Origin of the sequence: Ignavigranum ruoffiae, assembly GCF_900110675.1 — a bacterium.
GTDB lineage: Bacteria > Bacillota > Bacilli > Lactobacillales > Aerococcaceae > Ignavigranum > Ignavigranum ruoffiae.
Window position 1 is genome coordinate 114407 of the sequence record NZ_FOEN01000003.1, and the last position, 57671, is coordinate 172077.

Here is a 57671-nt window from a genome sequence, read left to right on the forward strand (position 1 = left end):
AACTTGTCGAGATTATCGAGAGTTCGCCGATACAAATAATCAGTATTATATTCATACAGTTTAATCCGTGTTCCCATAAGAACTCCTTTCTTATTGAATAGCTTTATTCTGACTTGCCATGGATTGATACTGATTAAGGTCGACCAGAACCTGACCGATAACGTTGATAATGAACGGGGTCTTTCTTGTAGAAATCTTGATGATAATCCTCAGCTGGATAGAAAGGCCCTGCTGGTTCAATTGGGGTAATAATAGGTTGATCATAACGGCCACTTTGACTCAAGGCTTTTTTAGAAGCTTCGGCTAATTGTTTTTGTTCTGGCGTTGTATAGAAGATGACTGGGCGATAAGAATCGCCACGATCGACAAATTGACCGCCGGCATCTGTCGGATCACTCACTTGCCAATAAATCTCTAATAACTTCTCATAGGAAATTTTGCTAGGGTCATAAGTTATTTCAACTGCTTCTGTATGCCCAGTTTCTCCCGAACATACTTGTCGATAAGTAGGATTTTCTGTATGGCCTCCCGTATAACCAGAGACCACTGAGATTACCCCATCCCATTGATCAAAGGGATGTACCATACACCAGAAACAACCTCCGGCAAATATTGCTTTTTCTTCCATAATATCGCCCCTTTATCTTAATTAAATAAATCTGTAAAGAATTTTCGCGTGGCTTCCCAAGATGCATCAACCGTCTGACCAATTCCTTTGACAGTCTTTTCAAACCAATTGACTTCTTCGATGCTGGTCTTTACTTTTACTGATACTGTATTCCCTGTTGATAATTTAAGAAATTTACTTTTTTGTCCTTCCACATCAATCACCATCTGACCAATTTCCGTTCCTGCTTTCACAGGAGCCTGTAATTTCCCATTTGGATCCATGATTTCTTCATTGGCCATGAAATGATAGGTCATCCTCGGAGCCGTATCGATAATGGGCGTAGCTAGAACCAGCGCTTCACCGTATTCTAAGCTAGCATAATCGTCTTTTCCATCATTTACTTTAACTTGAGCCATCTGGGTAACTTCCTGTCCTTGGCGAATGACTGGCGTACTGACATACATTGCATAGACTGCATCTAGCAACTTTTTGCTTTCATTATATCTTCGATTTGAATCTTTGTGATCTGTTCCTAAGACGACACTTAAGACAGCCAGACCATTCTTTTCAGCAGTTATCATCGCTGAATAGCCATCTTTGGCTGAAGCTCCAAGAAATAATCCACTAACACCAGGATATTCTTGTCCCCCATCAGCTAACATTTCATTCGGCGAAGACATCTCATAGGGATCGTCTGTATCTTGCTTAAAAACGGCCTCGCCTTGTTGGCTATATTCTAACAATTCAGGAAAGACTTGTAAAAGATGAAAGCTTGCCGTTGCACAAGCTGCAGCAGACATCTTATTCACAGAACCTTGATCCATCGTTTCCGGATCACCTGGATCAAAATCACTGGCTAAGCCGGTACAATTATATATCTCCGCTCCATCATATTCCCATTCTGCAAGCTGAGCACGCATTTCTTTTACAAAGGCTTGTTCACTCCCTGAATGAAATTCAGCCAAGGCTAACATAGAACCATTAGCTCCAGTAACCGCGACACTTTCAACCAGTTCCTCAACCGTATAATTAAAATCTTGACGCAAGGGTACGTTATAAATATCGTAATCCTGACTTAAATCGTAGGCCTGATCTGAAATTGGTACCGAGTCTGATAATTGAATTTCTCCATTATCAACGGCCTTTAAGATTAAGTAAAGTGACAAGGCTTTTGATAGGGCACCCACTTCAACATTCTCCTGGCTATCTTGTTCGGCAAGAATTTGGCCAACTTGCAAATCAATGACCATAGCCCCTTTGGCTTTTACCTTTACCTCTGTTTGAGCCATGGCCATGGACCAAGGGCTGAAGCAAGCCAAACACAGGCTTAGGAGACTCAGTAATATGAACTTAGATTTCAGAATTTTCATCCGTCTCCCCTTTCTTGATCTTCTTTGGCATCGTCATTCGAAAGACCGTCTCATTATTCTCAACCAACGCATAAATCTCGCCTTGATGTAGGTGAATCATATTCTTGACGATGGCTAACCCCAGTCCAGAACCCGGTTCCTTGGCATTTCTTGATTTCTCGGTTCGATAAGAACGTTCGAAGATCTTATCTTCCTCGCCAGCTTCAAGAACCTGTCCATTATTACGAACTTCAAAAATATTTTGCTGCTGTTCTACCTGCTCATAAGCAATTAAGCGGATTCGGTCGGCTCCATGACCATATTTAATCGCATTGGAAATTAAATTGGCGAAGACGCGAGCCATTTTATCCGCATCAAAACACACTTGCAAATCTGCAGGTTCGACTTCAACTACGATATTAATTCCTTTCTCTTGAGCTGTGAGTTCAAATTCGGCAGCCAGTTGTTCCAAGTAGAAATAAATAGGAATTTCTACACATTGAATGTGATAGCTTTGTTGCAATGAATCCGTATATAGAAACAAGTCTTCTACCAATGTCTTCATGGTTTTTGCCTTTTTATAGGCTATATTAATATAATGTTCTTTTTGTTTCTCTGTATCATATTTATGATTCACAATTACATCCAGATAACCTATGGTTGAAGTCAATGGAGTGCGAATATCATGGCTGACATTAGCTATCAGCTCATCCTTGGTCTTCTCATATTTCTTTTGGTTATCTAAGGCCTGAACGGTGGCGTCAACCAATTGGTTGATACTCCAGACCACGGGTTGTAGTTGGGTATTCTGAATTTCGGGCACTCGTGTATCAAAGTTTCCTTCAGCAATATAATGTAAATGCTGGATAATCTTATCTAATTGAATATAATTATATTTCCTATGCACCCGACGGTAGGTCATGGAGAAACCGATTGCCATCACCAAAAGGGTAAAAACAAAATAAACTTTCCCATCATTAATGTTCACACCGACATTATCCAGAAAATACTCATAAATATTGGTTCCCGCTATTGGAAGGGCAATTAATAATGGATAGCCGATAATCGCAGCAAAATAGATAATAAAGACATTGGTTAAAACCCCAATGCCCGTCATAAATAATTCTATTTTTTGTGTCTTGCTTAGAGCCACGGAAGGAAGAGAATTTATCTTAGGCTTCAATTTTGTACCCCACACCCCATACTGTCTGAACTACTTTATTACCACCGGTCGCTTCAGCAAGTTTATCCCGTAGATGGCTCACATGGACCATGACCGTCTTAGCGGACATTTGTCCTTCTTGTTGCCACACTTCATCAAAAATATTCTCAGCCGAGAATACTTTATTCGGATTGCTCGCTAACAAATATAGAATACCGAATTCAGATGCCGTCAATTGGATATCCTTACCATCGGTCGTTCGCACTTGATGCGAGTCTTTAGCAATCACTAAGGGCCCGACTTCCAGCAGATTACTATCTTTGCTAACTTCTGCATAATTATATTGGCGACGCAATAAGGATTTCACCCGAGCCATGACTTCCGATGGATTGAAAGGCTTCACCACATAATCGTCTGCCCCCGAAAGTAGACCTAATATTTTATCATTGTCTGAAGATTTAGCACTAACGATTAAGACTGGAATAGAAATTCCTTGGTTGCGCATTTTTTCGACGACTTCCAGCCCGTCCATTTCGGGCATCATAATATCTAGGATTGCTAGGCCGATATCATTCTGACTGAGAAGTTGTTCCCAGGCTGCTCGGCCATCATTGACAGGAATCACTTGGTATCCTTCACTCTTTAAATATATAGACAACAGATCAACAATTTCTTGTTCATCATCCGCAATTAAGATACGCATACTTTATCATCCCCTTACTTGTAAGTTCATTCCCTATTATACCCTATTCCTCATTGATTTTTAAGTTTATTTAGAAAGCTAGCCATAATGTAAAAAATATGTAAAAAAAGAAAGCCAAGCCTTACCCAGGCCCAGCTCCTTTTGATACAAATTATTGACGAGAATAGTTTGGTGCTTCTTTAGTAATGTTAACATCATGCGGGTGAGATTCAATTAACCCAGCTCCCGACATCCGAACGAATTGAGCTTCTTCTCGTAAGCTTTCCAGATTTTTAGCACCGACATAGCCCATACCTGAGCGTAATCCGCCGACCATTTGGAAAATAATATCTTTCACGCTACCTTTATAAGCCACACGACCTTCAATGCCTTCAGGAACTAATTTATTGGCTTCGGTCTTAGATTGGAAGTAACGATCAGAAGATCCCTTCTCCATAGCTGCTAATGAACCCATACCGCGGTATGTTTTGAACCGTCGTCCTTGATAAATTTCAAATTCACCAGGGGATTCGTCAGTTCCTGCTAACATAGATCCTAACATAACTGCATGTCCGCCAGCCGCTAAGGCCTTCACAATATCCCCAGAATATTTAATGCCGCCATCGGCGATAATCGTCTTGCCGAATTCTTTGGCTGCACTTGCTGCTTCGTATATAGCTGTCAGTTGAGGAACACCCACACCAGCCACGACCCGTGTCGTACAGATTGATCCCGGTCCAATACCGACTTTAACTACATCTACACCTGTTTCAAATAAGGCGCGTGCTCCTTCGGCGGTAGCCACGTTCCCAGCTATAATGGTCACGTTTGGATAAGTTTGACGAATTTCTTTGATTTTTCGAATCACGCCTGCGCTATGACCATGGGCAGTATCAACCACAATCGCATCAACTTGTTGTTCAATCAACGCTTTGGCACGTTCAAAGGTATCTTGCGTAATGCCGATGGCAGCGGCTACTAACAAGCGACCTTGCTCATCTTTAGCAGCATTAGGATATTCTACGACTTTTTCAATATCTTTGACGGTAATTAAACCGGACAATTTACCCGCTTCATCAACTAAAGGTAATTTCTCAATCCGATGTTGATGAAGAATTTCCTTGGCTTCATCTAAGGAAGTTCCGATCGGAGCAGTCACTAAACCTTCGCGGGTCATCGCTGATTCGATGCGTTGGGAGAAATCAGTGATGAAGCGCATGTCTCGGTTGGTAATAATTCCAACTAAGGTTAAGTCATCTTCATCTTTAACAATCGGCACCCCACTAATCCGATATTTAGACATAAGTGCTTCAGCATCTTGAACCGTATGTTCAGGCGTCAAATAGAATGGATCGAAGATAACTCCATTCTCTGATCGTTTGACTTTACGAACTTCTTCGGCTTGATCAGCAATTGACATATTCTTATGGATGACTCCTAGACCCCCTTGGCGAGCCATCGCGATTGCCATCACAGAATCAGTGACTGTATCCATTGACGCAGAAATAATTGGGATGGTTAATTTTAGTTTTGGCGCCAATTCAATCGAAAGATCCACATCGTTAGGTAAGACTTCACTTGCAGCTGGCACTAACAATACATCATCAAAAGTATATCCTTCACGTTTAAATTTGCTTTCCCATGGGGTCATGTATCTTCCTCCTATAAATTATTCTTGCTTAATTTGAACTAAGGTATCACGTTTGGCCAGAGAGTTCAACCGAAAAACTAATAATTAATCAAATTCTTAGAAAATCGTACGGATTTTAGCTCAATTTCATATTAGTTTAAAGAAAAAAGCCTGCTAAATGCAGACTTTCTCCTGTGTTAGAATACGCCACCTTTAATATTATAGCGCCGACGAAGATAAAAGCGCAGGGCGAAAGTGACCCCACCAATCATCATATAAATAACCCCTGGCAGAACCGGGTTAATTGATCTCGGTAAGATGACTACACTGAAGGAAACTATTAAGAACCAAGATACCATAGTTAAGATAGAAACGAGGAAATAACGTAAATATCCTTTCTTGCCTTTTTCAGCATCGGGATTTGGCAAGTTTTTGGCGGTCATTAGCATGGCAAAACCAGCCACAATATAATTGATAATCATAGTAATGACACCCATATAGGTTTGAGTGTTGGCTTTGTCTGTTGCCATGACCATAGAAAGTCCTGATACAAAGGTAAAGAGAGAACCTAAGAACAAGGCCCCATCAATACCAATTAATAAATCACTGGACGGAGCTTGTTCTGCTTCCATTTTATGAGTCAATTCTTGATCACGAATCACCTGTGCCAGTTCAGTGGGCGTCCCATAAATATGTTTAGCAGTTTGTGAGTGTTCTTGACCGGCTAAGAGGGTCTCTACAATTTCTTCAAAGACTTTACGACGGACTTCAAAATGCATTTCATTATGCAGTTGCCGATCTAAAGTAACAATGAATTGTTGGTTTTTATTCGTTAAGCGGTCAAAATTTTTCTGCGTAACCCCAGCCATAATTTCTTTGGACTCATTGGCTTCCATCTCATTCGCTTGAGGCTCTTCAACCTGATCAATTTCTTCCTGTTGGACAATTTCTTCTAGCTGAGCCTCTTCTAGCTCAGTTGTTTTTTGGCTTTCTTCCAGACTTGGATCAGCCTGAGCCGTCGATTGTTTTTCTAAGTTTTTCTTTTCTTCACTCATATTATTCTCCTTTAAACATTGAATCTGAACAGCATAATATCACCGTCTTGAACCAGGTAATCCTTACCTTCAGAGCGGTAACGTCCAGCTTCCTTCACCGCATGTTCGCTACCGTATTTCATCAGATCTTCATAGGACATAGTCTCTGCTCGGATGAAGCCGCGCTCAAAATCACTATGAATGACGCCAGCAGCTTGTGGAGCTTTCATACCCAATTTGAAGGTCCAAGCTCGGACCTCTTGGACACCGGCAGTGAAATAAGTTCCCAGCCCTAACAAGGCATAAGAAGCTTGAATTAATCGATCAAGTCCGGATTCTTCCAGGCCAAAATCAGCCAGAAATTCTGCCTTTTCCGCTTCATCTAATAAGGCAATTTCTTCTTCTAATGAGGCACAGACTGGCACCACTTGAGCCCCTTGCTCTTCCGCCAAAGCTTGAACGGCTTGTAAATGAGGATTTGAGCTTGGATCAGCCACTTCATCTTCTCCAATATTAGCCACGTAAAGCATTTTTTTGCGAGTTAATAAGAATAGACTCTTGACAATCGGCTCTTGCTCTTTGCTGAATTCCACACTATTGGCTAAACGATTTGCTTCTAAGGCTTCTTTTAATTTCTCCAGAACTTCAAGTTCAGCCATGGCTTCGGCATTTTTTGCTTTAGCCATCTTACTTGTCTTACTCAATCTTTTATCGATGGATTCCAAGTCTGCCAAGATTAATTCTAAATTAATCGTCTCAATATCTGATACAGGATCAACTCGGCCATCAACATGAGTAATATTATCATCTTCAAAACATCTTACCACTTGACAGATAGCATCGACTTGCCGAATATTGGCCAAGAATTTATTTCCTAGTCCCTCACCCTTACTGGCTCCCTTAACAATACCGGCAATGTCGGTAAATTCAAATGTCGTTGGCACTGTCTTCTTGGGTTGTACAATCTGGGTAATATCATCTAATCGCTTATCTGGTACTTCTACAACACCGACATTGGGATCAATCGTTGCAAAAGGATAATTTGCCGCTTCAACACCAGCTTTGGTAATCGCATTAAAAAGGGTCGATTTACCAACATTAGGTAAGCCTACAATTCCGGCCGTTAATGGCATAATTCAATCACACTCTCTTCTTTAATCTTGCTTAGCTTTTTCGATAACTTTTTTTAATTTTTTCTCGAAATTGCGTCGAGTCATGGTAACAATATGGTCACAATTCTGACAGCGAATCCGTATATCCATACCCATTCGAATGATCTGCCAACGATTTGTTTGGCAAGCATGGGGTTTCTTCATTTCTACGATATCAAATTTATCATAATCTTTGGTTTGCACTTCGCTCACCTCTTTATATCTAATCTAAACTGCTAAATTTGGATATTAAGAATATCCAAAATCCGCATCAAATCTGACTCCGAGAAGAATTCGATCTCAATCTTCCCTTTATTTCCTCTTTGAGAAATATTGGTTTGAGTTCCTAAGAATTCCTCAATATGTTGTTCAATCTCGATAATATGTTGGGGCTTTGTAGGTGTTTTTTTAGCCTTTTTTTCTTTACGAGGTTCTTGTTTCTGATTTAACTGTTGGACCAAATCTTCTAATTGGCGGACGGTTAATTTTTCCTTAATGACTTTTTTAGCTAAATTAGGTAGTTGGCTTTTGTCCTTTAAAGCTAGAAGGGTCCGAGCTTGGCCCATGGATAATTCTTCTTGATTGACCATAGTTTTAACGGCTTCAGGCAAAGAAAGCAAGCGTAAATAGTTCGCAATATAAGGTCGGCTTTTACCAATCCGTTCGGCCACTTCCACTTGGGTCAGATTTAATTTATCCATTAAGACATTATAAGCCTCTGCTTCTTCAAGTGGACTCAAGTCTTCCCGTTGTAAGTTCTCTACCACTGCAATTTCGATCATCCGTTCTTCATCCAGTTGACGAATAATCGCGGGTATGGTTGTTTTCCCAGCCATACGACTGGCACGAACTCGTCGTTCACCCGCAATTAATTCATAACCTTTGATAGAAGATTGTCTTAGAATCACCGGTTGAAAAACGCCAGATTGTTTAATCGACTCAGCCAATTCAGCTAAAGCTTCCTCATTGAAGTGTTTCCGAGGTTGATAAGGGTTGGGACGGATCTCTGCTAAAGCAATCTCCTCAACCACTTCATTCTCATTGGGAGTTTCTTCATAAGCTTCAAAGAGGACGTCAATCCCCCGACCCAATCCACTACGTTTCTTTGATTTATTGGTCATTGGCAATCACTTCCTTTGCTAATTCCATATACATCTCAGCTCCTCGCGAACGCGGATCATAATCAATAACGGATTGGCCATAGGAAGGGGCTTCAGACAAGCGAATATTACGCGGAATTAAGGTCTTGTAGACTTTCTCTTGGAAATATTTTTTGACTTCTTCTACCACTTCAAAACCTAAATTCGTTCGGGCATCCAGCATCGTAATCAATACACCCTCAATGCGGAAGTTACGGTTATAAGATCTTTGGACTAAACGAATCGTATTTAATAACTGTGTTAATCCCTCTAAGGCATAATATTCGGCCTGAACCGGTATTAAGATGGTATCCGCAGCAGTAAAGGCATTAATTGATAATTGTCCTAAAGACGGTGGGCAATCCACCAAAATATAATCATACTGATCACGCACCGGCTCTATCGCTTGTTTTAGACGGGCTTCTCGATTCTTGACGCCGACTAATTCAAGTTCGGCCGCCGCTAACTGAATATTAGAAGGAACAATATCTAAGCCTTTGGCGCTTGTTTCCAAAATAACCGATTCTAGTGGGACTTCATTCACCAATACCTCATATAAACTTTGTTTGACTTGACCTCTTTCAACACCTAAACCACTGGTCGCGTTTCCCTGTGAATCCGAATCGATAATTAATACTTTTTTACCTAAAGAAGCAAGGGCTGCCCCTAGGTTGACGGTCGTTGTAGTTTTACCAACGCCTCCTTTTTGATTACCTACGGCAATCATTCTTCCCATAATATCGTCCTCCTTTAGTCTCACTACAGTGGTTGCTTATTTGGTTTTCCTGGTCGTCGTGGGTATTTATTAGGTGTATCGAGGGTCTTACGGATATCTATGATCGCCCGATAACTTTCTTCTTGAGGTAACGTCTCATGAAATTCTGCTTCGAATTTACCCCCTAATAAAGTGATGGCCCGTTTAGCTTCAATCAGCTCATTATGAGCATCTTGTCCTTTCAAGGCAATAAAGTGACCGCCTTTTTTGACAAAAGGAAGGCAGAGCTCGACTAAAATATTTAAAGAAGCGACGGCCCGCGCAGTTGCCAGATCATACTGACCACGGTAAGCCTGATCTTGACCGGCTTCTTCAGCCCGAGCATGAACCGCCTCAACCCCAGTCAAACCCAAATCAGCCACTAATTCATTTAAGAAATTTATGCGTTTGTTCAGCGAATCAATAATGGTTAATTGAATATCTGGACGGATAATTTTAATCGGAATACTAGGGAATCCTGCGCCAGCGCCTACATCGACAACTTTCGCAGCTTCAGGAATCTCCACCCACCATAAAGGTACTAATGAATCATAAAAATGCTTTAAATATACCTCATCATGTTCGGTGATGGCTGTGAGATTGATTTTTTGATTCCATTCAACTAACAATGAAAAGTATCGATCAAATTGTTGAAGCTGTTTTTCCGAAAGTTGGATGTTTTTTTCCGCCAAAGCCTGTATAAATTTTTCTTCGTTCAATCTCAAGCTCCTCCGTTAAAATTTGTGAAACAATAATGTTTCACACATGCCTACTATAGCGAAATTTATAAAGAATAGCAACCTCTACTGATAAATTATTCACCATACTGAAGCGAACTTTTTGTTCAAAATATTTTGTCGGCAAAACTAAAGATTTTATTGGAAAAAATTCAAACTTATGATTTTTCTGTGAAGAAAACCTTTCCAAAACACTTATGGTATCATATAAGCTCAATTCATAATGTCTTTAACTTTCTTAATAATTATTTCTAGACTCTTTCTTAGTATCTTTATTAAGTCTTCATGGCTAGTCGCTATACTTTAGATAGTGAGATAAGGAAAGATACTATCTCAGAAAATTAAATAAAAATTGAATAAAGTCGTTTGTTACTTTGGCACAACTGTCGTTCTCTGAGTTCATGTCATACTATATAAAGGAGGAGAAAAGACATGCAAAACTTGAAAAAAGTATTAGCGTTCACTTCCTCAAGTTTAATCTTGCTTGGAAGTATTCCCGTGATTAATGCTCAGGAAACAACTACCGTCTCTGAAACCTCTGAAACAGAAACTATTGAAAGCAGTCAAACTATGACAGAAGAAACTTCTATTGAAGAAGAAAATTCCCCACAAGAAAATGCTGAAACTGTCAATCCTACCACGACTGTCCAAGTATTGGTCAACGGGGAACCAATCCCTCAAGGAATGGGGGTAAGTATTGAGAGCAAAACTATTGGCGTTGACTTAAGACCTGTTGATAGTCAAAGTCAATTTGAAATAAACTATGCTAGTGGGGAATATCAAGTCCAATTAGTCTCTGCTGAAGGAATTCCTATCGAAACTGAAGGGAGTCAGGGTGTTCTAGTCGTGCCGGAAGAGGGTGGACCTGTCACGCTACACTTTGAATTAGCGGAAGAGCTCACTCAAACTCTGGTACTCAACCTATATCTAAATGATCTAGCCGTCGAACCTGGCTCACGACTCATATTAACGCAACAAAATGGTGAACAAGACTATATCTTAGAAGAACAAGGGCAAATTGAACTTGACCTCGTTCCTGGCGAATACATGGCCAAACTGATTTCTGCCGATGGTACAAAGATTTCTAATAAGTTAAAATTCTCAGTGGACAAAGATACAGACGTCAAAAATCTGTTCTTCTCAACTTATGATGTTCCGTCATTTACTGAATATCCCGTTCAAACCACTCTCGATCAAGATCTTGTAGAAACAGGTTGGTTTGTTAAAGTTTATTCTGATGAAGAAGTCTACACCTACACTGTGGGTGAAGAAGGTGAATTTACGATAGCACTAGAAACTGGAGAATATCAAACCGTTCTTTACAATAAAGATGGTAAATATATTGATGAGGCACCCCTGATCATTCCAGAATCAGGTGGCACGCTGAATATAAATTATCATAGTAAAGATGCCGCGCCTGTTGATCCAATTGGTATTAACTATACGGTTCGAGGTTTCTTAAATGATGAACCTCTCGGTGAAGGCGCCTTAATTAAAATAATTACCGAAAATGATACATACAGCTTTATGGCTGACGCTGAGGGTTACATCCCCCTTGATTTATTACCAGGTGACTATCAATTAAATCTATATAACATTAAAGGTCAACATTACGCGACCAGTTATCTAACAATTCCGGAAGAAGGTGGCGAGTTAACGGCTATCTTTACGAGTCCTCAAGAAAATCTACCAGTAAATTACACGGTATCAGCCTATCTCAACGATCAATTACTCACCGATCCATACGTCATTAAAGTGGATACTCCTTCAGGTGTTTATTCATATAAGGTGAATGAAGCAGGCTTGGTACCATTAGACTTGTTACCAGGCGAATACAAAACAACCCTATATGGGCTTGAAGGACAAGCTTTAGCAGAAGCCTATTTAGAAATTCCAGAGAATGGAGGAGAGCTCAGCCTAAACTATTATGTCGATGCAAATAAACCCACTCAACCCGGTTTACCAGGCAATAGCGAAGGCGAAGGTTCCTCAACCGAATCTTCAAATCAAGCCCAACTTCCTAATACAGGAGAAAGTCAAATAGGTAACTACCTAAGTTTATCAGGATTCTCTTTAATAGGAGCCATTGGTTTACTCTTAAAGAAATTTAAACACTAATCAAATAGCATCAGTTAACTAACTCTTGCTATAAAATCGCATAGAACCCCCTTCATTCCTAACTGGTTTGAAGGGGGTTCTGATTTTAATTATTTTTTTATCATTCCAGTGATTGAACGGGTAATCATCCGGCCTAATTCACGTCCAACAGAGGACATCATATTCTTGGTAAAGCGATCGAAATTAGAATCAGTCCGTCGGCTAGACCTGCTGGTCTCTGTTTTTTCTTTTTTGGCCGGAGCTTCTTCAACTTCCTTTTGGGCTTTGGTCGCTTTTTCTGCTTCAGCAGCTTGAATTAAAGCTTGCTCTTGTTCTTGAGTCGCTTTAAGAATTTGTTCATGAGCACTTTCTCGGTTAACGGGTTCGTCATATTTATCCATCAAGGCAGATCGATTAATAATTTGTAAAATTAAGGAAGGATCAATGGTGCCAATCTTTGACATCGGTGGATAAATCATAACCTTATCGGCAATACTTGGCGTGCCATCAGCTTGTAAAGTCGAAATCACTGCCTCGCCTACCTGTAAATTCTGAATGACTTGGCTTAAATCCGCTTGATCATCTTGTCGGAAGGTCTCTGCCACGACTTTCACGGTCTTAATCTCCTTAGGAGTAAAGGCACGTAAACCATGCTGAATTCGATTCCCTAATTGATTAGCTACCGAATCAGGAATATCCGTCGGATTCTGGGTAACGAAGAAGACTCCGATCCCTTTGGATCGAATGAGTCGAACGACAAGTTCAATCTTATCCACTAAAGCTTGTGGAGTATCTTTAAAGAGGGTATGGGCTTCATCAAAGAAGAAGACCAATTTAGGTTGTTGGAGATCACCCTCTTCCGGAAGATTCTCATATAAATCAGAAAGTAATGCAAAAAGCACCATCGCATATAAGGTAGGAAGTTTATATAACTCTTTGGCATTGAGAATATTAATCATTCCTAAACCTTGATCGTTAGTTCGGAAGAGATCCTGAACTTCTAAACTCGGTTCGCCAAAAAATTTATCGGCTCCCTGCTGCTCTAAGACCACTAAGCTTCTTAATATAGCTCCTACCGAACTTTTGGCAATGTTGCCATAATGTTGACTTAATTCGCTGGCATGGTCAGCTACATAATTGAGCATGGCACGAAGATCCATTAAATCAATCAGTAATAAACTTTGTTTATCTGCTACATCAAAGACTATATTTAATATACTTTCTTGAACATCATTGAGGCCTAGAATTTTGGTCAGAAGAATCGGCCCAATTTCAGAGACGGTAAAGCGCAAAGGCAAGCCTTCCTCAGCTAATACATCCCAAATTTCAATGGGGAAACTTTGACGTTCATAATCCGTATAATGAGTATCGGTTAAACGCTGACTTAGATCTTCACTTTGATTTTCCTCAGCCAAGCTCATGATGTCACCCTTGACATCAGAAAGAAATACAGGAACTCCTGCTCGACTCAGTTGTTCAGCCAAGACTTTCAGGGTAATCGTCTTACCCGTCCCGGTAGCACCGGCTATAATGCCATGACGGTTCAACTTATCCAAATGTAATTGCGCAACTTCTTTACCAAAGCCAAATTGAATTGATTCTGCCATTGTCTCTTCCTCCATCAGATTTAGTCATCCTTATCTTACCATATCTACCCTGTGAACAGGATAAGAAAGATACTGACAAATTCTCTGATTAAGCTAAATTTTTTAAAGCTTCTCGTTGACTGAGAGAACTCATCTTTGAAGCACGCTCTTGCACAAATTTTTTGACCCATTCTGGATCCGTTTTGGCATATTCTCGTAACGCCCAACCAATTGCTTTGTTAAAAAAAATTCCTGACTCTCTAGATTATTATCAATGCCTTTACTTAACAATGTTAGATCAGTGCCTTCTTTCAAGCCTAATTGATGAATAATTGAAGTACGAACTAACCAAATGTTCTCCGCTTGAGACCAAGTTAAGATTTGTGCTTCCAGCGAAGGATATTTGTGAACCAGAGTTCCTACTCTTTTAACCAGAACATCTACTGAATCCCACCATGATTTATCGACAATAAATTGCTGTAACTGATCAAGATCTTCTTCTAGCAGATAGTTTTCGACTGATTTTAGGTAATCCGCGGCTATATACTGAGCCTCTCTAAAATCTAAGGCCCATAAATCTCTAACCATTGGCCAATCAATATAAGGGGACACTTGTTCTTGATATCTTTGACGAACCTCTAACTTGGCCTGATGTAGCCAAGCACGACTCAATTCCCGTCTCTGTGGGGCTTTGATTCCCAAGAATTTAAATTGATTTTTCTGATAGGCTGCCATCCCTTTGGCTACCGTCAAATCTTCGTGGTCAAGCAGGGTCGAGATCAGAGTATCCAGATTTTGCATAATTCCTCCTAAGAATAAAACATCTTTAGCAAACCTGACAGAATGTAAGCCAAGCAAAATAGACCGATGTATTGTCCTATTTTAGAAGTAAGTGCTTCTCTTTCCTTAGTCAGGGACTTCAATGATTGAAAAGAACCAGACTGAAGCATCACAAGAAATATTATCAAAACGGTTCCATAAAAATAATATTTAATCTGATAAAACGCTAGCAGGATTCCTAAAACAAAACCACAAATAAATGAGAGTAGCTTGGCCAACACATTATGCACCTTTTCTTTTTGTAATATCATTTATTTTAACATAATCAGGTAACTAGTGATTTAACCAGCCATGATAACGCGCAATATTCAGTGCTTCGATTCGCGATTGTGCTCCCGTTTTACTTAATATTGAGGAAATATAGTTACGAATGGTCCCTTGACTCAAAAATAATTGATCCGCAATAGATTGAGTGGCCAATCCTTGATCTAGTTTTAACAGAATTTCTTGTTCGCGCGGGGTTAACGGATTACGTTCTGCCCGTAACACATGACGAACCAGCTTGGGATCATAAACAGTATCACCATCTATGACGGCGTGAATTGTTTCAATTAAATGTTCAGTTGGACTATCTTTCAATAAATAGCCTTTGACATCTGCCTCTACCGCCTGTTCAAAGTAATCTTGTTTGGCAAAAGTCGTCAAGATAATCACTAATACCGCTGGTTTCTCATCTTTTAAACGATGTGCCAGCTCTAATCCTGTCATATGAGGCATCTCGATATCCAATATGGCCACATCAACGGCTAAGTGATTGATCTCCCTGAGCGCAGTTTCTCCATCCAGAGCGGAACCAAGAATATTAAGGTCCTCTTCTAAGTCTAACAAACTCACCAAGGCTGAATTTAACATGACTTGATCTTCGGCAATATATAGATTAATCACGTTCTCCCTCCTTTATCGGTAATTCAACCTTTAATAGACAACCCTTGTCACCAGAGATAAATAGCTTTCCTCGCGCTTTTTCAATCCGTGAAATCATCCCTTTAATACCAAAAGAGGGCTCAAAGGAAGCTGATAAACCGACTCCATTATCATGAATATTCATCCAATAGGTATTTCCTTGGCCAAAGCTTACCTCAACTTTCTGTGCTTGACTATGACGCACCACATTATTAAAGGCTTCTTTTAAAACAGCTCCCATTATATACTGAATTTCAAGGGGCCAATTTCGAGAAATTTCTTCATCTTTCGTTATTAGAATAATTTCGGCTTGTCCTAACTGATTTTGATTTTCAATTAAGACTGAAGCAATGGTTGTTTCGTGCAGATTGCCAACAATGTTTCTAACCAAATTCAGATGGTCGCGAGACGTCTGGGCAATTTCTAGTAATTCTTTCTGAGCTTTAACTGGATCTTTCTGCAAAAGTTTACTAGCTAATTCAGCCTTTAAGGCAATCATCGAATAAGATTGACCCAGATTATCATGGAGGTCGCGGGCAATACGCTCTCTTTCACCTTGACGAATGATAGTTTCTAAACGCTGGCGATTTAGATTCAAATCATTGATTTTATGTTGATAAGAATACAAATAACGAGCAAAAAAGGGAGAAACGAGAACAACGAATAAGCCGAAAAATAACCAACCCCATTCAAATTGGATTTGAAAGTTAACCAATATTAGGGCAAACAGACTTGCTATGAGTACAAAAGCATAATAAATATTTAAATATTTTCGAAAAAGGCTCTCTTTTATCTGCCAAAAAGGAAATTGCCAACCCGTATAAATAAAAATCGAAATGTAACCTGAAGGAATCGCGACAATCGTGGCCAAGATTAATTGAATGAATAGATTTTGACTGTTTTGATAAGCGTCAAAATAGCCCTGCCGATAAAAATATAAGTAAGTGAGGACCAATAAAAAATATAAAAAACGCAGTGGCTCCGGGTAAAACCAACTGGTATAAAGCATGGGAATCAAAAAGAGTAAATAAAAATAAGCAAACAAGCCCATGGGTGGAGGAATCAAAATATATTTTCTAAACCAATTTTTCATGAAGTTTTCGGCTCCTTATAAGGTATCCACTTTACCAAGACCAAAATCAATAAACTTAAACCCAGCGCCCAGCTCAGTAAATGAAGTAATAATGCAACACTCATTTGACCTTGATGAATAAATTGTCGACAAAGAGCAGCAGATTGGTATGTTGGTAATAATTTGCCGATGTCTTGTAACCAGCCTGGCATGATTTCAATCGGCCACCATAGACCCCCTAGAATTGCTAAGGGAAAGACTAACAAGTTAGTTAAGATATTGACTAATAAACTATTATTTAATTGGGCCAACAGGATACCCAAGAGAGAGAAGATAGCACTGGCAAATAATGAAAATACTAGCAAGACTAAATACGATAACAAGGGCAAAGATACCTGGTTTAAGAAAAATGCCAAGGAAGAAATTAGCATAAAAATCAAAGCATTCAAGGAGAAATAAACCAAAACCAGCATCCAATAATAATAAAATTTCGATTTAGGACTTAAAATTACAAATAAATCGAAATAATCCTGATGATCTTTGACTAAACTGCTTGATATTACTTGAATCGAAGTAATCAAATTTCCATAAATAATCATACTAATCATATAGTCAAGTTGCCAAATTTTCAACATCTCTGCGGACATCTCCCAGGCAAACACTCGCGTATATAAATAGTAAAAGAAAATTGGGAAAATTAAGGCGGCAATATAACTCTTTAAATCACGTAAAACCAACCTTTTGAAATGCAACTCGAATTGGTTAATAAATGGTTTCATCTACTTACCTCCTTCAAATAGATTGAAAATAGTTTCTAAAGAAGTCGCTTTAATTTCTATATGTTTAATATGATTTAAATAGGGGTAGAGTTCGGCCAACAAGTTTATAGTCTCCTGGGTTTTAATATTATACCTATGATCCAGTTCCTCTAATGAAAGCACAGAAGGCAGTTGCTTAAAGACGTCGCTGGTTAAATCACTGACAAAAGATACACTGACAGCTCCAAATTGATTCCTTAATTCTTGTAAATTACCGTCAAAAGCGATTTGGCCTTTGGAAAGAATTAATATTCGGTTCGCTACTGACTCAAGTTCATCCAGATAGTGACTCGTAATGAAAATTGTTTTCCCCTTCATTTTAAGCAGAGTGATCTGTTCCCAGAAAATTTGCCGGCTCAGACTATCCATAGAAGGTGTAGGTTCATCAAGAAAGATTAATTGCGGGTCACCCACCATCGCTAAAACAAAATTAAATCTTCGAAGTTCCCCTCCGGATAATTGATTCACTTCCTTCTTTTGTAAATTTTCTAATTCGCCAAGTTCAATGAGTTCATTGTAAGGAAGCGGATGGGCATAATGGCTTTGAACAAGTCGAATGGCTTCATAGACTGTTAAGTTTCGTAATCGAAAATTATCCTGCAACATCATGGCTGTTCTTTCACGTACTATGGCATTCATTTTTGAATAACCAAATAAATTAACTTTGCCAGAATCTGCTTTCAGTAAACCATTGATTATTTTAATTAATGTGGATTTACCCGCCCCATTTCTACCGAGTAAAGCAATAATTTCACCTTGATTTACCTTTAAATTGACATCCGTTAATACTTTATCTTTCTTAAAAGATTTAGCTAAGTGTTCAATTTTCATAATTTCTTGCATAAGCTCCCCTCCTTTTGGCTTAATTATAAAATGAAAGCCCGCTCTATCCTAGACACAGCTATCATGACTTTCTTATGACAAATGTCATATCTTTATCAGACAAACGAAAAAAACGCCTATTTGTACTGTTTAAAATACAAATAAGCGTTTTATTTAATAACAATTATTTTAATATTTATATACTTTACGGCTTGTCTTTGATTCGGGCGATATTTCGATAGGGTTGAGATAAATACACAGAAAGAATAGCTATATCCGCTGGGTTAACCCCACTGACACGACTAGCTTGTCCTAAACTAGTTGGTGAAATACGCTTCAAGCGATCTCTCGCTTCGTTGGCTAAGTTAGGAATTTGGTCCCAATCGATATCCTCTGGGATTTGTTTTTCTTCTAAGGACTTCATCTTATCCACATTTCGTTGGGCTTTTGCAATATAACCGGCATATTTTATTTGAATCGAAACTTGTTCAGCCGTTTGTCGATCTAAGATCGGTCCCTCTTTAGGAATCAATTGAACCAAATCTTGATAATGAATTTCAGGACGTTTCAACAATTCGCTAGCCAAGATACCATCTTTAAGAGGTGTTGAATTTACCCGTTCGAATAATTCGGCTAGACCAGGGGTCGACGGTTTAATTCTTACCTGCTCAAGGCGTTCAATTTCTTCTTGAACCTGAGCATGTTTCTTCAAGTACTGACGGTAACGATGTTCGTCCACTAAACCAATCTTATACCCTTTTGACGTTAAGCGTAAGTCAGCGTTATCGTGACGTAAGAGCAGACGGTATTCAGCTCGTGAAGTCAGCAAGCGATAAGGTTCCGCCGTTCCTTTAGTCACTAAATCATCAATCATTACACCAATATAAGCCTCATCTCTTCGCAAGATAAACGGCTCTTTCCCTTGAACTTTCAAGGCGGCGTTAATCCCAGCAATGAGACCTTGTCCGGCTGCTTCTTCATAACCGGATGTACCGTTCATTTGACCAGCGGTAAATAATCCTGGGAAATCTTTCAATTCTAGACTAAGACCCAGTTGATAAGGCATCACCACATCATATTCAATGGCATAGCCGGGTCGCATTAAGCGAGCTTGTTCTAAACCCTTGACGGTCTTAAGCATTCCTAGCTGGACATCTTCCGGCATAGAGGTTGATAAACCTTGGATATACATTTCTTTAGTGTGCAACCCTTCAGGCTCGATAAAGATTTGATGTCTAGGTTTATCAGCGAATCGCACTATCTTATCTTCAATCGACGGACAGTAACGGGCTCCAACTCCTTCAACCATTCCTGAGAACATCGGAGCTCGATCCAGATTGTCTCGGATTAGTGCATGGGTTTGACTATTGGTATGAGTCAGCCAGCAAGGTTCGCCTGGTCCCTTATAAGCACTATCTTCAGTGAGATAAGAAAAGTGATTAGCTTGTTCGTCACCCGGTTGGATTTCTGTTTCCTCAAAATTTACGGAATCACGGTGGACGCGCATTGGAGTTCCAGTTTTGAATCGAACCAATTCAATCCCTAATTCTAATAAATGTTCAGATAACTTAATCGAAGGAATTGTGTTGTTGGGTCCCGAAGAATAAGCTAAATCTCCAATTAAAATCCGTCCTCGCGAAGAAGTCCCAGCTGTGAGGACAACGGCATCACTATAATACATAGCCCCTGTACTAGTAATAACCCCTTTGATGACCCCTTCTTCGACAATTAATCGTTCAACTAAACCTTGTTTTAAGGTTAAATGTTCGGTATCTTCTAATGTCTGACGCATTAAGCTTGCGTAGGCTTGTTTATCTGCTTGGGCCCTCAAGGCTTGCACTGCGGGTCCCTTAGAAGTATTTAACATTCTCATTTGAATATACGTTTGATCAATGTTTTGGCCCATTTGCCCACCTAGAGCATCAATTTCTCGCACAACGACCCCTTTAGCTGGCCCCCCAATGGAGGGATTACAAGGCATAAAGGCAACCATTTCTAAGTTTAAAGTTAGCAAAAGTGTCTCAACACCCATTCTGGCACTGGCTAAGGCTGCTTCAGAACCAGCATGGCCGGCACCTACGACGATAACTTGATAATGTCCGGCTTCAAAAGTTTTCACAGTATTATTTTCACTCCTTTATTTATTGAAATCAACGGAATAGGTTTGTAATTGACCGGCTTCATCATAAACAAATTTAGCAGAGAAATAATCAATTGACCGATCTAGCACCCAATCTAAGTAGATATAGTCTCCTTGCCAAGTAGGTTTTTCAAAGACTTGATCATAGTCGACCCAATAGAGAGTCCCTTCATCAGAGTCGAAGTTGACCTTTCCTTCAAAATCAGTCACTCGGTAGACAAAGCTGTACCAATCTTCGCCATCATGTTGAAAATTGGGAAAACTAATAAATCCTCGCAAATCTAATTTTGTAGCAGTTAAACCTGTCTCTTCTTTAATCTCCCGGATTGCACATTCTTCAGGTGTTTCTCCTGGCTCGAATTTCCCGCCAACACTAATATATTTGCCCCAATGATAATCATTTTCTTTCTTATTTCGTAAGAGTAATAGCAATTGTGAGCCATTATCAATATAACAAATGGTAGAAAGTTTGGTCATCGTCTTGTCCGCCTCCTATTTACCTAAACAGAATTGACTAAATAACTTAGTGATTAATTCATCTTGAACCGCTTCACCAATAATTTCTCCTAACAAATCCCAGGCTTTAGTAAAATCAATTTGAATCAGATCAACTGGCATGCCTAAATCACAAGCTTGGATAACTTCATCTAAAGCTGAACTAGCTTGTTTCAATAATTGAGTGTGACGCGAGTTTAATAAATAAGTCACATCCTGGCTAGCAATATCTCCGCTAGCAAATTTTTGCCAAATCATCTGTTCTAAATCATTCATACCACTTTCAGACAACATCGATGTTCGAATCATTTCCGCTTCTGAACTATATGGCCTTAAATCCTCATCATTCAATTGACTAGGTAAATCTTGTTTATTTAAGACAATGATTCGTTGACTCCCTTGGGTCAAACGTAATAATTCCTTATCAGTATCAGTTAATTTCTCAGCTTGATTCAAAATTAAGATGATTAAATCTGCTTCTTGCATCACCTGGTGACTTCGTTTAACCCCAATTTGTTCGACCACTTCGTCAGTTTGACGAATACCAGCTGTGTCAATTAATTTCAAAGGAATTCCTTTAACATTAACAAACTCTTCAATCGTATCACGGGTAGTTCCTTCAATATCAGTAACAATAGCCCGCTCGTAACCTGATAGGACATTTAACAAACTAGACTTGCCTACATTTGGCCGGCCAATAATTGCCGTTTTAATCCCTTCGCGGAACAATTTCCCTTGTTGGGCTTGATTTAATAATTGCTGAATTTGCTCTTTAACTGATTGTGCTGTATTTAATAATTCTTGACTAGATAGCTCTTCAACGTCATCATATTCAGGATAATCAATGGTGACTTCAACTTGAGCTAAAGTTTCTAACATATCTTGGCGTAATTGACGAATCTTTCTCGACAGACTTCCCTGTAATTGATTGACTGAAGCTTGCATAGCCTTATTGGTCTTGGCTTCAATTAAATCCATAATCGCTTCTGCTTGCGATAAATCAATGCGTCCATTTAAAAAGGCTCGCTTAGTAAACTCGCCCGCTTCAGCCAGACGCGCCCCCTGATCTAGAACATTATCTAGCACTTCTTGGACAGCAATAATCCCCCCATGACAATTGATTTCAACAACATCTTCTCTAGTAAAAGTTTTTGGAGCTCGCATCACGCTTACCATTACTTCATCAATCACTCGATGCTCTTTGCGATGAATAATATGGCCGTAATGGATCGTATGACTGGGAACTTGAGCTAAATCTTTACCTTTAAACACCTGATTAGCAATTTCAACGGCTTGATCACCACTTAAACGAACAATACCAATCGCCCCTTCACCTAATGCAGTTGAAATCGCAGCTATAGTATCTTTAACATACATGGTCAGTCTCCTTTCTAAAACATTGAACAAAAAATGGCTAAATCCATAAAAAAAGTGCCTAAACTAACCCAATTACAAAATTAGGTTAGTAAGCACTTTGACTGCTGACTCTTATTTCTCAGCCATTATACAGCAGAAAAATAACTTCCGCAAGCAGAAATCATAGGGATTGAATGATTTATCTTGAAGATTTAGATTCTGACTTATCTTTCTGAGGATTGCAATCGCTAAATAATGGGTTATAATTGAGACTGTCAGTTATCTTCAAGGAGGGAAAAAGCTTGAAAAGAATACTCCGTTACTTTATAGGAGTGATCCTTACTATGATCAGTCTAGGCTCTTTTCAGACTGCTCATGCTATTGACAATGCCGAAGTCTATAATATTGAGCTTATGAAAGAAAACAACATAGAAAGTGGACTCGGGGCTGAATACGACTCAATCGAGAGCTTAGTCAATGATTTAATCGCTGAATATAATATAAATTCCGATGAAATCAGTTTTGCTTACTATAATTTTACCAGTGATCAACATTATTATATTAATCCTGATTTACAAATGATTGCCGCATCAACCATTAAAGTTCCCATCGTTGCCCTATATCTGGATTTGATTGCACAGGGACAATATACTTTTGATAGTCAGATTCCTTATGTGGAAGATTATATTGGTGGCGGAACTACCGGGACCACTTCCTCATTGGCAGACTTGATGTCCAATGCCATTATTTATTCGGATAATAGTGCCTGGTATTCGCTCATGTCTAATTACGGATCTTTTAGCGATAATCGTCAAGCAATTCTAGATTTCGTGGGTTATTATGATGTTCCTGGCGAATTTTTTGCCGATAATTATAGTTCGGCCTATTTAGCTGAACAATGGTTAATCAAGGTTGCGGTCAATCCAGATTACCAATATGTCGTTAATTTAATGAAACAAACTGATCCTAAACAACTTTTTACTTCCTATATTGCTCAAGGAATGGCCAATAAATATGGTCGTTTAGATAATTATATCCATGATACTGGCATCTATTATGAGAATAACCAAGCTCAATATGTCCTAGCTATTTATACCAATAATCAAGAACAAGCCGATCCTTTTATTGAAATGCTAAGTTTAAGAATTAATGAATGGTATCGAAGCCACTATCTTTCAGCAGAATACACACCTATAGATATCAAAAAAAATGAATCAGGCGTATCCATCACCAAAACTCAAAATGAAGACTCAACGATCACAGAGACTAGCCAAGAATAAATCTTAAGGATTATAATATTTTAAAGAAGACGATTGAAATATTTTCAGTCGTCTTTTTTATCTGATGAAATCAATAAATTATCTCTTTATCACTGATTTAGCGAACTTGCTGATAACTTATCTTTCACCATACATCAGATTACTTGAACACACCAGAATGTCTGCGATCAATTATTAAATTCGTACAAAAACCCAAGTCTGATTAGCTGACTGCCAACCAAACTTGGGCTAATATCATCTTCTATTGTGTTTGAAAGGGATTGGTTTGAGCTTCCTCCAACCACTTTGCATCATAATGATAGACTCCTTGCTCGGGATAAGTAAAGGTATCCGGGGCCAGACCATATTGATTGACAGTTAAACGAACTTGATTAACACCCAGCCATTGGTGAACATTGGCAACAATCGCTGCAATCACAGCTTGTTCTCCTTGAGGATGAGCATTCATAGTAGCCACCACTCCCGGACTAAAATCAATCGTCACGGTATTATCTGCTAACTCAACCTGATTGACCACAATATCCGCCCCAATAAAATTTTGACTCTGGAACAAATTCGTAAATGCACTAGCTAAATCTTGATTCGTCTGCCAGTCCAAAGACCCTGATGTCAATCTTAATAAACTTGATCCATCAGCTTGGGGTACAACCACCGGTATGGAGCTAATCAATTTAACATTTTGATTTCTTGCTTGAATTATCCAAGATTCCTTATTATTTTCTACAGCAATTAAACCGACTGCTTGCGCGAAATAATAAGTCTGATCCCCCACTGAAACTTGTAGAACATTCTGATAGGTCGATTCTCCGATCTTAGCTTCGCGGTATATCTCGGTAATACCATTACTTTGATCAGTCAATGTCAAGGGCTCCTTCATCAGCAAGGTATTTTCGGATGCTGCCGAATCTAATACAAAAAGTCTTGAATCATTTTGTTTTGAACTTTTTGTTAAAGCTTGCTGAGCCCAACTATATGATTCATTTTTTAACTGATTATCTTGAATCACTAGGATATGTTGAACTTGTTTTTGATCGTCTGTCGACATTAAATAGAGAGACTTACTCGCAGAACCATTACTAAAGGTGCGAATTTCATTGGCCTGCATAGGTAAGAAATCAAGTATCGAAAACGAAGATGTTTCTTCTAATGTTTGCCAATAAGACTTATCAATACTGAGCTTTTCTTGAGTTTCTGCTTTTTTCTCTGAATTACTCTCTGTGGTCGATTGTTGATCGAGCGACTCAGTTTGTTCTTGATTTTTTTTGGCTTCAATTTTGGCTTTATTTTCCTCGCTCAACTGTATCATAGGTTCTTGACGACAGGCTGATAAGCTGAGCATACTAAGTGAGATAAGGCCAATTTTAATGATGGTATCTTTCATCCTTCTCTCCTCAAATTTAATCACTCCCAAATTGTACCATAAAATCTCGATCAAAATTTAAAATTTATCATTGAAAATTTGTTTTCGACGAGCAAAATCATAAAATCTAAATTTTTCTAATTTATGGTAGGAAATCGTATGTTGGAAAAAAGTGGTGTCTTCAAGATACACATTACTTCGAACTGCCATTACATAGTCATTCTCCTGAATTCCTAAAGCTTGACTAATAAATTCATCAGCCCGCTTGGCCATAATTTCTTTACTGGCGTAGGCAATCTCTAAATTTAAATCTTCTTCAAAATATTGGTAGATAGAAATCTCAGCACGATCCTTGGGAATTTCTGGGATAATTTGTTGACGCAGGTAGTCTTCATCAACAATTAAGACTTCACCCTGTACTTCCCGGGTTCGAATCAAATGAATAAATTTTTCATGGTCAGAAACATCTTCTTGATCTGCTAAAAACTGAGGACATAATACTAATTCATTAACCAAGACAGTGGTTTTGGCCGAAATATTTTGTTGATCTTGTAATTCTTTGTAACTCGTCAATCCACTGATTGGCAGTGAGAAGCGCCGATAATCCAGAATAATTGAGCCAGATCCTTGTTTCTTTTGAATATAAGCATGGTCCTCAAGTAAACGCAAAGCTTTACGAATAGTTTCTCTTGAAACTTGATATTGCTCAGCCAATTGATGTTCACTGGGTAAATAAGTATCTTTTTGATACTGACCTTGCTGTATTTTTTGTTCAATATCTAAATATATTTTCTCAAACTTTTTCATGGTTCACCTCTACACGCTATTTAACCATCCTTCAACAGAAATACTGCTGTTTCGTAAGATTGTAACATAATTTCTTCGGTTAAAAATTGTAGCGGACCATTCCCGATTAATTTTTGACTAGACTTGTCTAAATATTTGCTCGGTAGCATCAATTTACTTGGCTGGGCGTAGAAATTATTTACTACCAATAGAAATTGACCTTGATATTGACGTTCGTAAGCCATAATTTGTGGGTGATCCAATTGAATTCCTTGATAAGATCCCTCTTGGATAATCGGATAATCTTTTCTTAATTGGATCAGATCTTGGTAATATTTATAAATTTTGCCTTCTTTTCTAGCTCGTTCAACATTGATTGTTTGATAATTATCAGCAACTTTTAACCATGGGGTTCCTTTAGTGAAACCAGCATGTTTACTACTATCCCATTGCATTGGTGTCCGAGAATTATCGCGAGATTTTTTACGAATGATATTCATGATTTTCTCAATGGGATAGCCTTTTTCTTGCAAAATTTGATAATGATTTAAGGTTTCAACATCAACATAGTCATCAATACTTTGATAACCCGGATCGGTCATACCAATTTCTTCCCCTTGATAAATATAAGGGGTTCCTCTGAGACACTGAATCGCTGTGGCCAGCATGGTCTGAGTCTCGTATGGATAATGAATGACATCGCCAAAACGCGAATTGGATCGAGGTTGATCATGATTATTTAAGAACAGTGCATTCCATCCCTGATGATCCGACATCCCTTTTTGCCAAGTATCCAGGATTTGCTTGAGCGCTATAAAATCAAATTCAGGATCTGACCACTTTTCACCATCTTGGTAGTCTACTTTTAAATGATGGAATGAAAAAATCATCGAAAGCTCTTGTTCTGTTGGATTGGAATAACGGATACCATTGGCAACATCCGTCGAAGACATTTCGCCAACCGTCACAATATCATCATAGCGACCAAAAGTAGCCTGATGCATTTCCTTTATCCATTGATGTACGATCGGCGTATCAGTGTATAAATGTTTCTCCTGATTAGATCCTGGTTCTTGACTATCCTGAAAATTTGGGTCTTTACCAATAACATTTAAAACATCAAAACGTAAACCCTTCACACCTTTAGCTAACCAGAAGTTAATGACCTGATATAAAGCTTGACGAACTTTGGGGTTATGCCAATTCAGATCAGCTTGGCTAACATCATACAAATGTAAATAATAAAGTGAGGTATCGCCAAATTTCTCCCATGCAGGTCCACCAAATTTCGACTGCCAATTTGTTGGTAATGATCCATCGGCTTTAGCCGGCCTTAAATAATAAAAATCCTGATATTCTGGATCTCCAGCGAGCGCTTTTTGGAACCACTCATGTTCAATCGAGGTATGATTAAGCACCATATCTAGCATTAATGAAATGCCTCGCTTTTCGGCTTCAGCAATCAATCGTTCAAAGTCTGCCATTGTTCCATAGGTCGGATCAATGGCACAATAATCGGAAATATCATAACCATTATCTTTTTGAGGAGATGGATAAAAAGGATTTAACCAAATTAAATCTACTCCTAAATCTGCGATATAATCCAATTTTTCAATCACACCGGCTAAGTCGCCCTTTCCATTGCCAGTGCTATCGTAGAATGATTTAGGATAGACTTGATAAATAACTTTTTCGCCTAAATTCATGAAAATCTTCCTTTCTACAGACTAAATAAAGAATAGCGTTTTTGAAAAATACAAAAACGCTATTAAAGTGCTTGAAATCATTATTTATTGGCCGTATTAAAGAAGGGAATATCAAACTTTAACCCAGCATTGGTTAAGAATTCCATTTTCTTGAAACTAAGTGTGAGAACAAATGGAACCACCACTGCAATTAACATGGCAACAAAGAACATTAACCAATATTGGATTTGAATAACTAGAATCCCTGGCAAACCTCCCACTCCAATCGAATTCGCTTGAATGCCTACTGTCGTAGTTAGTAATCCAGCTAGAGCAGATCCAATCATAGCGGCTAGGAAAGGATAAACATATTTCAAGTTCACCCCGAACATGGCTGGTTCAGTGACTCCTAAATAAGCTGAGATGGCTGATGGAATGGTAATTTGGGATTCTTCTTCATCTTTCCGACTCATCCACCAGACAGCCAATACCGCCGATCCCTGGGCAATATTGGATAAAGCAATCATTGGCCATAAGCCAGTAGAACCGCTGTCAGCAATTAATTGGCTATCAATTGCATTCGTCATATGGTGTAAACCAGTGATAACCAGTGGAGAATAGAAAGCTCCAAATATCGCACCAAATAACCAGGATAATGGACCTGTTAAACCAGCTAGAACCACACTAGAAATTAGACTACCTAGCCACCAACCTACAGGACCCAAGACAGTATGGGCTAAAATAACTGCTGGTAATAAAGAAAGGAAAGGAACCAAAATCATAGAAAGATATTCTGGAATAACTTTTCGCCAGAATTTCTCTAAATAGCCTAAAGCTAATCCGGCAAACATTGCTGGTAGGACTTGAGCTTGGTAACCAATCATATCTAGCTTGAAGAAACCAAAATCCCATTGAGGAACGGTTCCTTCAGCTAAGGCATCAGCAGCCCCATAGGCATTTAAAAGTTGTGGAGAAACTAAGGTAATCCCGAGAACAATTCCTAAAATTTGGGTAGTACCTAATTTTCTAGTAACCGCCCAGGTAATCCCAACTGGTAAGAAATGGAAAATAGCTTCCCCAGGTAACCATAAGAATTGGTTTACCCCATTCCAGAAAGGTGATACATCGACAATACTGTTGTAAATCGGATCACCATTCGCTGTGGCTTGAGCCACACCATCGACAACTTTTTGACCTAATGCCTCAAATCCTACACCTTCTAGAATATTTCTGAATCCGAGTATCAAACCACCCACAATAATGGCTGGAATAATTGGTGCAAATATTTCAGCCAAGAAGGTCATCGCTTTCTGCCACCAAGATTGATTAGATTCAGCAGCCTCTTTTACTTGAGCCTTAGATGTTTCAACAATACCAGAATGTTTCTCAAATTCTTTATAAAAATCAGCGACTTGGTTACCCACGATTACTTGAAATTGCCCTGCTTGAGTAAAGGTACCTTTTACTGAAGCGAGATTTTCGATGCCATCTACATCTGCTTTGTCTGGATCATTCAAGGCAAAACGCATCCGCGTTGCGCAGTGAGTAACGGCCTTAATATTCTCCTTACCACCGATTAAAGTGAGCAAATCCTGAGCATCTTTATCAAAGTTCGGCATAAATTCTTCCTCCTTTAAGAACTTGTCTATACAACTTGTACTTGTAGTATATATTGAAAACGGTTAAATAGCAATGAAAGCACTCCCTTAAATTAAATGATAGATATCATAAGTTAATTTAATACTTTTAATTCTATTTTAATTGTACAACGATAACTTGAGAGCAAAATATATTAAAATCTGGATAATAAAAAAATACCTAATAGGGATCAATCAGTCCGTTCTTACGTAGAAATATTGACTGAAATCCCATATTAGGTATGAATGATTCATCGATTTATTGATTATTCATTAACATATTCAACTACAAGATAACGATTTGGATCTTTTCCTTCAGAATGCGTCTGAATATGATCAATTTTTGATAGATGAGCATGAATTTGCTTACGTTCATAAGCAGGTAAAGAATCTAAAATTACAGGTTGTTTGGTCTTTAATACTTCATCAGCGGTTCTTTTAGCCATCTGTTCCAAAATATTTGCCCGACGGTCGCGGTAATCACCAACGTTGAGAGTTACATTTGTGCGGTGGCGATAATGATGATGCAATAAGGTTTGAGCGAGTACTTGCAGAGAATTAATGATTTTTCCGTGACGCCCAATGATGAGACCTGACTTATCAGTGTCGATATTGAAAATTACTTGATTATTATTTTGTTCAACTTCGATATCCGCATTGGCGCCGTATTCTTCAATCACATCGATCAGAAAATTAGCCACAATATGACTCGCTTTATGCAAATCAGGTCCAGTCGTTTCTTTGTCATCTGTTTCATTTTTATCTTGGAATGAAGAGCTTGTCTCAATATCCTGATCTAACATCGCTTCATTTTCTTCGAAATCTTCTTCAACTTGCGGATTGACCTCTTCCTCAGACAAGGTACTTTCGTCAGCTTGTTTTTCATTTTCAGATGAATAAGATTCATTATTTTCTATCACACCAGTTGATTCTGACTGATTTGGCTGAGTAATCGCTGAATTTGGTGTCTTCTTAGCTTCCATTTCCGCTTCAAGGGCATCTGTTAATTCAGAAAGTGATTGATTATTTTTTCTGCTAATAACAACAACAGCATCTTGTCGACCAAATCCTAGAAAGCCTTTTTTACCTTCATTAATCACCCGAATTTCGGCTTCTTCGCGTACAATTCCTAAATCTGCCAAACCTTTAGCAATAGCTTCATCTACCGTTTCTGCATTGATCGTAATACTATGATCTAACATCTATGTTTCCTCCATTATTTTTTATTTTTACCCGTAGCCCGTCTTAATTGGCGTCTCAATTCCCTTTGACGATCTTTCTCAATTTGAATTTTTTCTTCTCGTTCACGAATAATCTTATAAGGATTATTAAAAATTAAGACTTGAGCCACAGTAAATAAGTTGGTTACTACAAAATAAAGACCTAGGGCACTCGGTAGTCCAAAAGCAATCATAAATATAATCACAGGCATAACGTAAGTCATTACCTTATTTGCCGAGTTGGAGCTAGGTGCCGCCTTCATCATCAAATAAGTCGATAAGAAAGAGAAAACGGCTGCTAGAATAGGTAAAACTAAGTAAGGATCTCGTTGACCTAAATTCATCCACAAGAAATGACCTTGACGTAAGATTTCCGTTCTTTGAATGGTTTGATAAAGGGCAATCATCACTGGGAATTGAACTAGCAAAGGAAGACAACCCGCGAATTGATTCACACCGCGTTTCTCCATCAGCGCAGATTGTTCTTCTTGTAATTGTTCCATAGAATGACGATCTTTATTAGGGTACTTTGCTTTGATAGCGTCGAGTTCTGGTTGGATTTCTTGTAATTTACGTTGAGATTTCATTTGCATATTATTTAAAGGAATTAATAAGATACGAATCAATAAAGTAAATAAAATAATTCCGATGGCGTACTGATTAGCGAACAAACTCGATAACCAAAGAATAAATTGGGATAGGGGTTGAATAATATAAATATCCCAGAGACTTGACCCAGCTTGCCCGGTACCCTGTTGACTACATCCACTTAATAATAACATACTTGAGAGGATCAGAATCTTTTTATAATGACGTTGAATGTGCTGCATGGAGCCCTCCTAAAATCTATTTAATAATCTTTGCTAATTTCATGACATGAATAATTGAATGCTTAACTTGCTCCATATTTTTATCACGAATATCTGGTCGAGCAATTAATAAAAAATCAAGCTCCTGATCAATCTGGTCTTCTAATTCTAATAAGGCTTGGCGAATATATCTTTTCACTTGATTTCTTTTGACCGCGTTTCCAATTTTCTTTCCCACAGATATTCCTACTCGAAAATGTTTTTGATCTGGTTTCGTAAAAACATAGAGCACAAGTTGGCGATTAGCCACTGACTTTCCTTCATGAAATACTTTTTGAAAATCATATTCACTTTTTACCCGATATTTTTTTTTAATACCATCCACCTACTTTATTGCCACTGACTTCTTATTATTATAGCGAATATTCATACAAATTAAAAACAGAATTCAATGATTTTTACACAAAATAAAAAGGCTCCCGAGTTTCGGAAACCTAAAAAATTATGCAGATAATGATTTTCTACCTTTTAAGCGACGTTTTCTTAAAACGCGACGGCCGTTTTTAGTGCTCATTCTTTTACGGAATCCATGAACTTTTTTACGAGTGCGTTTTTTTGGTTGATAAGTTCTTTTCACTTGCCTTACATCCCTTCTATAATAAGTTTATTTTATGTCCAATACCAAAATATTCTAAAGAATTTAAGAGAAATTGTCAAGAATCAAATAAATTTTTAGAGAAAATATTTTTTATCCACAGGTCCTGTCAATATGTGGAATGGTTCTTTATCATTCAACATTAAAATATATTACTTATTAACAAAGACACAGGATGTTAATATAATACTTTTTTAACCACAAATTCTGTGGATAAGTCCAATAAAACCGATTAAAATCGCATTTTTTTATGAACAAGCGAAATGATTTTTTATCTATCCACTAACTTATCCACAATTATTATCATAATGTGCATAAGTCTACTGTTTATTTGTTTAAAACCTTGCTTTATAAATTAACTTGTGGATAAGTCAAAATATGTTACAATTAACTTATTATTTCAGTTCATTTAAATTTGGTAAAAGAGGTGACTTCATGGAAGAGAAAGACCAGTTTTGGCAAGAAATGACTGAATATCTCCGCCAACTCCTCTCTGAGAATGCTTACAAAAATTGGGTCGAACCCATATATCCTCTACGTATGGGGAATCAAGCCATCTCATTAGCTGTTCCTAATGATCTCACTAAGACATATTGGGAAAGACATTTGGCTGGTTATATACTGCAGCATTCACTTAATAAATATGGGGTAGAATATCAACCCACTTTTATGATAGTTCAAGATCAAGGACCTGCCCCCACTGCTTATAATCAGGTAAATAAAGCGAATCGGCCAGCCTATTTTTCTGATACTTCACTTAATCCCAATTATACTTTTGATAATTTTGTCATTGGGGAAGATAATAAAATGGCAAGTGGAGCAGCACAAGCTGTCGTTGAATATCCTGCCACTCTTTATAATCCTTTCCTTATATATGGTGGCGTTGGATTAGGAAAGACGCACCTGATGCAAGCCATTGGTAATGAGATTAAAAGAAATAATCCCAGTGCTAGAATCAAATATGCTACCAGTGAAGCTTTTGTTAATGACTTTATTACGAGTATTCAAAATGGATCGCAAAATGAATTTCGTGAAATGTACCGAAATGTTGACGTCCTATTGATTGATGATATTCAATTTCTATCTAATAAAGGGAAAACCCAAGAAGAATTCTTCCACACTTTTAATGTCCTTTATAATAATCGTAAACAGATCGTACTAACCTCGGATCGACTCCCTAATAATATTGATAATTTGGAAGACCGATTAATTAGTCGCTTTAAATGGGGATTATCCACAGATATTACTCCACCTGACTTAGAAACGCGGATTGCTATCTTAAGAAAAAAAGCAGCCAATGAACACCTAGATATTTCCTCTGAAACTTTAACCTATATCGCCAATAATATTGATTCAAATATTCGTGAACTTGAAGGCGCATTGGTGCGTGTCATAGCTTTTGCTGCAATTAATGGTCAAGAAATAACTACAGATCTTGCCGCTCAAGCTTTAAAAAATATTGTTGATCAACAAGACGATCGGCCACTAACTTGCGAGCGAATTATTAATGAAGTTGCTCATTTCTATACAGTGACTAATAAAGAAATTAAAGGTAAGAAACGCATCAAAGAGATTGTCGTCCCCCGCCAAATTGCCATGTATTTGAGTCGTGAACTTACTAATCTCTCTTTTCCAAAAATAGGAGAAGAATTTGGTAATAAAAATCATACAACCGTGATTCATGCCTATGAAAAAATTTCAACTAACTTAAAAACAGATGCCTCTTTACAAGAAGAAATCCAACAACTAAAAGATCGACTAAAATAAGCTTGTTGATAAAATCGCAACTCATCAAGGACTTATTGACATGGTCTTACACAAGATAAAGCCTGAGTAAATACTGTTTCATTCATTTTTACACAGAATCCACACCTCCTACTACTAAGACTTATTTATATAAAATATATTAATTAATAAAGGAGCTTATTATGAAATTTACAATCCATCGACAATCGTTTATGAATCAACTTGCCAATGTCACCAGAGCTGTTCCAGTAAAAGCAACGATTCCTGTCTTAACTGGAATTAAAATAGTGGCCCAAGAAGATGGAATTACTTTAATCGGCTCAGATGCAGAAATTTCCATCGAAGCTTTCCTAAATATCCAAGATGAAGCCTATCAATTAGAAATTATTGAACCAGGTTCTATCGTGGTAACTGCTCGGTTATTTAGCGAGATAATTAAAAAATTACCAACTGATATTATTACCATTGAAACCGATGAACAATACTTATTAACAATACGTTCTGGTCAAGCCGTATTTAATTTAAATGGAATTGATGGACAAAGTTACCCTCACTTACCAGAAATCGTAGCAGAATCAACACTTGAATTACCTACCTTACTTTTCCGTGATTTGATTAATCAAACAATCTTTTCTGCGTCTAACCAAGAAAGTCGTCCAGTATTAACGGGATTACACCTAAGCTCTAGCGATCATTTCTTATCTGGGGTGGCTACGGATAGTCATCGATTAAGTCGGCGAATGATTCCGGTTAAATATTCTCAAGAGGAATTAAATTTTGAATCCATAAACATTCCTAAGAAAACTGTCCAAGAATTATCCAGAATTATCGAAGACGAAGATCAGTTGAAGATGATGGTAGCCGATAAACAAGTAATCTTTACCATGGATAATTTAGTGATTTATTCACGCTTATTGGAAGGAAATTACCCAGATACGAATCGTCTCATTCCTCAAGACCATCAGACAGAAATCGTTGTGGATTCACAAGAATTCTTAGCTGCAATCGAACGGGCAAGTCTAATGTCTCATCAGGGTAAGAATAATGTCGTCCAATTAGATATCAATGACCAAAAAGTGGAATTGTTGGTTAATTCCAATGAACGTGGCCAAGCTTCAGAAATTATTGAAGTTAAATCGGCTGAAGGCGATGATTTAAAGATTTCTTTCAATCCTGACTACATGAAAGATGCTTTAAAATCCTTTGGTCCGATTGATATTCATATTGGTTTCCAAACTCCGGTTCGTCCGCTTCTGCTTACCCCAGCTGAGAAGAATGAGAATGAGAGCGCTAATAATCAACTTCTTCAATTATTGACCCCAATTCGGACACATTACTAATCTAAAATTTAAAGAAAAAAAGGCCTTTTTAGGCCTTTTTTATTTTTTAGGGATTTTTACCAAGTTTGCTTTGTAAGACTTATAAAGTGATTTATTTTTGGTTATGGTTTGTGAATGATTGTAATATTGGGTATAATATAAGTAAAGAAAGGGTGGGTGAATTATGGAATCAATCCAACAATCATTAAGTCAGCCATATATTAATTTGGGACAACTATTAAAGCAGCATGACATCATTTCTAGTGGTGGTATGGCGAAATGGTATTTACAAACCTACCCTGTCTATGTCAACGGCCAACTTGAGAATCGACGTGGCAGAAAATTATATGTCGACGATCTTATTGAATTGCCAGAAGAAGATTTAAAGATTCTTCTGACTAACCATGAAACTGAGTGATCTTTTCAATGTTTATTGACAGTCTTCAACTTCAACATTATCGAAATTATGATTCTCTTGAACTAGAATTTCACCAAGGTTTAACGATTTTAACTGGCGAGAATGCCCAAGGAAAGACTAACCTCCTTGAGGCGATTTTTTTGTTATCACTTGCAAAAAGTCATCGCACCAATCATGATCATGATCTGATTCAGTGGGGTCAAGATTATGCCAGTATCCAAGCTCAAGTTCATTTGAAAGATTACACTTTCCCTTTAGAATTAATCCTTCATCCTAAAGGAAAAGTGGCCAAAGTCAATTATATTGAACAAGCCAAATTAAGTGCTTTTATTGGCAAATTAAATGTCGTACTATTTGCGCCAGAAGATTTACAAATGATCAAGGGTGGTCCTAGTTTACGTCGAAAATTTATGGATGCTGAATTAGGTCAAGCACATCCTTTATATCTACAATCTTTAGTCAAATATCAGACGATTTTAAAACAAAGAAACAAGTATTTAAAAGATTATGGCCAGAGTTCTAAATTTGATCACACTTTCTTTGAAGTATTAACGGATCAATTAATAGATGAAGCTTTTGTAATCATAAGCAATCGTCTAGATTTCATTGACCGTTTGATGACAATCGCTCAACCCATTCACCGAATCATATCGAATCAACGAGATAAATTGACTATGGCTTATCAATCTAGCATTAAACAAATTAATTATGGAAATCTTTCTCAAATAAAAACACAAATGAAAGAGTATTTTGAGAACAACATTGATAAAGAAAAAGAGCGTATGTTAACTCTGATTGGACCTCATCGAGATGATTTAATTTTTTATATCAATAATCGCCAGAGTGATCTTTTTGCCTCGCAAGGTCAACAAAGAACCATTATTTTGAGTTTAAAACTAGCCGAAACCGAATTATTCCAGCAATTCACCGGGGAATATCCTATTTTGCTATTAGATGATGTATTGTCTGAACTCGATGATAATCGACAGCACCTTTTGATGAACCATATAGAAGATAAGATTCAAACGTTCTTAACCACAGCTACCATTAAGGGCATTCGTTCAGAGAGTTTACAACATGCACAAATATTACAAGTTCACCAAGGAATCATTAATGAATTATAAATAAGGAGTGTTTTCCATTGCCAGAACAAGAAAAAAATAACAATGTCTATGATGCGAGTCATATTCAAGTATTGGAAGGATTAGAAGCTGTCAGAAAGCGACCTGGGATGTATATTGGCTCTACTTCCATTGAAGGTCTTCATCATTTAGTCTGGGAAATTGTCGACAATGCAATTGATGAGGCTTTAGCAGGTTATGCTGATCATATTGAAGTGATCATTGAAAAAGATAATAGTGTGACAGTGATTGATAATGGGCGCGGAATACCGGTAGATATTCAGGAAAAAACCGGTCGTCCTGCTGTTGAAATCGTCTATACAGTATTGCATTCGGGAGGAAAATTCGACGGATCTTCTTATAAAGTTTCTGGCGGACTCCATGGTGTGGGTGCTGGAGTGGTTAATGCTCTTTCTACTCAAGTCAATGTTGAAGTATATCGAGAGGGAAAAATTTATTCAATTGCTTTTGAACGCGGTGTAGTCCATAAAGAATTAGAAGTCATTGGCAAGTCGGAACATTCTGGAACAAAAGTTAATTTTACACCAGACCCAGTGATATTTTCTGAAACGACAGATTTTAAATATGATCGCTTAAGAGATCGTATTCGTGAGCTAGCCTTTTTGAATAAAGGATTGCGGATTAGTTTAGAAGATAAACGTCAAGACCGCGAACAAAGTGAAAGTTTTCATTATGAAGGTGGCTTAAAAAGTTACATTCAATATTTAAATGAGGACGAAAAGGTATTATTTGATGATGTCATTTATTTAGAGGATGAGTCTGAAGGCATTGAAGTGGAAATTGCTCTTCAGTACACATCAGGATATAAGACAAAGATCTATTCTTTTGCCAATAATATTCCCACCCATGAAGGTGGGACCCACGAATCAGGATTTAAAGCCGGATTGACTCGGATTATTAATGATTATGCTAGAAGACAAAAGATGCTGAAAGACAACGAAGAAAATCTTAACGGAGATGATACTCGAGAAGGATTGACCGTTATCCTTTCAGTTAAACATCCAGATCCGCAATTTGAAGGCCAAACCAAAACAAAATTAGGAAATTCAGAAGTCAGGACGATTGTCGATAGACTATTCTCTCAAAATTTTGAAACTTTTCTACTAGAAAATCCGCGGATTGGGAAGATGATTGTCGATAAAGGTATCTTAGCGTCTCAAGCACGCAATGCTGCTAAGCGAGCAAGAGAGATGACTCGGAAGAAATCAGGCTTAGAGATTGCTAACTTACCTGGTAAATTGGCAGATTGTTCAAGTAAAGATGCTGAAAAATCGGAATTATTTATCGTCGAAGGTGATTCAGCGGGGGGGTCAGCTAAGCAAGGTCGATCAAGAATGTACCAGGCTATTTTACCTATTCGAGGTAAAATATTAAATGTTGAGAAAGCAACCATGGACCGCATCTTGGCCAACGAAGAAATTCGTTCAATGTTCACGGCGATGGGCACTGGCTTTGGTTCTGAATTCGATGTTAGCAAAGCTCGCTACCACAAATTAATTATTATGACCGATGCTGATGTCGATGGTGCACATATTCGGACCTTGTTATTAACATTAATTTTTCGTTTTATGCGCCCTCTTTTGGATGCGGGCTATGTATATATTGCTCAACCCCCTCTTTATCAAATTAAACATGGAAAAAAGGCTATTTACATCGATTCTGATGCAGAATTAACCGCCTGGAAAAGAGAAAATCCCGATGCCAAATATCGGGTGCAACGGTATAAAGGTTTGGGGGAAATGGATTACGAACAATTATGGGAAACTACGATGAATCCAGAAAATCGTCGCCTATTAAAAGTTTCTGTTGATGATGCCGAGGAAGCTGATCAAGTGATGTCAATGTTAATGGGTGATGAAGTTCCACCAAGACGTAACTTTATTGAAGAAAATGCCATTTACGTTGAGAATTTAGATATTTAATTTATTCTAGTTGAAAGGAGTAAATCATGACTTTAGAAAATATTGACTTCACCCCACGCGATGATTATGAAAAAGTAGACCTACCAAAAGAAATGCGTAAGTCATTTCTTGATTATGCCATGAGTGTCATTGTTTCTCGTGCCCTGCCTGACGTGCGTGATGGCTTAAAACCAGTCAACCGTCGTATTCTGTATGGTATGAGTGAACTAGGTGTGACGCCAGATAAACCTCATAAAAAATCGGCCCGGATTGTAGGTGATGTAATGGGAAAATATCATCCTCATAGTGATTCAGCAATCTATGAAGCGATGGTAAGAATGGCGCAAGATTTCTCTTATCGGGAGATGTTAGTTGACGGACACGGAAACTTTGGTTCGGTCGACGGTGATGGGGCTGCGGCCATGCGGTATACAGAGTCGCGAATGAGTAAAATTGCTTTGGAAATGTTGAGAGATATTAACAAGGATACGGTTGATTTTCAGGACAATTATTCTCAAGAAGAGCGTGAACCTGTTGTTCTGCCGGCACGCTTCCCTAATTTACTGGTCAATGGGGCCGCTGGAATTGCTGTCGGTATGGCTACTAATATTCCTCCTCATAACTTGTCAGAGGTCATTGATGCTATTATTTTATTAATAAAGAGCCCAGAAGCTACTTTGGATCAGATTCTAGAAGTTCTACCAGGACCGGATTTTCCTACCGGAGCGATGATTATGGGTCGAGCCGGTATTAAAAAAGCCTATAAAACAGGTCAAGGTAAGATTTTAGTTCGCTCAAAAATAGAAATTGAAGAGTTAGCTCATGATCGCGAAAGAATTATTATCACTGAGATACCTTATGGGGTAAATAAAGCCAATCTCGTTAAAAAAATTGCTGAATTGGCTCGGGATAAAAAAATTGAAGGAATCACATACGCTAATGATGAATCTAGTCGTGATGGTATGCGAATTGTGATTGAAGTTCGACGTGAAAATTCAGCAGCAGTGGTCATTAATAATTTATACAAATATACTCAATTACAAACCACCTTTGGCATTAATATGTTGGCAATTGATCAAGGGGTTCCAAAGATATTAAGTCTTAAAGAAATTTTACAAAAATATATTGAGCACCAAGAAATTGTAATTCGGCGGAGAACCGAATTTGAGAAGAAAAAAGCTGAAGATCGAGCTCATATTTTAGAAGGTTTACGCATTGCCCTAGACCATATTGATGAAATTATTTCAATCATCCGCTCATCTCATGATAGTGAGGTAGCTAAAGCTCAATTGATTGAACGTTTCAGTTTAACTGATATTCAAGCTCAAGCAATTTTAGATATGCGTTTGGTGCGCTTAACAGGTTTAGAACGAGACAAAATTGAAGAAGAATATAAGTCACTACTGGAACTTATTGCTCGTTTAACTGAAATCTTAGAAAACAAAGAGCGTCTCTATGAAATTATCCAAGATGAATTAATTGAAATTCGAGATCGATTTGGTAATCCACGTCGAACCGAGATTGTTTCAGGAGAAATTATCGATATAGAGGATGAAGATTTAATCCCAGAAGAAGATATTTTGATAGCTTTAACGACCAATGGTTATGTTAAACGGATGACGGACGATGAATTCCATGTTCAGAATCGTGGAGGACGTGGGGTTAAGGGAATGACCCTAGCCGATAACGACCGTATTCAGAACCTAGTTTCTTGTTCAACCCATGATACTTTACTATTCTTTACTAATTATGGGAAAGTTTATCGAGCAAAAGGATTCGATATTCCAGAATTTGGTCGACAAGCTAAGGGCCTACCTATTGTGAATTTATTGAATATCGAACAAGATGAAGTTGTTAAAGAGGTCATTGCTGTTAAACCGAGTGAAGAAGAGACTGGTCATTCTGAACGAGAACGCTATTTGTTCTTTATTACTCGCGATGGAACCGTGAAACGTAGTTTGGCTCAAGAATATTTTAATATTCGGACAAATGGTCTGATTGCGATTAATTTGAAAGATGAAGATGAGTTAATTAATGTGATTGAAACCGATGGTCACGCAGCGATAGTTATCGGAACTCATGAAGGAAATGCCACCGTCTTCCCTGAAGAAGAAGTTAGAGTCATGGGTCGGACCGCTACTGGCGTACGTGGTATTAAATTAAGATCGACTGATTATGTGATTGGAGGAGCTTCATTAGCTGCCAATGAACACGTCCTGGTAGTCAGTGAAAAAGGATATGGTAAAAAGACCCTGGCTGAAGAATATTCAATTAAACATCGGGGCGGCTTTGGCGTAAAAACAGCCAATATTTCTGAAAAAAGTGGAAAATTAGCCGGTATTCTAGTGACTGACGGTAGTGAAGACTTATTAATTATGACCAATCAAGGGGTAGCTATTCGAATAGATAGTAATGATATTCCTGAATCATCTCGCGCCACTCTTGGAGTGAAAGTGATTCGGATGAATTCAGACTCTATTGTATCTTCGGTCACAAAAATTATTGCTGAAGAAGATGATGCTGATGATTTAGAAGAATCAATTGAAGAAAGTGAGTCAAATTCAGCAGAATAAGTTTTCGAATGAGATGTGTATTTTTATGAATACATATCTCATTTTTTTCTTGCTATTATTTATCGTTTGCTGTAAACTAGGCAAGTGTGAGTATTGTTTTCAATACTCTCCTTGCTTTAATGTTTCATATTAAAGCCAATAGACCAAAAGGAGGTGCAGACATGAGCCAAACAGCAAAGTATGAAATCTTATACATTATTCGTCCTGATATGACTGATGATGCAAAGAAAGAACTTGTTGAACGTTTCGATGCTATTGTCACAGACAATGGATCAACCATCATCGAATCAAAAGATTGGGCTAAACGTCGTCTTGCATATGAAATCAATGATTATAAGGAAGGTATTTACCATCTCATTAATCTTGAATCTTCCGATGCAAAGGCTATTGATGAATTTGATCGTTTAGCACGTATTAATCGCGATATCTTACGACACATGATTGTTAAAATTGAAGATTAATTTTGTTTCACGTGAAACATTGAGGAGGATGTAAAATATGAACACTGTTCAATTAGTGGGACGGCTGACTAGAGAAGTAGATTTAAAATTCACTTCTTCTGGAGTAGCGGTAGGAACATTTACTTTAGCGGTTAATCGTAGTTTTACTAATCAACAAGGTGAACGTGAGGCAGATTTTATTAATTGTGTTATTTGGCGGAAAGCTGCTGAAAACTTAGCTAATTTTACCCGTAAAGGATCTCAAATTGGAGTTGAAGGACGGATTCAAACCCGTAATTATGAGAATCAACAAGGTCAACGTGTGTATGTTACCGAAGTGGTTGTGAATAACTTCCATCTCTTAGAGCCTCGCTCAGTTACAGAACAAAGACCTGTATCTAATAATTCAAACAACTCTTATTCTAGTCCGACATTTGATAACACAAATCAATTTAACAATAATAAGTCATCATTCGATAACAAATCGTTTGACAATAATTTTGACAATCAGTTTTCTCAAAGTCCATTCGTGGAAGATGGACGTCCAATTGAAATATCAGAAGACGACCTTCCCTTCTAAGCAATGGCACAAAGTGTAAAGGAGGAAGAATAATGGCACAACGTCGTGGAGGAAGACGCAGAAGAAAAGTATGTTATTTCTGTGCAAATCATATCGACCATCCAGATTATAAAGATGTTGAATTGTTAGGACGTTTCGTTTCCGATAAAGGTAAAATTTTACCTCGTCGTGTAACTGGAACCTGTGCAAAACATCAACGTGCTTTAACAACTGCAATTAAACGTGCACGTATTATGGCATTATTACCATTTACCGTACAAGATTAATCGTAAAAGATCCTTCGGGATCTTTTTTTGTTTCACGTGAAACAAACTAGCTAGCGTAGTAATGGTGCTGTAAATATGATAAAATTAAACATATTGAAATGAGGTGAACCATGTTCTCAAAAGAAAAAATCAAAAGATTTTTTTCTATTTTCCATTCTTTGGAAATTTCCTGGCAAATCTATACGGTAACGCTGGCTTACATCATTATTATGACGATTGCCATGATCAATGATTGGAAAACAGGAATCTTACTATTATTATTACTGCTCATTGTGCTGGCTTTTTTGTATTTCAATATGGAAACATTCGTTCAAAATATTAATGCTTTAGCAAATGATTTATCTAAAGAAATACGAGAAGCCCATGAAGATTCATATAATCGTAGTCCACTAGGAATTTTATTTTATGATGATAAACAAAGAATTCGTTGGTTGAATACTTCGATGCAGAATATCATTGGTAAGAAAGACGTATTAGGAGAATATATTCCTGAGATTGACGAACAAATTTCTCAATTCTTTGCTGTAGAAGATGATAAGCATTGGCATATTATTAAGTATTATTCAAAATATTATAAAACACTCCATCAAAAAGCTGATGGTAGATTGTTTCTTATTGATGTCAGTGATGAAGTCAATATTCAAGAACAACGAAAAAATGATCGTTTGGTCTTTGGTTATTTATTGTTAGATGATTACAATGAGGTCATTGAAACTTTAGATGATCAAGAGGCAGCTGATTTTGACGCAACCTTATTGAAAGAAATTAATTACTGGACCAATACCTATCATATTTATAGTAAACGAATAGATGATGAGAAATTCATTTTACTAATGAATCTAGCTACCTTAGCTGAACTTGAACAAAATAAATTTAAATTCTTTGATGAGCTTAAGAAGAAAAATAATCTACAAAATATACTTGTCTCTGTAAGTATTGGAATTGCTTATCCAAGTAAAGAAGAAGTAGATTATCGAATCAATGATTTGGCCAAACAAGCTCAAGCAAACTTAGATTTAGCCTTAGGTCGAGGTGGCGATCAAATTGTGGTGAAATCCCAATATGATAAAGCTCGTTTCTATGGCGGTAAGACCCAACAAACACAGAAACGGTCAAATATTCGCTCAAAACTCATATTTCAAGCCTTTCAGACCCAAATTCAACAATGTGACAACGTGTTGATTACAGGCCATCAAGTCCCCGATTTAGATTCTATCGGCTCGGCTCTAGGTATGTATAAAATTGTTAAGCTGTTTAATCGACCAGTAAAAATAGTTGTCAATGAAGATGAATTTAATTCTGATGTCAAGGAATTAATACGTTTAAGTAAGAATTTAAATGTTAACGAAACTTTTGTAGATGTGGAGGCTGCCAAGGTTCTTATTTCTAAGAAAACACTGATTATTATGGTAGATCATAATAAACCGAGCCTGAGCGATGCCGAAGAACTGATCGATTTGGCTGAAGTAGTGATTGTTGACCATCACCGACGGGGAGAAGAATTCCCATCGAACTCTGTGTTAACCTATATTGAGCCTTATGCTTCATCAACTTCTGAACTAGTGACTGAATTCTTTATGAATATGCGTTATTCAAAAGAAGGCTTAAGTGCCTTTGAAGCAACTGCTTTGTTAGCTGGTATTATGATTGATACCCATAGTTTTTCATCTAGAACTGGATCTAAAACGTTCGATACGGCAAGTTTCTTGAAATCACGGGGTGCCGATATGGATCAGATTCAGATACTTATGAAAGAAGACTATGCAGCCGTAAGTATGCGTAATCGTCTGATTGAGAAGATGGAAGTATTTGATCATTTTGCAATTACCAAAGGGGATAATCAAACCATCATAGATAATATTATTGCCTCACAAACGGCAGATTCAATGCTAACCATTAAAGGCATAGATGCAAGCTTTGTGGTTTATCGACGGAATGATCATACGATTGGTATTAGTGCACGTAGTCTGGGCACTGTTAATGTTCAGATTATTATGGAGAAATTAGGTGGCGGAGGACACTTGTCTAATGCGGCTACTCAGATTGAAGATATCACTATCGATCAAGCCTACCAAAAGCTCATTGAAGAAATAAAGATATTCAAGGAGGATAAATAATTATGAAAGTCATTTTACTTGAAGATGTTAGAAAACAAGGTAAAAAAGGACAGGTTATTGAAGTGTCCGAGGGTTATGGACGCAATTATCTTATAAAAAATAATCTTGCCGTATTGGCTGATAATGCAGCCTTAAACCAATTAAAATCAAAGAGAAAGGCTCAAGCACGGATTGCTGAAGAAGAGTTGCAAGAAGCAGAAGCAACTAAAAAAGCGATTGAAGCCAAAGATGTTACCGTTACCATCGAAGTTAAAATTGGTGAAGATGGTAGATTATTTGGCGCCATTCCACCTAAGCAAATTGCTGACGAATTAATGAAACAATATGATATTGAGATTGATCGCCGTAAAATTCAATTAAAAGAAAATATTACTGCTATAGGTAGATATAATGTGCCAGTCAAATTACATCATGATGTGCTCGCTAATATTGATTTGAAAGTCACTGAGAAATAATTCGACACATTAGGGCTTTAAATTGGAGGTTTCCGATTGGAAGGTTTGAATTTTGAAGAAAAGCAGCTTCCTTTTAATATCGAAGCAGAAAAATCTGTGCTAGGAGCTGTCTTAATTAATCCACAGAAAATTGCAAATTTACAAATGATTTTGGAGATGGACGATTTCTATAAACGAGCCCATCAGCTGATCTATAATGCCATGATTAGACTAGCCGATAACAACTTAGTTATCGATATTGTCACTTTAGCTAATCAACTTGACGCCTTTGACGAGTTAGAAAATGCGGGTGGTAATGAATATTTAATTGATATTTCATATGCGACGCCAACCTCGGAAAATATTGATTATTATGCTAAAATTGTTAAAGAAAAAGCGACACTCAGAAATTTGATTGCAGCCAGCCAAAAAATCTCTAATTTAGCTTATGCAGAGGCGGATGAAGTTGAAAATATTATCGATGAAAGTGAAAAGATTATTCTTTCAATTGGGGATAAAAATCATGCCAATCATCCCGTCTTGATCCGCAATATTGTGGGAGAAGCTTTTGAGCGTATTACTACCTTAAGTGAAACAAAACAAGACATCGTTGGGCTTCCTTCTGGTTATATTGATTTAGATCGGGTGACCACAGGATTTCAACCGGATCAATTGATTATCATCGCAGCTCGACCTTCAGTGGGTAAGACCGCTTTTGCTTTAAATATTGCTCAGAATGTAGCTACCAAGTCAAAAGTTCCTGTTGTCATCTTTTCCTTGGAAATGGGTGCTTTGGATTTGGTCAATCGGATGCTGTGTGCCGAAGGAAACATCAATGCAACAAATTTAAGAACAGGACAATTAACTGACGATGAATGGACCAGTCTATCAATCGCTGCCAATGTATTACGAGAGTCTCCAATTTATATTGATGACTCTGCAGGTACAAAAGTTAGTGAAATACGCGCCAAATGTCGCCGACTAAAACAAGAAACTAAAGAATTAGGATTGATTGTTATCGATTACTTGCAATTAATTGAAGGATCAGGGAAAGAAAATCGACAACAAGAAGTTTCCGAAATTTCGCGTCAACTTAAAAAATTAGCTAAAGAACTTTCTGTACCGGTCATTGCTTTATCTCAATTATCCAGAGGTGTGGAACATCGTCAAAATAAACGGCCAATTCTTAGTGATATTCGTGAATCTGGATCAATTGAACAAGATGCAGATATTGTAGCGTTCTTATATCGCGAAGACTACCATCAACAAGAAGATCAGGAGGGGCCTCGAGATGACGATATGCCAGATAATACTGTGGAAGTTATCTTAGCAAAAAATAGAAACGGAGCTCGCGATACGGTTACTTTGTTATTTAAGAAAGAATATAATAAATTTTCTAGTTTGTCTTTCGCACCCGTTCCGGAATTTTAAATTACTTAACATTCACGAAAAAATAACCCCATCGTTACGAGTTATTTCTACTCGAGATGATGGGGTTTCGTTATGACGTATGCTTACGTAAAGAGTCAATATCACGTCAATTAATGATTAGATTTATTAGTATAGGGTTCTACATGAACATCTGTATCATAGACTTGATAAAGTCGGTTTAGAATTATTTCTATCTCTTCAGTAATAGTATGAGATTCAGTAACGCTTAACGCTCCATCAATTTCCACCACGACGTCAACGTAAATATTTACACCACTACGTCGTGCCCGAATCGCTCTGACTTTTTTGACTCTTGGATGTTTTTCGACAGCAACTTGATATTTTAATAAATCTTCTTTATTGAAGGCATCGGATAAAATAAAAGTTGAATCTTTAATAATTGTAAAAGCTGAATAGATGGTTAATAGTCCAACTAATATCGCAATGAATATATCTATGGAAGCATAGCCTCGATTAGCAGCTAACGTTCCAATAATTGTTGAAAGCGATATCATCACGTCAGTAAACATATCTTGGGCAGTAGCTCTCAGTCCCAGACTCCGATTCTTGGTCGCAATAGCTTTCAAATATTTGTAAGTTATAAATAGAATGATTGATGAAAGCACAGAAATCCACATAACTTTTAAGTCGGGATTAGGAAAATCCTGTTGAATGAATCGATTAATCGCGGAACGAATGACATCAATCCCAATATTAGCCATCAGCATAGCAACAATAAATGAAGCTAAGGATTCGTACTTATGATGATCAAAATAATGGTCATCATCCTTCGGTCGCTGAGCAATGAAAAGACCGATGAAAATAGCTAAAGATGAGAAGACATCCGATAAATTATTTAAACCATCGGCATACACTGATGGGGAATCAAAAAAGAGCCCGCCAAGTATTTTACTAGAAGCCATTAAAATATAAATAAAAATGCCCAGTCTTGCCCCGAAAGAGGCTGAAGGCTGGGATTTATTTGAATTTGATTGGTTAAACATTTGATAACGTCCTTTTTCTTTATTTAGCATATGACCAATAATTGAGGCCTTCTTCTAAAAAAATACTCTCATCGATACCTTGAATCGAAAACATTTTTAAGGGATTGTCATTGGGATCATTGACATAAACTTTTCCATTATCGTAGCCACGAATCACAAGAATATGACCGATTTCAGTGAAATAGCCAGGTTTAACACTAGCCACAACAACTTCGCCTTGTTTGACGGCTTCCATGGCTTGATAGAAATCATTCCCATAATTCATGAATTGATAGCCAAAAGCGTCAGCAAAATCACCAAAAATTTGCCAAGAAGTACCTTGATTATCGACATAGTAATTTTCTTTAGACCAATCAAGAATGTCTTGGGGTTCTTGGTAATGACCAGATAGACTGGAATGTACCATGGCCAAAGAGACGATGGCGCACCCATTTTCGCCTAATTGACGAGTGGTATTGGTACCATAAGGTGTTTTACGCCAGTGGGCATCTTTTTGTAAGATTAAGGGAATATTAATTTGGGGAATATCGGCCAATTCGGGATAATTAGCTGGATTTTCCGGTAAAAAAAGATAGCCTAGCTCTTCAATATCCAGGTTATTTGCATTAATAGCGGAAACTATTTCGTCTTGAGACTCAACTAAATTATTTTCGAATTGTTGTTCATTAATCTTTTTTACTTCATCAATAGTTTCTGGGTTATCAGGATTATATTCAACCAAAGCTTGGGATAAGGGTTTTTGAATTTGGCTTCCCGTCACGAGCGATCCCTGTGAGCTGTCAGGTTCCATCACTAAACTGGTTGTTTCTTCTGGTTCCTGTTGGTTATTTTCCACAATGGTTTGATTTTTTACCGTCATATCATTTAAATAGAAAACAATGACGGACCCAATAAGGATGATGATAAGACTAAGGCCTGCTGCAAAAAAGTTATGATATTTATTTTTCATGCACAAAAAGGGCCTCCTCATATTTTTTCTTATTGTAACACATTCTCTATAAATTTATATTACAAATCGCTTTCAATCCGATTTATGAACAAAGCTTAAAAAATTTTTGAAAGTTTACAAAAATACTTTGACCCATGCCCATAGTATTTCTATAATGGTCACATTATTAAAAGGAGGCAATAGTATGTCTGAAAAAAAATGGAATCGACAAAGTATCCTGGAGGATGCACGCCTAAATGAAGTTCGATTTATCCGTTTAATGTTCACCGATATTATGGGCATGATCAAAAATGTTGAAATCCCCTTCTCTCAATTAGAGAAAGCTTTGGAAAATAATATGACTTTTGATGGCTCTTCAGTCGACGGCTTTGTTCGTATCGAAGAAAGTGATATGTATTTAATTCCCGATTTAGATTCATGGTTAGTTTATAATTGGCAGGAAGGCAATGGCAAAGTTGCTTCCTTAATCTGCGATATTGAAACTTCAAAACGTCAACCTTTTATTGGGGACCCTAGAACGAACTTAAAACGCGTCTTAGAAGAAATGGAAGAAATGGGCTTTACTTCCTTTAATTTAGGACCAGAACCAGAATTTTACTTATTTAAGAATGACGAAAATGGAAATGCTACGATGGAATTGAATGATCAAGGAGGTTATTTCGATTTAGCGCCGATGGATTCAGCTGAGAATACTCGACGAGATATTGTCCTAGAGCTTGAAGATCTAGGTTTCGAAATTGAAGCTAGTCACCATGAGTGTGGCCCTGGTCAACATGAAATTGATTGGAAGTATAGTGATGCCTTAACTGCTTGTGATAACATCCAGATATTTAAACTCATCGTCAAAAATGTTGCCCATCGTCATAATTTACACGCATCTTTTATGCCGAAACCAATTCATGGCTTAGCTGGGTCAGGCATGCATTTCAATTTATCTTTGTTTACGGAAGCAGGAAATGCCTTTTATGATCCTGATGGCGTTGACCAACTTTCACAAACGGCCTATTACTTTATTGGGGGATTAATGAAATATGCTAAAGCCTATACTGCGATTATTAATCCTACTGTCAATTCCTATAAACGTTTAGTTTCTGGTTTCGAAGCACCAGTATATATTGCTTGGTCGCAACAAAATCGTTCTCCACTCATTCGTATTCCTGCAGCAAGAGGCAATTCAACCCGTATTGAAGTACGTAGTGTTGACCCGTCAGCCAACCCCTACTTAGCTTTATCGGTTTTACTCACGGCGGGATTAAAAGGAATTAAAGAAAAGATTATGCCACCTGAAGCAGTTAATCAAAATATCTACGCCATGTCTGATCAAGAACGCTCTGAACGTCAAATTGATCAATTGCCAGCCTCATTACGTGAAGCAGTCGCCTATTTAAGTCAAACACCTGACATGTTGGCTGCGTTAGGAAGTCATATCTCTGACGCCTTTATCAGAGAAAAAAGTTTAGAATATGCCGAGTACATTCAACAAGTCACTCAATGGGAAATTGAAAAATACTTTATGACCTATTAATAAATTGATATAGTAGCTTATAGATTTGAAAAGTATTTCGTTTCAGATTTCGGTATTTAGAATGAAGATAGCCTCAAATCTTCAAGAAATTATCACTTGATTCAATTTTTTTGATAGAATAATAAGGATAGGAGGTGACCAAATGATGCAAAAAATTCGTGGTTTTGAAATTGTAACTGCATTTAAATCAAAGGACATTCAACTGCCTTATAGGTCGACGCATCATGCCGCAGGCTATGATATTCAAGCTGCTGAAACCATTATTATCCCCTCCTATTGGGAACAATTGTTTAAATATTTCTGGGCTAAAATTAATAAGACTGCGGATGTTGAGCATAAATTTGATGAAGAGATCTTTAAAGCGAGTTTAGTCCCTACCGGTTTAAAGGCTTATATGCAAGAAGATGAATATCTTCAGATTATCAACCGATCAAGTAATCCCTTGAAACGATTCCTCACTTTACCCAATAGCGTAGGCATTATTGATGCGGATTACTATAATAATTCAAAGAATGAAGGGCATATCTTTGTTCAATTAATTAATTATGGCTTAAAAGATTGGGAAATTAAAAAAGGGGACCGCATCGCTCAAGCAATTTTTACCAAGTATTTAAAAGTTGATGGCGATCAAGGCGGCTTAAGTCAACGTGAAGGTGGTTTCGGATCTTCAGGACGATAAAGGAGTCAAAATGGCAAAGAAAAAAGTAATCTACGAATGCACAGCTTGTGGTTATGAATCACCAAGATGGCTAGGCAGGTGTCCAAATTGTGGTGGCTGGAATACTTTAGAAGAGCAATATGTTACACCTGAACCTGCATCGAATACCTTGTCGAATTTAACTCAACGATCAGCCAACCATCCAGGAGCCAGCACTTTACAGAATATTCCTCTGATGGAGGCTGAACGAATTTCCAGTAAGCTGGCAGAATTTGATCGTGTCCTAGGTGGGGGCATCGTTCCAGGATCTTTAGTCTTGATTGGTGGAGATCCTGGCATTGGCAAGTCCACTCTCTTATTACAAGTATCCTTGCTATTGGCCACTCAGAACCAACAACTTCTATATGTATCCGGAGAAGAGAGTTTGAGCCAAATAAAATTAAGAGCTCATCGCTTATCAGTAGAAGAATCTGAATTATTATTATTGGCCGAGACGGATCTTACAATCATTGCTAACGAAATTAATAAAATTCAGCCAACGATTGTGATTATTGACTCGATTCAAACGATGACTCTACCAGACCATCAAGGAATTGCCGGTTCTGTATCTCAAGTTCGTGAAGTGACTGCTCAATTGATGAGGATAGCTAAAGATAATCAAATCGCAATCTTTATCGTTGGTCATGTTACCAAGGAAGGGAATATAGCTGGACCACGAATGTTAGAACATATGGTGGATACAGTTCTTTATTTCGAGGGAGAAAAGTACAATCGTTTCCGCATTTTGCGAGCCGTAAAGAATCGTTTTGGTTCGACGAATGAAATGGGTGTCTTTGAGATGCTGGACTCGGGCTTAAAAGAAGTAACCAATCCTTCGCAAATGTTTTTGGAAGAGCGGTTACCGGGAGCCATTGGCTCCATCGTGGTGCCTGCCCTGGAGGGGAGTCGGGTGGTCCTGGCTGAAATTCAATCCTTAATGACTCCCACCGTCTTTGGGAATGCTAAGCGGACCAGTAGTGGTATGGAATATCAGAAAGTTTCTTTAATTCTGGCTGTAATGGAGAAACATTGCGGTTTGTTAGTCCAAAATCAAGACGCCTTCTTTAAAACAGCGGGGGGTGTTCGTTTAGATGATCCAGCCATTGATTTAGCTTTGGCGATGAGTATTGCATCTAGTTACTGGAACCGGCCGACTAAAGTGGCGGATTGCTTTATTGGTGAAATTGGTCTGACAGGAGAAATTCGCAGAGTCAATCAAATCCGCGATCGAATTAAAGAGGCCGATAAGTTAGGCTTTAAACGAATTTTCATCCCTAAAAATAATCAGGACCAGTTAGAAACAGATTATGAGATTGAGATTGTACCAATTAGTACAATTCAAGAAGCCGTAAGACTAGTTTTTCCGCGATAAAGTTTTATAATAAGATTTAGCAAAGGGGGTGAGATGATGTTAAAAAAAGTAGTGCTATTTATTTCAGCAATTGTGGGCATAAGTTTTGGTTTAACCATTGGACAAGCTTTGTGGCAAGCGATTAATATAAAAAATGTAATCTTAACCAACCCATTGTTTAACGCACTTATTTTTGGAATTATTTTTATGATATTAGGCGGGTTGTTGCTACCTTTTATTGATAAAGTGACACGTCGGATTATAGATTGGACCCATCGGCAAACGACCTCTTTATTAATTGTTGAAGCCATTGGAACACTTCTGGGATTAATCATTGGTTATCTAATTGCATTACCTTTTGTCAGTTTAAATATCCCATTTATTTCCAGTACTTTACCAATTGTACTTTCAATTATTTTGGCCTATATTGGCTATAATATTGCTGCGACTCAACATGAAGAGATTGTAACCAGTGTGAGTCATTTTTTTGCTAAGGATCGTCCGTTTAGTTTTTCTGAAAAAGACAAACAAGCTAAGCTCACCGAATCTAAGTCGGGGGAAGTTCTTTACAAATTGCTTGATACCAGCGTGATTATTGATGGCCGAATTGTTGATATTGTTAAGACGAATTTTATCGAGGGGACCTTAATCATTCCTAATTTTGTTTTACATGAATTACAATTAATTGCCGACTCTTCGGATGGCTTGAAACGGGCCAAAGGTCGACGCGGACTAGATATCTTAAATGAATTGCAGAAAGATGATTCTATTCCTATTGAATATTATGAAGGTGATTTTGATGATATTAAAGAAGTGGATAGTAAATTAGTCCGTCTGGCAAAATTATTAGGGGCAGCGATTATCACTAATGATTATAATTTGAACAAAGTTAGTGAATTCCAACAAGTGAAGGTCTTTAATATCAATGAATTGGCTAACGCACTTAAACCAGTATTTATTCCTGGAGAAGAGATGATGGTTCAGGTAATTAAAGAGGGTACTGAGCGTAAGCAGGGTGTGGCCTATTTAGAAGATGGTACCATGATTGTGGTCGAAGACGGGCAGCTCTATATGGGCGAAACGATCCCTGTGGTAGTAACGAGTGCCTTACAAACAGCGGCCGGTCGGATGATCTTTGCTAAACCAAAATAAGGAATTGTCAACTGAACTGGAGGGTCTATTGGTAAAGTGATAGACTTAAAGATAACAATAATAAAAAAGGAGTCGTAATGAATGAGTTCTAAAATTCGGGTACGATATGCACCAAGTCCAACCGGACATCTTCATATCGGTAATGCAAGAACAGCTTTATTTAATTACTTATTTGCCAGACATCATCAAGGTGATTTTATCATTCGGACAGAAGATACCGATTTAAAACGTAATATTGCCGATGGTGAACGTAGCCAATTAGAGAATCTTGAATGGTTAGGGATGGATTGGGATGAATCGGCAGTCAATCCTGGCGCTTATGGACCCTATCGCCAATCTGAACGTTTGGATATTTATCAAAAATATATTGATCAATTATTGACGGAAGATAAGGCCTATAAATGTTATATGACCGAAGAGGAATTAGAAGCTGAGCGTGAAGCCCAACAAGCTCGAGGCGAGGCGCCCCATTACGGAGGACAACATGCTCATTTAACCAAAGAAGAACAAGCTGCCTTCGAAGCGGAAGGTCGTGAGCCAGTCATTCGTTTCCGCGTTCCCCAAAACAAAACCTATGCCTTTGATGATATTGTTAAGGGTCCGATCCAATTCGAATCTAAATCAGTTTCTGGTGACTGGGTTATTCAAAAACGTGATGGCTATCCAACCTATAACTTTGCCGTGGTAATCGATGACCATTTAATGGAAATTACCCATGTCTTACGAGGAGACGACCATATAGCCAATACTCCTAAACAAATGATGATCTATGATGCTTTCGATTGGGAATATCCTCGTTTCGGTCATATGACCTTGATTATTAATAGTGAAACGAATAAGAAATTAAGTAAACGTGATGAATCCATTCTCCAATTCATTGAACAATATCGTGAATTAGGGTATTTGCCAGAGGCTATGTTTAATTTTATTGCTTTGTTAGGTTGGTCACCTAAAGGAGAAGAAGAAATATTCAGTCGAGAAGAATTAATCGATATCTTTGATGTTTCTCGCTTATCCACTTCACCAGCTGCTTTTGATGTGAAGAAGTTAGAATGGATTAACAATACTTACATGAAGAAAGCTGATTTAGAGACAGTGACTCAATTAGCTGTACCACATTTACAAAAAGCCGGACTAGTAGCAGAAAATCTAAGTCCTGAAGATGATCAATGGGTAGAGAAATTAGTTTCTTTATATCATGATGAGATGAGTTATGGGGCACAAATCACCGACCTATCACAATTATTCTTTAATGAGACATTGCAGATAGATGAAGCGGCTCGTCAAGAAGCATCGGTTGACACTGCTAAGACAGTTATTGAAGCTATGGCAGAAAAATTAAAAAATCTTGACCTGGCTTCCTTTACCGAAGAAAATATCAAACCTCTTATCAAAGAAATTCAAAAAGAAACCGGCATCAAAGGCCGTAAGTTATTTATGCCAATTCGGATTGCGGTTAGTGGACAAATGCATGGTCCAGAACTCGCCAAGGTCATTGAAGTGCTAGGTAAGGAAAAGGTCTTAGACCATATTCAACAAGTCCTGCAACAATTATAATTAGCCGTTGACTTATTTATTAACGCTACACTGATATAGATCCACCAGCCATTGGTTAAATCCATACAGCTTGGTGGATCTTTTTTTGTAATCAAAGTTTGGTATGAATCCGTTAATTGTTATTTCCATAAATAGAGAATGTTCTGAAGGTGGTGTAAGAGGGAAAATCTCGCCAGCGTCGCAGCATTCATAAAAAATATCAGTAGGATGCCTGTTTAAGTTGAACCCACCTTCTAACTTGAGGGAATCAGTAGATAAGTATATTAATGATTAGTCTTCCTATAGATGACAAAGTGTTTCCGATCATAGTCAGATGCAATTCATCCTTGGGCCAGGGATAAAAGCGTTCAAGTTGCATGATGAAATGTGTTAGAATGTATTTATTATTGAACAGAGGGGGAAGAGCATGGGAATTGAAATTTACAATACAATGACTCGACAAAAAGAAATATTTAAACCGATTGAAGAAGGGAAAGTACAATTCTATGTATGTGGGCCAACGGTTTATAACTATATTCATATTGGTAATGCTCGGAGTGCTGTGGCTTTTGATACCATTCGACGCTATCTAGAATATCGCGGATATGAAGTTAACTATGTGTCCAACTTTACCGATGTGGATGACAAAATTATCAAGGCTGCTAAACAAGAAGGGTTGTCGCCGAAAGAGCTCGCTGATAAATATATCGCCGCCTACAAAGAAGATACTCAAAAAATCAATATTAAAACTGCCAATGTTCACCCCCGCGTAATGGAAAACATTCCAGAAATTATTGATTTTATTCAAGATTTGGTGGATCAAGGATATGCTTATGAAGCTGATGGTGACGTCTACTTTAGAACCCAAAAATTTGATGATTACGGCAAACTATCGAATAAATCGGTGTCAGAACTACTAGTAGGTGCTAGTCAGCGGGTTGATGCTGATGAGACTGAACGGAAGGAAGCGCCGATTGATTTTGCCTTATGGAAAGCTAATCGCCAGCCAGATGAAATTTCCTGGTCATCACCTTGGGGACCTGGCCGTCCAGGTTGGCATATTGAATGTTCAGTCATGTCAACCAAATACTTGGGCGAACAATTAGATATTCATGGCGGTGGACAAGATTTGGAATTCCCGCATCATGAAAATGAAATTGCTCAATCAGAGGCTCACAGCGGCCACACCTTTGCCAATTATTGGATGCATAATGGCTTTGTCACAGTAGGTGCCCAAGATGAAAAGATGAGTAAGTCATTAGGAAACTTTGTTTTGTTACGCGACATGTTAAACGAAGTAGATGCCTTAGTGATTCGATATTTATTAGCATCAGTTCACTACCGTCGTCCTCTGCGTTATGATGATACAACGGTTCAAGAGGCCCAAGTTAATATTGATCGCTTAAAAGAATTGCACCGACGCTTATCTTTACGATTAAAAGATGAGAATCTGGCTGATGCGCTCTCTCCTGATCAAGAATGGCAAAACAAAATTCGTCAATATGAAGCAGATTTTGTTCAAGCTATGGATGATGATTTCAACGCAGCGAATGGTCTGACTGTTATTTTTGAGATGGTTAAAGAGATGAATCGCTATCTCAGTCTAACTCAATGCTCACGGACCAGCCTACAAATGATGCTTGATCGTCTGGAGACTTTGTTAAGTATTTTTGGTTTGATCTTTGAGAATAAAGAAGAAATTTTGGATGCAGAAATTATTGCCTTAATTGAGGAACGCAATCAAGCACGACTAAATAAAGATTATCAAAGAGCAGATGAGATTCGTAAACAATTGAAAGAACAGGGTGTGGAACTAGATGATACCCCGCAAGGAACGGTTTGGAAACGTCAATAACTACAGGAATTAAAGGAGCAATCAATGGATGTAAATCAATTAAATGGGGTGGCTTTAGCTTATTTGGGCGATAGTGCCTATGAATTGAAAATTCGCCAATATGTTCTAGAACAAGGTATTCGCCAAGCTAGTCAGTTACATCGAGCCAGTGTTCAGTACGTCGAAGCCAAGGCGCAAGCTAAAGTCATCCAATATTGGCTCCACGTTAGTGACTGCTTAAGCGACGAAGAAATTAATATCTATAAACGGGGGCGTAACCATAAAGCGAATACTAAAGCAAAAAATGCTTCGATAGGTGAATATCGTCAGGCTACAGGATTCGAGGCCTTGATGGGCTGGTTGTATTTAAGTCAACAGTACGATCGATTCAATCAGTTGGTTGAAGATGCCATCCAAATCATTGAAGGAGAATAAAAATGGCTGTGGATAAGAGAGAAAATTTCAATGGAAAACAAGAAGATAGCGAAATTTTATATGGTCGACACACCGTTTTAACCATTTTGCAGTCAAATAAAGAGGTAAATAAATTATTTTTACAAAAAGGGATAGCGGGTAAACAAATAACCGATATACTGAAGTTGGTAAAGCAACGAGGTATTGTTTACCAAGAGGTCCCCAAGAACAAATTAGATGAACTGAGTCAAGGAGAAAATCACCAAGGCGTGATAATCACTGTAGCTCCATATCACTATCAGAGTATAGAAGATAGCTTTGCTTTAGCTAGTCAAAGACAAGAAGATCCTTTCTTGTTAATATTGGATGAAATCGTTGATCCTCATAATTTAGGTTCGATTCTCAGAACGGCTGACGCAACTGGCGTGCATGGGATCATTATTCCTAAACGTCGATCCGTTGGCTTGACAGGGGTCGTCGCCAAAATTTCAACCGGAGCGATTGAACATATCCCTGTGATACGGGTAACCAATCTAGCGCAAACGATCGATCAGCTTAAATCTAGAGGCCTATGGATATTTGCAACGGATATGGAAGGTGAAGATATGCGCCAATGGAATTCCCAAGGACCGATTGCCTTGGTTATTGGGAATGAAGGCAAAGGAGTTTCCCCTCTACTCAAACAAAAATGTGATGGGATCGTGACCATCCCGATGCATGGGCATGTTCAAAGTCTCAATGCGTCAGTCGCAGCTTCTGTCTTAATGTATGAGGTTGCTCGAGATCGCATTCCGATCAGGTGATTTGATGCGAAAGAAAATTCTATTTGTTGATGGGTATAATATGATAGGATCCTGGCCCCACTTGAATCAATTGAAACATAAGGATTTAATTCAGCAGGCCCGGGATCTTCTCTTATTCGAACTCTCAAATTACCGGAAATTTCGAGGTGTCGACCAATTAGTGGTAGTCTTTGATGCCCAATTCGTTCCGGGACTGAGCCAAAGTTTCGAAGAATATGAGCTGACCGTTG

53 protein-coding genes and 1 pseudogene (2 of these 54 running past the window's edge) are annotated in these 57671 nt (G+C 37.9%); 23 read left to right on the forward strand and 31 right to left on the reverse strand.

Features of this window, described 5'->3' with window-relative positions; genetic code table 11:
• From corA to rsmG, 12 genes are all read right to left on the reverse strand, one after another.
• Window positions 1–77: the 5' end (the start) of a magnesium/cobalt transporter CorA gene (gene corA, locus BMX34_RS03720; RefSeq protein WP_092570922.1), read on the reverse strand. 898 nt of this gene lie to the left of the window's left edge; 77 of the gene's 975 nt are visible here — the first part of the coding sequence; it begins with the start codon at window positions 75–77; the stop codon falls past the left edge of the window.
• A 56-nt stretch (window positions 78–133) separates the two neighbouring features.
• Window positions 134–628 carry a peptide-methionine (S)-S-oxide reductase MsrA gene (gene msrA, locus BMX34_RS03725; RefSeq protein ID WP_092570924.1) on the reverse strand — a complete coding sequence of 165 codons (495 nt, stop codon included), beginning with the start codon at window positions 626–628 and terminating at the stop codon, window positions 134–136.
• A 17-nt stretch (window positions 629–645) separates the two neighbouring features.
• Window positions 646–1980 (reverse strand): D-alanyl-D-alanine carboxypeptidase family protein, encoded by a 1335-nt coding sequence (locus BMX34_RS03730; RefSeq protein ID WP_092570926.1) that lies wholly within the window; start codon window positions 1978–1980, stop codon window positions 646–648.
• Window positions 1961–3142, reverse strand: coding sequence for a sensor histidine kinase (locus tag BMX34_RS03735; RefSeq protein WP_092570928.1), 1182 nt, complete (start codon window positions 3140–3142; stop codon window positions 1961–1963). The genes BMX34_RS03730 and BMX34_RS03735 overlap by 20 nt, the downstream gene beginning before the upstream one ends.
• On the reverse strand, window positions 3132–3824 hold the full coding sequence (locus BMX34_RS03740; RefSeq protein ID WP_092570930.1) for a response regulator transcription factor: 693 nt from the start codon (window positions 3822–3824) through the stop codon (window positions 3132–3134). Before BMX34_RS03740 ends, BMX34_RS03735 begins: the two co-directional genes overlap by 11 nt.
• Before the next feature lie 151 nt (window positions 3825–3975).
• Window positions 3976–5454: an IMP dehydrogenase gene (gene guaB / locus BMX34_RS03745; protein WP_092570932.1), complete on the reverse strand. Its 1479-nt coding sequence runs from the start codon at window positions 5452–5454 to the stop codon at window positions 3976–3978.
• Window positions 5455–5630: 176 nt separating this feature from the next.
• The gene (locus tag BMX34_RS03750) at window positions 5631–6488 is read right to left on the reverse strand and encodes a DUF1129 domain-containing protein (RefSeq protein WP_092570933.1); all 858 of its coding nucleotides are present in this window, start codon (window positions 6486–6488) and stop codon (window positions 5631–5633) included.
• An 11-nt stretch (window positions 6489–6499) separates the two neighbouring features.
• Window positions 6500–7600, reverse strand: coding sequence for a redox-regulated ATPase YchF (gene ychF / locus BMX34_RS03755; protein WP_092570935.1), 1101 nt, complete (start codon window positions 7598–7600; stop codon window positions 6500–6502).
• A gap of 21 nt (window positions 7601–7621) precedes the next feature.
• Complete coding sequence (locus tag BMX34_RS03760; protein WP_092571069.1) at window positions 7622–7783, reverse strand: DUF951 domain-containing protein; 162 nt, start codon at window positions 7781–7783, stop codon at window positions 7622–7624.
• Between the two features lie 71 nt (window positions 7784–7854).
• Window positions 7855–8739 (reverse strand): ParB/RepB/Spo0J family partition protein, encoded by an 885-nt coding sequence (locus BMX34_RS03765; RefSeq protein ID WP_092570937.1) that lies wholly within the window; start codon window positions 8737–8739, stop codon window positions 7855–7857.
• Window positions 8729–9493, reverse strand: coding sequence for a ParA family protein (locus tag BMX34_RS03770; protein ID WP_092570939.1), 765 nt, complete (start codon window positions 9491–9493; stop codon window positions 8729–8731). Before BMX34_RS03770 ends, BMX34_RS03765 begins: the two co-directional genes overlap by 11 nt.
• A 23-nt stretch (window positions 9494–9516) precedes the next feature.
• Entirely contained in the window at window positions 9517–10230 is a 714-nt protein-coding gene (gene rsmG / locus BMX34_RS03775) for a 16S rRNA (guanine(527)-N(7))-methyltransferase RsmG (RefSeq protein ID WP_092570941.1), read from the reverse strand.
• A 450-nt stretch (window positions 10231–10680) separates the two neighbouring features.
• Here rsmG and BMX34_RS03780 point away from each other — a divergent pair, with 450 nt between their 5' ends.
• Complete coding sequence (locus tag BMX34_RS03780; RefSeq protein ID WP_092570943.1) at window positions 10681–12366, forward strand: LPXTG cell wall anchor domain-containing protein; 1686 nt, start codon at window positions 10681–10683, stop codon at window positions 12364–12366.
• Between the two features lie 89 nt (window positions 12367–12455).
• Here BMX34_RS03780 and BMX34_RS03785 read toward each other — a convergent pair whose 3' ends face one another.
• The 9 genes and pseudogenes from BMX34_RS03785 to mnmE form a co-directional block, all read right to left on the reverse strand.
• Window positions 12456–13952, reverse strand: coding sequence for a helicase HerA-like domain-containing protein (locus BMX34_RS03785; RefSeq protein ID WP_092570945.1), 1497 nt, complete (start codon window positions 13950–13952; stop codon window positions 12456–12458).
• 88 nt (window positions 13953–14040) lie between these two features.
• Window positions 14041–14732 (reverse strand): annotated as a pseudogene (locus tag BMX34_RS03790) (DNA alkylation repair protein).
• Between the two features lie 312 nt (window positions 14733–15044).
• Window positions 15045–15656 carry a response regulator transcription factor gene (locus BMX34_RS03795; protein ID WP_092570947.1) on the reverse strand — a complete coding sequence of 204 codons (612 nt, stop codon included), beginning with the start codon at window positions 15654–15656 and terminating at the stop codon, window positions 15045–15047.
• Window positions 15649–16767 (reverse strand): sensor histidine kinase, encoded by a 1119-nt coding sequence (locus tag BMX34_RS03800; protein ID WP_092570949.1) that lies wholly within the window; start codon window positions 16765–16767, stop codon window positions 15649–15651. Before BMX34_RS03800 ends, BMX34_RS03795 begins: the two co-directional genes overlap by 8 nt.
• Window positions 16764–17525 (reverse strand): ABC transporter permease, encoded by a 762-nt coding sequence (locus tag BMX34_RS03805; protein WP_092570951.1) that lies wholly within the window; start codon window positions 17523–17525, stop codon window positions 16764–16766. Before BMX34_RS03805 ends, BMX34_RS03800 begins: the two co-directional genes overlap by 4 nt.
• Entirely contained in the window at window positions 17526–18407 is an 882-nt protein-coding gene (locus BMX34_RS03810; protein ID WP_092570953.1) for an ABC transporter ATP-binding protein, read from the reverse strand.
• A gap of 184 nt (window positions 18408–18591) precedes the next feature.
• A complete protein-coding gene (mnmG, locus tag BMX34_RS03815) occupies window positions 18592–20505 on the reverse strand; it encodes a tRNA uridine-5-carboxymethylaminomethyl(34) synthesis enzyme MnmG (RefSeq protein WP_092570955.1) in 1914 nt (637 codons plus the stop codon).
• An 18-nt stretch (window positions 20506–20523) separates the two neighbouring features.
• On the reverse strand, window positions 20524–21003 hold the full coding sequence (locus tag BMX34_RS03820; RefSeq protein ID WP_092570957.1) for an NUDIX hydrolase: 480 nt from the start codon (window positions 21001–21003) through the stop codon (window positions 20524–20526).
• A 15-nt stretch (window positions 21004–21018) separates the two neighbouring features.
• The gene (mnmE, locus tag BMX34_RS03825) at window positions 21019–22398 is read right to left on the reverse strand and encodes a tRNA uridine-5-carboxymethylaminomethyl(34) synthesis GTPase MnmE (protein ID WP_092570959.1); all 1380 of its coding nucleotides are present in this window, start codon (window positions 22396–22398) and stop codon (window positions 21019–21021) included.
• A gap of 281 nt (window positions 22399–22679) precedes the next feature.
• Here mnmE and BMX34_RS03830 point away from each other — a divergent pair, with 281 nt between their 5' ends.
• Complete coding sequence (locus tag BMX34_RS03830) at window positions 22680–23657, forward strand: serine hydrolase (protein WP_143440724.1); 978 nt, start codon at window positions 22680–22682, stop codon at window positions 23655–23657.
• Window positions 23658–23898: 241 nt separating this feature from the next.
• On the opposite strand, the gene BMX34_RS03835 is transcribed toward BMX34_RS03830, so the two are convergent.
• The 8 genes from BMX34_RS03835 to rpmH all read right to left on the reverse strand — a co-directional run bounded on the left by BMX34_RS03835 (window position 23899) and on the right by rpmH (window position 31791).
• Window positions 23899–25038 (reverse strand): GerMN domain-containing protein, encoded by a 1140-nt coding sequence (locus tag BMX34_RS03835; protein WP_092570963.1) that lies wholly within the window; start codon window positions 25036–25038, stop codon window positions 23899–23901.
• 57 nt (window positions 25039–25095) lie between these two features.
• Window positions 25096–25824 (reverse strand): trehalose operon repressor, encoded by a 729-nt coding sequence (gene treR, locus BMX34_RS03840; RefSeq protein ID WP_092570965.1) that lies wholly within the window; start codon window positions 25822–25824, stop codon window positions 25096–25098.
• 20 nt (window positions 25825–25844) lie between these two features.
• Window positions 25845–27509 (reverse strand): alpha,alpha-phosphotrehalase, encoded by a 1665-nt coding sequence (gene treC / locus BMX34_RS03845; protein ID WP_092570967.1) that lies wholly within the window; start codon window positions 27507–27509, stop codon window positions 25845–25847.
• Between the two features lie 80 nt (window positions 27510–27589).
• A complete protein-coding gene (gene treP, locus BMX34_RS03850; RefSeq protein ID WP_092570969.1) occupies window positions 27590–29107 on the reverse strand; it encodes a PTS system trehalose-specific EIIBC component in 1518 nt (505 codons plus the stop codon).
• Between the two features lie 284 nt (window positions 29108–29391).
• Window positions 29392–30327 carry an RNA-binding cell elongation regulator Jag/EloR gene (jag, locus tag BMX34_RS03855; protein ID WP_092570971.1) on the reverse strand — a complete coding sequence of 312 codons (936 nt, stop codon included), beginning with the start codon at window positions 30325–30327 and terminating at the stop codon, window positions 29392–29394.
• A 14-nt stretch (window positions 30328–30341) separates the two neighbouring features.
• Window positions 30342–31175 carry a YidC/Oxa1 family membrane protein insertase gene (locus BMX34_RS03860; protein ID WP_092570973.1) on the reverse strand — a complete coding sequence of 278 codons (834 nt, stop codon included), beginning with the start codon at window positions 31173–31175 and terminating at the stop codon, window positions 30342–30344.
• Window positions 31176–31191: 16 nt separating this feature from the next.
• A complete protein-coding gene (rnpA, locus tag BMX34_RS03865; RefSeq protein ID WP_092571071.1) occupies window positions 31192–31530 on the reverse strand; it encodes a ribonuclease P protein component in 339 nt (112 codons plus the stop codon).
• A 126-nt stretch (window positions 31531–31656) separates the two neighbouring features.
• Complete coding sequence (gene rpmH, locus BMX34_RS03870) at window positions 31657–31791, reverse strand: 50S ribosomal protein L34 (RefSeq protein ID WP_092570975.1); 135 nt, start codon at window positions 31789–31791, stop codon at window positions 31657–31659.
• Window positions 31792–32244: 453 nt separating this feature from the next.
• Between rpmH and dnaA the strand changes: the two genes are divergently transcribed.
• From dnaA to dnaB, 12 genes are all read left to right on the forward strand, one after another.
• Window positions 32245–33576, forward strand: coding sequence for a chromosomal replication initiator protein DnaA (gene dnaA, locus BMX34_RS03875; protein WP_092570977.1), 1332 nt, complete (start codon window positions 32245–32247; stop codon window positions 33574–33576).
• Between the two features lie 161 nt (window positions 33577–33737).
• Window positions 33738–34895 (forward strand): DNA polymerase III subunit beta, encoded by a 1158-nt coding sequence (gene dnaN / locus BMX34_RS03880; protein ID WP_092570979.1) that lies wholly within the window; start codon window positions 33738–33740, stop codon window positions 34893–34895.
• A 163-nt stretch (window positions 34896–35058) separates the two neighbouring features.
• On the forward strand, window positions 35059–35292 hold the full coding sequence (gene yaaA, locus BMX34_RS03885; RefSeq protein WP_092570981.1) for a S4 domain-containing protein YaaA: 234 nt from the start codon (window positions 35059–35061) through the stop codon (window positions 35290–35292).
• 8 nt (window positions 35293–35300) lie between these two features.
• A complete protein-coding gene (recF, locus tag BMX34_RS03890; RefSeq protein ID WP_092571073.1) occupies window positions 35301–36416 on the forward strand; it encodes a DNA replication/repair protein RecF in 1116 nt (371 codons plus the stop codon).
• A 17-nt stretch (window positions 36417–36433) separates the two neighbouring features.
• Entirely contained in the window at window positions 36434–38356 is a 1923-nt protein-coding gene (gene gyrB, locus BMX34_RS03895) for a DNA topoisomerase (ATP-hydrolyzing) subunit B (protein ID WP_092570983.1), read from the forward strand.
• 26 nt (window positions 38357–38382) lie between these two features.
• Window positions 38383–40908: a DNA gyrase subunit A gene (gene gyrA / locus BMX34_RS03900; RefSeq protein WP_092570985.1), complete on the forward strand. Its 2526-nt coding sequence runs from the start codon at window positions 38383–38385 to the stop codon at window positions 40906–40908.
• Window positions 40909–41069: 161 nt separating this feature from the next.
• Window positions 41070–41369: a 30S ribosomal protein S6 gene (rpsF, locus tag BMX34_RS03905; protein ID WP_092570987.1), complete on the forward strand. Its 300-nt coding sequence runs from the start codon at window positions 41070–41072 to the stop codon at window positions 41367–41369.
• A 37-nt stretch (window positions 41370–41406) separates the two neighbouring features.
• On the forward strand, window positions 41407–41928 hold the full coding sequence (gene ssb, locus BMX34_RS03910) for a single-stranded DNA-binding protein (RefSeq protein ID WP_092570989.1): 522 nt from the start codon (window positions 41407–41409) through the stop codon (window positions 41926–41928).
• 32 nt (window positions 41929–41960) lie between these two features.
• Window positions 41961–42194, forward strand: a complete 234-nt coding sequence (gene rpsR / locus BMX34_RS03915; protein WP_092570991.1) for a 30S ribosomal protein S18 — start codon at window positions 41961–41963, stop codon at window positions 42192–42194.
• 110 nt (window positions 42195–42304) lie between these two features.
• Window positions 42305–44311: a DHH family phosphoesterase gene (locus BMX34_RS03920; RefSeq protein WP_092570994.1), complete on the forward strand. Its 2007-nt coding sequence runs from the start codon at window positions 42305–42307 to the stop codon at window positions 44309–44311.
• A gap of 2 nt (window positions 44312–44313) precedes the next feature.
• The gene (gene rplI, locus BMX34_RS03925; protein WP_092570996.1) at window positions 44314–44766 is read left to right on the forward strand and encodes a 50S ribosomal protein L9; all 453 of its coding nucleotides are present in this window, start codon (window positions 44314–44316) and stop codon (window positions 44764–44766) included.
• A gap of 36 nt (window positions 44767–44802) precedes the next feature.
• Window positions 44803–46176 (forward strand): replicative DNA helicase, encoded by a 1374-nt coding sequence (gene dnaB, locus BMX34_RS03930; protein WP_092570998.1) that lies wholly within the window; start codon window positions 44803–44805, stop codon window positions 46174–46176.
• Window positions 46177–46286: 110 nt separating this feature from the next.
• Here dnaB and BMX34_RS03935 read toward each other — a convergent pair whose 3' ends face one another.
• Together BMX34_RS03935 and BMX34_RS03940 are read right to left on the reverse strand one after the other, a co-directional pair.
• Window positions 46287–47180 carry a cation diffusion facilitator family transporter gene (locus BMX34_RS03935; protein WP_159428839.1) on the reverse strand — a complete coding sequence of 298 codons (894 nt, stop codon included), beginning with the start codon at window positions 47178–47180 and terminating at the stop codon, window positions 46287–46289.
• 19 nt (window positions 47181–47199) lie between these two features.
• Window positions 47200–48129 (reverse strand): C39 family peptidase, encoded by a 930-nt coding sequence (locus tag BMX34_RS03940; protein WP_159428840.1) that lies wholly within the window; start codon window positions 48127–48129, stop codon window positions 47200–47202.
• 184 nt (window positions 48130–48313) lie between these two features.
• Here BMX34_RS03940 and glnA point away from each other — a divergent pair, with 184 nt between their 5' ends.
• The 9 genes from glnA to BMX34_RS03985 all read left to right on the forward strand — a co-directional run.
• Window positions 48314–49654, forward strand: a complete 1341-nt coding sequence (gene glnA, locus BMX34_RS03945) for a type I glutamate--ammonia ligase (protein WP_092571004.1) — start codon at window positions 48314–48316, stop codon at window positions 49652–49654.
• 142 nt (window positions 49655–49796) lie between these two features.
• Window positions 49797–50333, forward strand: a complete 537-nt coding sequence (locus BMX34_RS03950) for a dCTP deaminase/dUTPase family protein (RefSeq protein ID WP_412457629.1) — start codon at window positions 49797–49799, stop codon at window positions 50331–50333.
• Window positions 50334–50343: 10 nt separating this feature from the next.
• The gene (gene radA, locus BMX34_RS03955; protein WP_092571006.1) at window positions 50344–51723 is read left to right on the forward strand and encodes a DNA repair protein RadA; all 1380 of its coding nucleotides are present in this window, start codon (window positions 50344–50346) and stop codon (window positions 51721–51723) included.
• Window positions 51724–51759: 36 nt separating this feature from the next.
• Window positions 51760–52854: a PIN/TRAM domain-containing protein gene (locus tag BMX34_RS03960; protein ID WP_092571008.1), complete on the forward strand. Its 1095-nt coding sequence runs from the start codon at window positions 51760–51762 to the stop codon at window positions 52852–52854.
• Between the two features lie 81 nt (window positions 52855–52935).
• A complete protein-coding gene (gene gltX, locus BMX34_RS03965; RefSeq protein WP_092571010.1) occupies window positions 52936–54411 on the forward strand; it encodes a glutamate--tRNA ligase in 1476 nt (491 codons plus the stop codon).
• Window positions 54412–54817: 406 nt separating this feature from the next.
• A complete protein-coding gene (gene cysS, locus BMX34_RS03970) occupies window positions 54818–56245 on the forward strand; it encodes a cysteine--tRNA ligase (protein WP_092571012.1) in 1428 nt (475 codons plus the stop codon).
• Window positions 56246–56269: 24 nt separating this feature from the next.
• Window positions 56270–56659, forward strand: coding sequence for a Mini-ribonuclease 3 (locus BMX34_RS03975; protein WP_092571015.1), 390 nt, complete (start codon window positions 56270–56272; stop codon window positions 56657–56659).
• A gap of 2 nt (window positions 56660–56661) precedes the next feature.
• Entirely contained in the window at window positions 56662–57441 is a 780-nt protein-coding gene (rlmB, locus tag BMX34_RS03980; protein ID WP_092571017.1) for a 23S rRNA (guanosine(2251)-2'-O)-methyltransferase RlmB, read from the forward strand.
• A 4-nt stretch (window positions 57442–57445) separates the two neighbouring features.
• Window positions 57446–57671, forward strand: partial view of an NYN domain-containing protein gene (locus BMX34_RS03985; RefSeq protein WP_092571019.1) — the start only. 329 nt of this gene lie beyond the right edge of the window; the window shows 226 of its 555 coding nt (coding positions 1–226); its start codon is at window positions 57446–57448; its stop codon lies off the right edge, out of view.

Coding starts and splice junctions, on each gene's coding strand:
- yaaA (WP_092570981.1), top strand. CDS start 35,059: ATGGAATCAATCCAACAATCATTAAGTCAGCCATATATTAATTTGGGA.
- dnaN (WP_092570979.1), top strand. CDS start 33,738: ATGAAATTTACAATCCATCGACAATCGTTTATGAATCAACTTGCCAAT.
- BMX34_RS03920 (WP_092570994.1), top strand. CDS start 42,305: ATGTTCTCAAAAGAAAAAATCAAAAGATTTTTTTCTATTTTCCATTCT.
- BMX34_RS03730 (WP_092570926.1), bottom strand. CDS start 1,980: ATGAAAATTCTGAAATCTAAGTTCATATTACTGAGTCTCCTAAGCCTG.
- BMX34_RS03760 (WP_092571069.1), bottom strand. CDS start 7,783: ATGAAGAAACCCCATGCTTGCCAAACAAATCGTTGGCAGATCATTCGA.
- jag (WP_092570971.1), bottom strand. CDS start 30,327: ATGTTAGATCATAGTATTACGATCAATGCAGAAACGGTAGATGAAGCT.
- radA (WP_092571006.1), top strand. CDS start 50,344: ATGGCAAAGAAAAAAGTAATCTACGAATGCACAGCTTGTGGTTATGAA.
- ychF (WP_092570935.1), bottom strand. CDS start 7,600: ATGCCATTAACGGCCGGAATTGTAGGCTTACCTAATGTTGGTAAATCG.
- BMX34_RS03785 (WP_092570945.1), bottom strand. CDS start 13,952: ATGGCAGAATCAATTCAATTTGGCTTTGGTAAAGAAGTTGCGCAATTA.
- mnmE (WP_092570959.1), bottom strand. CDS start 22,398: ATGTATGTTAAAGATACTATAGCTGCGATTTCAACTGCATTAGGTGAA.
- treC (WP_092570967.1), bottom strand. CDS start 27,509: ATGAATTTAGGCGAAAAAGTTATTTATCAAGTCTATCCTAAATCATTC.
- BMX34_RS03960 (WP_092571008.1), top strand. CDS start 51,760: ATGTTAAAAAAAGTAGTGCTATTTATTTCAGCAATTGTGGGCATAAGT.
- dnaA (WP_092570977.1), top strand. CDS start 32,245: ATGGAAGAGAAAGACCAGTTTTGGCAAGAAATGACTGAATATCTCCGC.
- cysS (WP_092571012.1), top strand. CDS start 54,818: ATGGGAATTGAAATTTACAATACAATGACTCGACAAAAAGAAATATTT.
- BMX34_RS03765 (WP_092570937.1), bottom strand. CDS start 8,739: ATGACCAATAAATCAAAGAAACGTAGTGGATTGGGTCGGGGGATTGAC.
- treP (WP_092570969.1), bottom strand. CDS start 29,107: ATGCCGAACTTTGATAAAGATGCTCAGGATTTGCTCACTTTAATCGGT.
- rplI (WP_092570996.1), top strand. CDS start 44,314: ATGAAAGTCATTTTACTTGAAGATGTTAGAAAACAAGGTAAAAAAGGA.
- BMX34_RS03975 (WP_092571015.1), top strand. CDS start 56,270: ATGGATGTAAATCAATTAAATGGGGTGGCTTTAGCTTATTTGGGCGAT.
- BMX34_RS03820 (WP_092570957.1), bottom strand. CDS start 21,003: ATGACCAAACTTTCTACCATTTGTTATATTGATAATGGCTCACAATTG.
- BMX34_RS03935 (WP_159428839.1), bottom strand. CDS start 47,180: ATGTTTAACCAATCAAATTCAAATAAATCCCAGCCTTCAGCCTCTTTC.
- rlmB (WP_092571017.1), top strand. CDS start 56,662: ATGGCTGTGGATAAGAGAGAAAATTTCAATGGAAAACAAGAAGATAGC.
- BMX34_RS03835 (WP_092570963.1), bottom strand. CDS start 25,038: ATGAAAGATACCATCATTAAAATTGGCCTTATCTCACTTAGTATGCTC.
- BMX34_RS03780 (WP_092570943.1), top strand. CDS start 10,681: ATGCAAAACTTGAAAAAAGTATTAGCGTTCACTTCCTCAAGTTTAATC.
- guaB (WP_092570932.1), bottom strand. CDS start 5,454: ATGACCCCATGGGAAAGCAAATTTAAACGTGAAGGATATACTTTTGAT.
- ssb (WP_092570989.1), top strand. CDS start 41,407: ATGAACACTGTTCAATTAGTGGGACGGCTGACTAGAGAAGTAGATTTA.
- BMX34_RS03740 (WP_092570930.1), bottom strand. CDS start 3,824: ATGCGTATCTTAATTGCGGATGATGAACAAGAAATTGTTGATCTGTTG.
- gyrA (WP_092570985.1), top strand. CDS start 38,383: ATGACTTTAGAAAATATTGACTTCACCCCACGCGATGATTATGAAAAA.
- rpsF (WP_092570987.1), top strand. CDS start 41,070: ATGAGCCAAACAGCAAAGTATGAAATCTTATACATTATTCGTCCTGAT.
- BMX34_RS03860 (WP_092570973.1), bottom strand. CDS start 31,175: ATGCAGCACATTCAACGTCATTATAAAAAGATTCTGATCCTCTCAAGT.
- msrA (WP_092570924.1), bottom strand. CDS start 628: ATGGAAGAAAAAGCAATATTTGCCGGAGGTTGTTTCTGGTGTATGGTA.
- treR (WP_092570965.1), bottom strand. CDS start 25,824: ATGAAAAAGTTTGAGAAAATATATTTAGATATTGAACAAAAAATACAG.
- BMX34_RS03750 (WP_092570933.1), bottom strand. CDS start 6,488: ATGAGTGAAGAAAAGAAAAACTTAGAAAAACAATCGACGGCTCAGGCT.
- BMX34_RS03770 (WP_092570939.1), bottom strand. CDS start 9,493: ATGGGAAGAATGATTGCCGTAGGTAATCAAAAAGGAGGCGTTGGTAAA.
- BMX34_RS03805 (WP_092570951.1), bottom strand. CDS start 17,525: ATGAAACCATTTATTAACCAATTCGAGTTGCATTTCAAAAGGTTGGTT.
- BMX34_RS03800 (WP_092570949.1), bottom strand. CDS start 16,767: ATGAAAAATTGGTTTAGAAAATATATTTTGATTCCTCCACCCATGGGC.
- BMX34_RS03950 (WP_412457629.1), top strand. CDS start 49,797: ATGATGCAAAAAATTCGTGGTTTTGAAATTGTAACTGCATTTAAATCA.
- rpsR (WP_092570991.1), top strand. CDS start 41,961: ATGGCACAACGTCGTGGAGGAAGACGCAGAAGAAAAGTATGTTATTTC.
- gltX (WP_092571010.1), top strand. CDS start 52,936: ATGAGTTCTAAAATTCGGGTACGATATGCACCAAGTCCAACCGGACAT.
- glnA (WP_092571004.1), top strand. CDS start 48,314: ATGTCTGAAAAAAAATGGAATCGACAAAGTATCCTGGAGGATGCACGC.
- BMX34_RS03940 (WP_159428840.1), bottom strand. CDS start 48,129: ATGAAAAATAAATATCATAACTTTTTTGCAGCAGGCCTTAGTCTTATC.
- recF (WP_092571073.1), top strand. CDS start 35,301: ATGTTTATTGACAGTCTTCAACTTCAACATTATCGAAATTATGATTCT.
- BMX34_RS03810 (WP_092570953.1), bottom strand. CDS start 18,407: ATGCAAGAAATTATGAAAATTGAACACTTAGCTAAATCTTTTAAGAAA.